The 57671-nt window shown below is 35.9% G+C and carries 49 protein-coding genes and 2 tRNA genes (2 of these 51 only partly in view); 35 read left to right on the top strand and 16 right to left on the bottom strand.

What is annotated here, in order from left to right; translation table 11 throughout:
• Positions 1 to 1368 carry the 3' portion of an NAD(P)/FAD-dependent oxidoreductase gene (locus LPB89_RS15075; RefSeq protein ID WP_230702561.1) on the top strand. The gene continues 192 nt to the left of window position 1, outside the view, so 1368 of the gene's 1560 nt are visible here — the last part of the coding sequence; its start codon lies off the left edge, out of view; it ends in the stop codon at positions 1366 to 1368.
• Positions 1369 to 1470: 102 nt separating this feature from the next.
• Positions 1471 to 2559 (top strand): hypothetical protein, encoded by a 1089-nt coding sequence (locus tag LPB89_RS15070; RefSeq protein WP_230702560.1) that lies wholly within the window; start codon positions 1471 to 1473, stop codon positions 2557 to 2559.
• A gap of 213 nt (positions 2560 to 2772) precedes the next feature.
• Here LPB89_RS15070 and LPB89_RS15065 read toward each other — a convergent pair whose 3' ends face one another.
• From LPB89_RS15065 to msrB, 4 genes are all read right to left on the bottom strand, one after another.
• Entirely contained in the window at positions 2773 to 3732 is a 960-nt protein-coding gene (locus LPB89_RS15065; RefSeq protein ID WP_230702559.1) for a quinone oxidoreductase, read from the bottom strand.
• Positions 3733 to 3884: 152 nt separating this feature from the next.
• A complete protein-coding gene (locus LPB89_RS15060; RefSeq protein WP_230702558.1) occupies positions 3885 to 5300 on the bottom strand; it encodes an aminopeptidase P N-terminal domain-containing protein in 1416 nt (471 codons plus the stop codon).
• A 187-nt stretch (positions 5301 to 5487) separates the two neighbouring features.
• Positions 5488 to 6105 (bottom strand): peptide-methionine (S)-S-oxide reductase MsrA, encoded by a 618-nt coding sequence (gene msrA / locus LPB89_RS15055; RefSeq protein WP_230702557.1) that lies wholly within the window; start codon positions 6103 to 6105, stop codon positions 5488 to 5490.
• 9 nt (positions 6106 to 6114) lie between these two features.
• Positions 6115 to 6678: a peptide-methionine (R)-S-oxide reductase MsrB gene (gene msrB / locus LPB89_RS15050; protein ID WP_230702556.1), complete on the bottom strand. Its 564-nt coding sequence runs from the start codon at positions 6676 to 6678 to the stop codon at positions 6115 to 6117.
• A 290-nt stretch (positions 6679 to 6968) separates the two neighbouring features.
• On the opposite strand from msrB, the gene idi reads away from it, so the two are divergent.
• The 7 genes from idi to LPB89_RS15015 all read left to right on the top strand — a co-directional run bounded on the left by idi (position 6969) and on the right by LPB89_RS15015 (position 10077).
• A complete protein-coding gene (idi, locus tag LPB89_RS15045) occupies positions 6969 to 7496 on the top strand; it encodes an isopentenyl-diphosphate Delta-isomerase (protein ID WP_230702555.1) in 528 nt (175 codons plus the stop codon).
• A 22-nt stretch (positions 7497 to 7518) separates the two neighbouring features.
• A complete protein-coding gene (locus LPB89_RS15040) occupies positions 7519 to 7929 on the top strand; it encodes a 6-carboxytetrahydropterin synthase (RefSeq protein ID WP_230702554.1) in 411 nt (136 codons plus the stop codon).
• A gap of 4 nt (positions 7930 to 7933) precedes the next feature.
• Entirely contained in the window at positions 7934 to 8392 is a 459-nt protein-coding gene (locus tag LPB89_RS15035) for a peroxiredoxin (RefSeq protein WP_230702553.1), read from the top strand.
• Between the two features lie 59 nt (positions 8393 to 8451).
• Positions 8452 to 9420 carry a type I phosphomannose isomerase catalytic subunit gene (locus tag LPB89_RS15030; protein WP_230702552.1) on the top strand — a complete coding sequence of 323 codons (969 nt, stop codon included), beginning with the start codon at positions 8452 to 8454 and terminating at the stop codon, positions 9418 to 9420.
• A gap of 57 nt (positions 9421 to 9477) precedes the next feature.
• Positions 9478 to 9744 carry a hypothetical protein gene (locus LPB89_RS15025; protein WP_026982865.1) on the top strand — a complete coding sequence of 89 codons (267 nt, stop codon included), beginning with the start codon at positions 9478 to 9480 and terminating at the stop codon, positions 9742 to 9744.
• 78 nt (positions 9745 to 9822) lie between these two features.
• A tRNA-Thr gene (locus tag LPB89_RS15020) sits at positions 9823 to 9896 on the top strand.
• 107 nt (positions 9897 to 10003) lie between these two features.
• Positions 10004 to 10077, top strand: a tRNA-Thr gene (locus LPB89_RS15015).
• Between the two features lie 411 nt (positions 10078 to 10488).
• Here the strand turns inward: LPB89_RS15015 and LPB89_RS15010 are convergent.
• The 3 genes from LPB89_RS15010 to htpG form a co-directional block, all read right to left on the bottom strand.
• Positions 10489 to 11205, bottom strand: a complete 717-nt coding sequence (locus tag LPB89_RS15010) for a DUF4369 domain-containing protein (protein WP_230702551.1) — start codon at positions 11203 to 11205, stop codon at positions 10489 to 10491.
• A gap of 131 nt (positions 11206 to 11336) precedes the next feature.
• Positions 11337 to 12164 (bottom strand): hypothetical protein, encoded by an 828-nt coding sequence (locus LPB89_RS15005; RefSeq protein ID WP_230702550.1) that lies wholly within the window; start codon positions 12162 to 12164, stop codon positions 11337 to 11339.
• A gap of 122 nt (positions 12165 to 12286) precedes the next feature.
• Positions 12287 to 14170 carry a molecular chaperone HtpG gene (gene htpG / locus LPB89_RS15000; protein ID WP_230702549.1) on the bottom strand — a complete coding sequence of 628 codons (1884 nt, stop codon included), beginning with the start codon at positions 14168 to 14170 and terminating at the stop codon, positions 12287 to 12289.
• Positions 14171 to 14372: 202 nt separating this feature from the next.
• On the opposite strand from htpG, the gene LPB89_RS14995 reads away from it, so the two are divergent.
• The 3 genes from LPB89_RS14995 to LPB89_RS14985 all read left to right on the top strand — a co-directional run bounded on the left by LPB89_RS14995 (position 14373) and on the right by LPB89_RS14985 (position 16636).
• Positions 14373 to 14870 (top strand): lipocalin family protein, encoded by a 498-nt coding sequence (locus LPB89_RS14995; RefSeq protein ID WP_230702548.1) that lies wholly within the window; start codon positions 14373 to 14375, stop codon positions 14868 to 14870.
• Between the two features lie 17 nt (positions 14871 to 14887).
• The gene (locus tag LPB89_RS14990) at positions 14888 to 15583 is read left to right on the top strand and encodes an OmpA family protein (protein ID WP_230702547.1); all 696 of its coding nucleotides are present in this window, start codon (positions 14888 to 14890) and stop codon (positions 15581 to 15583) included.
• Positions 15584 to 15685: 102 nt separating this feature from the next.
• On the top strand, positions 15686 to 16636 hold the full coding sequence (locus LPB89_RS14985; protein ID WP_230702546.1) for an ABC transporter ATP-binding protein: 951 nt from the start codon (positions 15686 to 15688) through the stop codon (positions 16634 to 16636).
• A gap of 119 nt (positions 16637 to 16755) precedes the next feature.
• On the opposite strand, the gene LPB89_RS14980 is transcribed toward LPB89_RS14985, so the two are convergent.
• Entirely contained in the window at positions 16756 to 19167 is a 2412-nt protein-coding gene (locus tag LPB89_RS14980; RefSeq protein ID WP_230702545.1) for a S9 family peptidase, read from the bottom strand.
• A gap of 265 nt (positions 19168 to 19432) precedes the next feature.
• Between LPB89_RS14980 and LPB89_RS14975 the strand changes: the two genes are divergently transcribed.
• Both LPB89_RS14975 and LPB89_RS14970 read left to right on the top strand, forming a co-directional pair.
• The gene (locus LPB89_RS14975; RefSeq protein ID WP_127338425.1) at positions 19433 to 20440 is read left to right on the top strand and encodes a 3-oxoacyl-ACP synthase III family protein; all 1008 of its coding nucleotides are present in this window, start codon (positions 19433 to 19435) and stop codon (positions 20438 to 20440) included.
• A 124-nt stretch (positions 20441 to 20564) separates the two neighbouring features.
• A complete protein-coding gene (locus LPB89_RS14970) occupies positions 20565 to 21236 on the top strand; it encodes a copper homeostasis protein CutC (RefSeq protein WP_230702544.1) in 672 nt (223 codons plus the stop codon).
• Between the two features lie 109 nt (positions 21237 to 21345).
• On the opposite strand, the gene LPB89_RS14965 is transcribed toward LPB89_RS14970, so the two are convergent.
• On the bottom strand, positions 21346 to 23763 hold the full coding sequence (locus LPB89_RS14965) for a TonB-dependent receptor domain-containing protein (protein ID WP_230702543.1): 2418 nt from the start codon (positions 23761 to 23763) through the stop codon (positions 21346 to 21348).
• A gap of 320 nt (positions 23764 to 24083) precedes the next feature.
• Between LPB89_RS14965 and argS the strand changes: the two genes are divergently transcribed.
• From argS to LPB89_RS14950, 3 genes are all read left to right on the top strand, one after another.
• Positions 24084 to 25862, top strand: coding sequence for an arginine--tRNA ligase (gene argS / locus LPB89_RS14960; RefSeq protein WP_230702542.1), 1779 nt, complete (start codon positions 24084 to 24086; stop codon positions 25860 to 25862).
• Between the two features lie 652 nt (positions 25863 to 26514).
• Entirely contained in the window at positions 26515 to 29712 is a 3198-nt protein-coding gene (locus LPB89_RS14955; protein ID WP_230702541.1) for a SusC/RagA family TonB-linked outer membrane protein, read from the top strand.
• Between the two features lie 12 nt (positions 29713 to 29724).
• The gene (locus tag LPB89_RS14950) at positions 29725 to 31179 is read left to right on the top strand and encodes a SusD/RagB family nutrient-binding outer membrane lipoprotein (protein WP_230702540.1); all 1455 of its coding nucleotides are present in this window, start codon (positions 29725 to 29727) and stop codon (positions 31177 to 31179) included.
• Positions 31180 to 31361: 182 nt separating this feature from the next.
• Here the strand turns inward: LPB89_RS14950 and LPB89_RS14945 are convergent, their stop codons facing one another.
• Positions 31362 to 32264 (bottom strand): DUF6607 family protein, encoded by a 903-nt coding sequence (locus LPB89_RS14945; RefSeq protein ID WP_230702539.1) that lies wholly within the window; start codon positions 32262 to 32264, stop codon positions 31362 to 31364.
• 104 nt (positions 32265 to 32368) lie between these two features.
• Here LPB89_RS14945 and LPB89_RS14940 point away from each other — a divergent pair, with 104 nt between their 5' ends.
• From LPB89_RS14940 to LPB89_RS14875, 14 genes are all read left to right on the top strand, one after another.
• The gene (locus LPB89_RS14940; RefSeq protein ID WP_230702538.1) at positions 32369 to 34480 is read left to right on the top strand and encodes a TonB-dependent siderophore receptor; all 2112 of its coding nucleotides are present in this window, start codon (positions 32369 to 32371) and stop codon (positions 34478 to 34480) included.
• A 17-nt stretch (positions 34481 to 34497) separates the two neighbouring features.
• Positions 34498 to 35586 carry an HmuY family protein gene (locus tag LPB89_RS14935; protein ID WP_230702537.1) on the top strand — a complete coding sequence of 363 codons (1089 nt, stop codon included), beginning with the start codon at positions 34498 to 34500 and terminating at the stop codon, positions 35584 to 35586.
• Positions 35587 to 35851: 265 nt separating this feature from the next.
• A complete protein-coding gene (locus LPB89_RS14930; RefSeq protein ID WP_230702536.1) occupies positions 35852 to 37333 on the top strand; it encodes an SGNH/GDSL hydrolase family protein in 1482 nt (493 codons plus the stop codon).
• A gap of 82 nt (positions 37334 to 37415) precedes the next feature.
• Positions 37416 to 38747 carry a GDSL-type esterase/lipase family protein gene (locus LPB89_RS14925; protein WP_230702535.1) on the top strand — a complete coding sequence of 444 codons (1332 nt, stop codon included), beginning with the start codon at positions 37416 to 37418 and terminating at the stop codon, positions 38745 to 38747.
• A gap of 1 nt (position 38748) precedes the next feature.
• A complete protein-coding gene (locus tag LPB89_RS14920) occupies positions 38749 to 40428 on the top strand; it encodes an MBOAT family protein (protein WP_230702534.1) in 1680 nt (559 codons plus the stop codon).
• A gap of 509 nt (positions 40429 to 40937) precedes the next feature.
• Entirely contained in the window at positions 40938 to 42290 is a 1353-nt protein-coding gene (gene ffh / locus LPB89_RS14915) for a signal recognition particle protein (RefSeq protein ID WP_127338412.1), read from the top strand.
• Positions 42291 to 42423: 133 nt separating this feature from the next.
• Positions 42424 to 43308, top strand: coding sequence for a bifunctional 5,10-methylenetetrahydrofolate dehydrogenase/5,10-methenyltetrahydrofolate cyclohydrolase (locus tag LPB89_RS14910; protein ID WP_230702533.1), 885 nt, complete (start codon positions 42424 to 42426; stop codon positions 43306 to 43308).
• Between the two features lie 376 nt (positions 43309 to 43684).
• The gene (locus LPB89_RS14905) at positions 43685 to 44638 is read left to right on the top strand and encodes a magnesium transporter CorA family protein (protein ID WP_230702532.1); all 954 of its coding nucleotides are present in this window, start codon (positions 43685 to 43687) and stop codon (positions 44636 to 44638) included.
• Between the two features lie 314 nt (positions 44639 to 44952).
• On the top strand, positions 44953 to 45567 hold the full coding sequence (locus tag LPB89_RS14900; protein WP_230702531.1) for a hypothetical protein: 615 nt from the start codon (positions 44953 to 44955) through the stop codon (positions 45565 to 45567).
• A 4-nt stretch (positions 45568 to 45571) separates the two neighbouring features.
• Entirely contained in the window at positions 45572 to 45862 is a 291-nt protein-coding gene (locus tag LPB89_RS14895; RefSeq protein ID WP_127338408.1) for a transcriptional regulator, read from the top strand.
• Between the two features lie 58 nt (positions 45863 to 45920).
• The gene (locus tag LPB89_RS14890) at positions 45921 to 47309 is read left to right on the top strand and encodes a DUF4173 domain-containing protein (protein ID WP_230702530.1); all 1389 of its coding nucleotides are present in this window, start codon (positions 45921 to 45923) and stop codon (positions 47307 to 47309) included.
• A 268-nt stretch (positions 47310 to 47577) separates the two neighbouring features.
• On the top strand, positions 47578 to 48060 hold the full coding sequence (locus tag LPB89_RS14885) for a hypothetical protein (RefSeq protein ID WP_230702529.1): 483 nt from the start codon (positions 47578 to 47580) through the stop codon (positions 48058 to 48060).
• A gap of 312 nt (positions 48061 to 48372) precedes the next feature.
• Positions 48373 to 49914: a tetratricopeptide repeat-containing sensor histidine kinase gene (locus LPB89_RS14880; protein WP_230702528.1), complete on the top strand. Its 1542-nt coding sequence runs from the start codon at positions 48373 to 48375 to the stop codon at positions 49912 to 49914.
• Positions 49907 to 50653 carry a LytTR family DNA-binding domain-containing protein gene (locus tag LPB89_RS14875; RefSeq protein WP_230702527.1) on the top strand — a complete coding sequence of 249 codons (747 nt, stop codon included), beginning with the start codon at positions 49907 to 49909 and terminating at the stop codon, positions 50651 to 50653. Before LPB89_RS14880 ends, LPB89_RS14875 begins: the two co-directional genes overlap by 8 nt.
• A gap of 20 nt (positions 50654 to 50673) precedes the next feature.
• Here the strand turns inward: LPB89_RS14875 and rluF are convergent, their stop codons facing one another.
• From rluF to LPB89_RS14860, 3 genes are all read right to left on the bottom strand, one after another.
• Positions 50674 to 51486, bottom strand: coding sequence for a 23S rRNA pseudouridine(2604) synthase RluF (gene rluF / locus LPB89_RS14870; RefSeq protein WP_230702526.1), 813 nt, complete (start codon positions 51484 to 51486; stop codon positions 50674 to 50676).
• Positions 51487 to 51617: 131 nt separating this feature from the next.
• Positions 51618 to 51962 (bottom strand): antibiotic biosynthesis monooxygenase, encoded by a 345-nt coding sequence (locus tag LPB89_RS14865; protein WP_230702525.1) that lies wholly within the window; start codon positions 51960 to 51962, stop codon positions 51618 to 51620.
• The gene (locus LPB89_RS14860) at positions 51959 to 53128 is read right to left on the bottom strand and encodes a cytochrome P450 (RefSeq protein ID WP_230702524.1); all 1170 of its coding nucleotides are present in this window, start codon (positions 53126 to 53128) and stop codon (positions 51959 to 51961) included. The genes LPB89_RS14865 and LPB89_RS14860 overlap by 4 nt, the downstream gene beginning before the upstream one ends.
• Before the next feature lie 67 nt (positions 53129 to 53195).
• On the opposite strand from LPB89_RS14860, the gene LPB89_RS14855 reads away from it, so the two are divergent.
• Positions 53196 to 53882, top strand: coding sequence for a helix-turn-helix transcriptional regulator (locus tag LPB89_RS14855; RefSeq protein WP_230702523.1), 687 nt, complete (start codon positions 53196 to 53198; stop codon positions 53880 to 53882).
• A 109-nt stretch (positions 53883 to 53991) separates the two neighbouring features.
• Here LPB89_RS14855 and LPB89_RS14850 read toward each other — a convergent pair whose 3' ends face one another.
• The 3 genes from LPB89_RS14850 to LPB89_RS14840 all read right to left on the bottom strand — a co-directional run bounded on the left by LPB89_RS14850 (position 53992) and on the right by LPB89_RS14840 (position 56900).
• Complete coding sequence (locus tag LPB89_RS14850) at positions 53992 to 54843, bottom strand: alpha/beta fold hydrolase (RefSeq protein ID WP_230702522.1); 852 nt, start codon at positions 54841 to 54843, stop codon at positions 53992 to 53994.
• Between the two features lie 179 nt (positions 54844 to 55022).
• Positions 55023 to 55802: a zinc ribbon domain-containing protein gene (locus LPB89_RS14845; protein ID WP_127338398.1), complete on the bottom strand. Its 780-nt coding sequence runs from the start codon at positions 55800 to 55802 to the stop codon at positions 55023 to 55025.
• 3 nt (positions 55803 to 55805) lie between these two features.
• A complete protein-coding gene (locus tag LPB89_RS14840; protein WP_230702521.1) occupies positions 55806 to 56900 on the bottom strand; it encodes a Nif3-like dinuclear metal center hexameric protein in 1095 nt (364 codons plus the stop codon).
• A gap of 198 nt (positions 56901 to 57098) precedes the next feature.
• Between LPB89_RS14840 and LPB89_RS14835 the strand changes: the two genes are divergently transcribed.
• The 3 genes in view from LPB89_RS14835 to lpxK are tightly spaced (at most 3 nt apart) and all read left to right on the top strand, a layout consistent with a single transcriptional unit that may run on beyond the window.
• Entirely contained in the window at positions 57099 to 57341 is a 243-nt protein-coding gene (locus tag LPB89_RS14835) for a DUF2683 family protein (protein WP_230702520.1), read from the top strand.
• Entirely contained in the window at positions 57323 to 57604 is a 282-nt protein-coding gene (locus LPB89_RS14830) for a Txe/YoeB family addiction module toxin (RefSeq protein ID WP_230702519.1), read from the top strand. Before LPB89_RS14835 ends, LPB89_RS14830 begins: the two co-directional genes overlap by 19 nt.
• A gap of 3 nt (positions 57605 to 57607) precedes the next feature.
• Positions 57608 to 57671, top strand: the 5' portion of a protein-coding gene (gene lpxK / locus LPB89_RS14825) for a tetraacyldisaccharide 4'-kinase (RefSeq protein ID WP_230702518.1). 959 nt of this gene lie beyond the right edge of the window; only the first 64 of its 1023 coding nucleotides appear in the window; its start codon is at positions 57608 to 57610; its stop codon lies beyond the right edge, outside the window.

Below are 57671 nucleotides of genomic sequence, written 5' to 3'. Positions count from 1 at the left end.
GAGCCTTTTCAGGAAACCAAAATAGAATTACCTGCATATAAAGACGTTTCTAAAGCTCAGGAAGTAATTGTGGTTGGCGCTGGCCCTGCAGGACTTTTTGCGGCTTTGCAACTCATAGAATTAGGTTTAAAACCGATTGTGCTGGAGCGCGGAAAAGATGTCCGTGGACGCCGTCGTGACCTGAAAGCCATCAATGTAGATCATCTGGTGAACGAAGATTCTAATTATTGTTTTGGCGAAGGAGGAGCGGGAACCTATTCTGACGGGAAATTATATACACGTTCTAAAAAACGCGGCGATGTAACCCGAATTTTGGAACTTCTGGTTGCTTTTGGAGCCTCGGAAGATATTTTGGTGGAAGCACATCCACATATCGGAACCAATAAACTGCCTAAAATCATAGAAGACATTCGAAACAAAATTATCGAATTTGGCGGTCAGGTCTTGTTTGATACCAGAGTTACAGATATTTTGGTTAAAAATAATGAAGTCGAAGGAATTGTAACGCAAACGGGAGATAAAATTCTTGCAAATAAATTAATCCTGGCAACGGGACATTCTGCGCGTGATATTTTTGAATTACTGGACAGAAAGAAAATTTTTATCGAGGCCAAACCCTTTGCATTGGGAGTTCGTGCAGAACATTCGCAGGAGTTAATAGACAGCATTCAGTACAGCTGTGATTACCGCGGGGAACATTTGCCTCCGGCGCCGTATTCTATTGTCAAGCAGGTTAACGGTCGGGGCATGTATTCATTCTGTATGTGTCCGGGTGGTGTTATTGCGCCTTGCGCGACGAGTCCGGGTGAAGTGGTTACGAACGGCTGGTCACCATCAAAACGGGATCAGGCAACGGCAAATTCGGGAATCGTGATCGAACTAAAACTGGAAGATTTTAAACCTTTCGAAAAATTTGGCGCTTTGGCCGGAATGGAATTCCAAAAAAGCATCGAGCAAAAAGCGTGGCATTTGGCAGGACAAACCCAAAAAGTACCGGCACAAAGAATGATCGATTTTACCCAAAATAAAGTTTCAGCTGATATTCCTAAAACTTCCTATGTTCCGGGAACGACTTCGGTTGAAATGGGACAGGTTTTTCCCGGATTCTTATCACAGATTTTACGCGAAGGTTTTAAGGAATTTGGAAAATCTATGCGCGGTTATTTAACCAACGAAGCCATTTTACACGCACCTGAAAGCCGAACATCATCACCGGTCAGAATTCCGAGGGATCCTTTGACTTATGAGCATCTGCAAATAAAAGGCCTGTATCCGTGCGGAGAAGGAGCAGGTTACGCAGGCGGAATCATTTCAGCAGCTATTGATGGTAAAAAATGTGCTTTGATGATTGCTGAAACTTTGAAATAATAGCTGAATCGGGTTTTTTTATTTATTGGAATAGTATTATATTTAATTATCCGGTTGCAATAATTGTAATACACCTAAAAATTAAACCCCGTAATAATTCTGATGGCAAACTTCTTTTCGAATTTATTTGGCAGAAATAACGATCCAAAATCAATCATTTCTTTTGATGTTATCGATTCAATCTATGCGTATTTGTATCATGAACAAAATAGTATAGAATTTAAAATGAAGGGAATTCACGATACTGTTTCTGTGAATTTGTATGCATTTCCAACTTCCTTAGATCATGATGAAGGCAAAGCGCAAATTGAAAAAGCAGGATTTAAAAATGCGTATGAAGTTTTAAATGAGCTTTATAAAAAGATTGACATAGGCATTCTCTCCGAAGAAATTATAGAACAGGATTTAGAATACGATTTTATTCATATTCAGTTCTATTCAGAGCCGGGTGCGGAAATGAAAAAGTATTTTAACCGTGTTTTAAATAATTTCATCATCATATTTTGCTGCACCAATAGTTTAGAGATAAACGATTTCAAAATTTTATATTCAGGCAGTCATTTTATAGATTATATAAAAGGATTGCTTGATACTGAATATCTGGATGTCAACAAGCCTAAAAACGAAACACAGGAAATTGGAATCAAAGATTTTAAAATAGTTTTGCAGAGCATCTGCCAGTATATAAATATTGAAATTCCGGAAAGCATTGAGCTTCCTTCTTCAGAAAATTTAATAGAACTTGAACAGGTGACTAGTGAAACCTTTGCAGAGTTTATAAAGTTAGTTTCAAGAGGTAATATTGAAGAAAAAGAACTGAAAAAACAATCCAAAAAGCTTTTTGCAGCTTTTAAAAATGAGGCAAAAGACTATTACGAAAAAGTCGAAGGCCATTTTGATTTTTTCGAAAGTATCGATGCCTGGAACAGCGACTGGAAATTCGATCCCGAAGATGCCGAATATTTTATTTCAGAAATGATAGGAGAAGATCTTAATTTCGAATATCCTGAAGAAACGTACAGTCATGAATTGTTTCCGTATATTCAGTCTGCTTTGGAAAAACGTAATCTGGAATTAATGACCTACGACACACACGGAGATAATTACCTGTTTTTTGTCGCCAATAAAAGTGATGTTTACAGAATTGTAGCATTAGCTGAATTGACTAAAATTGAAGTCAATCAATTATAAGTTGAAGTTAATTGTATTGTTTCCCCCGCTCTGAGCGAAGTCCAGTCACCCTGAGCGAAGTCGAAGGGCCACACAAGAAGCTCGACAAAGAGTTTTGATTTACTTTACGGAGTTTCGGTGCGATCCTTCGACTTCGCTCAGGAGGACATACTGTGTTGAAAACTGAGACTGAGACTTGAAACTGAGACTGAAAACTAATAACCACACCCCAAATTACGGAATCAAAATAATCTTCCCCGTACTCTTCCGGCTTTCCAGATAATCGTGCGCCAGTTTTCCTTCTGATAATTTAAAAGAAGTTGGAGTTGAAAGCGTAATTTTTCCTTCGATAATCCAGTCAAACAACTGCGTGGCTCTTTTGATTCTTTCTTCTTTAGAATTCAAATAACTCCATAAATCGCCTCCGGTTAAGGTTTTGGAAGTATCCATGAGCATTCTCGGATCTACAGGAGCAGGGTCACCTCCGGCCATTCCGAAGAAAACCACCTGTCCGCATTCTTTAGTGACTTCAAAACTATCGGTTAAAGTGCTTCCAATACTGTCATACACCACGTCAACACCTTTTGAAATTGTTTTGAAAAGATCCGATTTCCAATCTTCCTGATATAAAAAAACATGATCGGCACCTTGTTCAAGAGCGACTTTTGCTTTTTCTGCTGATGAGGTCAGGCCAATAACAGTAGCCCCCAAAAGTTTACTGATCTGAGTTAAAAACTGACCAACTCCTCCGGCAACGGCATGAATTAATACCGTTTCACCTTTTGCGGTTTTATGGCTGTCTGTAGCCAGATAATGTGCTGTCAGGCCTTGTAGTAATATCGAAGCTGCAGTTTCGAAAGAAAGGGCTTCGGGTAAAGGAAGTACATGATTGATATTGACGGCCACCAGTTCTGCATTGGCAAACGGAACATCTGCGAAAGCGATACGGTCTCCGATTTTGTATTCGGAATGATTATTCGCGTCAACAACGATTCCGGCACCTTCATAACCTGCAATAAAAGGCGGATTCCCTTTTAGATGATAATTTCCCTTTCGTCTGTAAACATCGGCAAAATTCAGTCCGATGGCTTTCATTTCGACTAAAATTTCATCGCTTTTTAATTTCGGATTGGGGATTTCTATATATTCTAAAACATTTGAATCTCCGAAAGAAGAGAAGGTAAGTGCTTTCATTTTTTAAGTATTTAAGAAAGCAAAGTTCGTGAAAATTAGTTTCCGGTTTGAAATGTTTTTTTTTGCCACAGATTAAAAGATTAAAAAGATTTTTACAAACTTTATTTAATTAGCTTGAATCTGTGTAAATCCCTTAATCTGTGGCTGAAAAATTAAATTTTAGGAAATTTCATCTCATTAAAAGTACTTTTTTGCCTGGCTAAAGCTTCGATTTCGTCCCATTTTCTTGGGGAATCGACAGAAAGGTTTTCGTAAGAATCTTTTTTGATTAAGATATCATCTTCGATGCGAACACCAATGTTCCACCATTTTTTGTCGCATTTACTGTTGGCTGAAATATAAATTCCCGGCTCAACCGTGATGATCATGTTTTCTTTTAAAAGACTTTGCGGGCCTTTGAAGTTTCCTTTGTCGTGAACATCCAGTCCCAGAAAATGCGAGCATCCATGAGGATAATAAAGACTTACTTCTTTTAAGTCTTTGATAATTCCCAGTTTTAATAATCCGTTTGCCAGCACTTCTTTTGCTTTGTTGTTCAGCTCTAAAAGAGGAGTGCCTTCTTTACAAATGGCAAAAACGGCTTCCTGCGCATCGTAAACCAATTGGTAAATGGCTTTTTGTTCGGCTGTGAATTTTCCGTTTGCCGGAATGGTTCTGGTCACATCGGCAGAATAGCCATGATATTCGGATCCGACATCCATTAACAGCAACTGATTGTCAATTTTAGTACTGTTGTTTTCGCCGTAATGTAAGATGCAGCCGTTTGCTCCGGCACCCACAATTGGAGGATATCCTTCTCCTTCAGCACCATATTTTCTATGGATGTAGGCATGAATTCCGTCTGCTTCATTTTCGCTCATGTCAGGACCGACAGCTTTCATTACTTCATTGTGGGCCATACAGGAAAGCTTAACGGTTTTACGCATCAAAACTAATTCTTCGGGCGTTTTTATTTCCCTAAGTGTACTGGTAATAGTTCGGAACAATTCTAAGGAACTTTCATCTTCTTTTGTAATTCCGGCTTTGGTTTTAAAATTCTGAAGTAATCCCAACAAATCCGATTCACTTTTATCACTGCCGATGTCGGTTGGAATTTTATCGTAAATTATTTTATCGAATTTTTTAAAATCAATAGCGAAATCTTTAAAGGCGCTTCCGTTGTAGGCTGTTGCGATTCCCAATTGAGATTTTGTACCGTCAACACCCAAACGTCTTCCTGTCCACATTTCGCGGGCTGCATTTTTTTCGCGGACAAAAAGCACTTCATTGTACGTTTCACCGCTTCCCTGTGCCTCTTTAAAAATCAATAAAACGGCATCAGGTTCTTTGTAGCCCGTTAAATAATACAAATCAGGATTCTGGTGAAAATTGTAATTGATATCTCTCGAAAAAACTCTTTCAGGATAAGAGAAAATCAGCGCTACCGAATTGGCCGGCATTAACGCTCTAAAGGCTTCGCGACGTCCTTTGTGGAATTCTTTTGAAAGATAATCGGCTGGTAAATTTTCCTGGGAATGAATCTGAAAAACGGTAAATAAGCATAAGAAAGGCAGAAGGAAACGCTTCATTTTTTGATAGTTTTGATTGATGATTTTGATTTTTTTAATTCATGCAAATTACAAAAAAAATGAATTAAAAAAGGGTTGCCGCGAATTATACGAATTACACGAATTTTTATTTCAAAATATTGTAATTCGTATAATTGGTGGCAAAACATAAAAAAACCGTCCATAATGGACGGCTGATTTTTGATTCTTATTTCTTTTTCAATTTGCTTTTAAAGACTTTTTCAAATTTTTCTAATTTGGGCTGAATCACCATTTTGCAATACGGCTGGCTTTTGTTGTTTGCATAATAATTCTGGTGATAGTCCTCGGCTTTGTAGAACTTGCTGAAAGGTTCCACTTTTGTTACAATGGGGCTGTCATAAACTTTCGCTTTATTAAGCTCCGCAATAATACTTTCTGCCGCTTTTTTCTGTTGAGGATTATGGTAGAAAATTACAGAGCGATACTGAGTCCCTACATCGGCTCCCTGTCTGTTTAAGGTTGTGGGGTCATGAACGGTAAAGAAGACTTTGAAAATTTCATTGATATCCGTTACGGTGTTATCGTAGGTGATCTGAACCACTTCGGCATGGCCTGTCGTTCCGGTGCATACTTCCTCGTAAGTCGGGTTGGCTACTTTTCCTCCGGAGAAACCCGAAACAACGGATTTCACTCCGTTTAAATTTTCATAAACGGCTTCAACACACCAGTAGCATCCTCCGCCAAGCGTGATGGTTTCGTATTTGGAAGTTTTTTTTGCTGTGTTATCCTGTGCAAAACCACTTAGGGATAGCGCAAGAATGCCTATTAAAAATATATTTTTCATCGTTTATTATTATTTAGAGTCGGGGATAAAATCCAGTGCGATCGAGTTCATGCAATAGCGTTTTCCGGTTGGTTCCGGTCCATCATCAAACAAATGGCCTAAATGTCCGCCACATCTGCCGCATAAGGCTTCAATTCTTTCCATTCCCAGCGAGTTGTCTTTTTTGTAAACAACGCTGTTTTTATTTTCCTGTTCAAAAAAGCTGGGCCATCCGCAGCTGCTTGAAAATTTGGCTCCGGATCTGAAAAGCAGGTTTCCGCAGGATGCACAATAATAAGTTCCTTTTTCGTCGGTATTCCAGTACTTTCCTGTAAAAGGTCTTTCGGTATCTGCCTCTCGCATTACGGCATAAACATCTTCGGGTAATACTTTTTTCCATTCGGCATCACTTACGTTTATTTTAGTGGTGTCTGTATTAGAGTAATAAGGGTTTCCGGGTTTGCTGATTTTATTTTCCATCATAACAGTTTTTGTGTTTTCTTTTTTCTTGTTTTGTCCGCAGGCCTGCAGAATAAAAAGCGGAAGTAAAAAGCAAAGGCTGAAAAATTGTGTTTTTGTTTTTGAGATTTTCATGAGGCTTTATTTTTTAGTATTTCAAAGGTACGACGAGAGTTTGTTTAGAAATGTCGTGCACTTTACAATTGAGATTTTTTTAAGTATGATTTAACGTTTTCTTATTTACGTAAACGGTATGCATTTAGTTTTAAGGCCTGTTTTTAGCGGTTTTTATATAAAATAATCTATTGCAATATTTTGGAAATTAATTACTTATAAAAATATAGGCTCGTTAAACTTTTCACAATCTTTTCTGAAATTTTCAAGCCATTTCTTTTTTCGTATTTTTGTTTGTACAAAACGCCCTGATGATAGAAGAAAACGTAATATTAGTCAATCAAAATGATGAGCAGATTGGCTTAATGCCGAAATTAGAAGCACATGAAAAAGCAGTGCTGCACCGTGCTTTCTCCGTTTTTATCTTAAATGGTAAAAATGAGATAATGTTACAGCAACGCGCAAGTCAAAAATATCACTCACCTTTGCTTTGGACGAATACCTGCTGTAGTCACCAGCGTGAAGGAGAATCGAATATTGAAGCGGGCAGCCGAAGATTATTTGAGGAAATGGGTTTTAAAGCTGATTTGAAAGAATTGTTTCATTTTATATACAAGGCACCTTTTGACAACGGCTTAACGGAACACGAACTCGATCACGTCATGATCGGTTATCACAATGATAATCCGGCTATTAATCCTGATGAAGTAGAGGATTGGAAGTGGATGAAAATAGAAGATGTAAAAGAAGATATTGAAAGGCAGCCCGAAATTTATACCGTGTGGTTCAAAATAATATTTGATGAATTTTATCATTATTTGGAAGACCATAAAATTTAAACCATAGTAACCAAAAACCTAAATGAAAGTAACCATATCAAGAAAAGCACATTTTAATGCTGCACATCGACTGCATAGGAAAGATTGGACATCAGAAAAGAACAATGCTGTTTTTGGAAAATGTAATAATCCTAATTTTCATGGTCATAATTATGGTTTAACAGTAAGTGTTACAGGAAAAATTGACCCCGAAACCGGTTTTGTTTTAGATGTGAAAGTATTAGCGGACATTATACTCGAAGAAGTAGAAATTCCGTTTGATCACAAAAACCTGAATCTGGATGTTCCGGAATTTCAGGATTTGAATCCAACAGCAGAAAATATTGCCGTTGTGATATGGAATAAAATCAGAAAAAGAATTCAGCCTGATTTCGATTTAGAAATCGTTCTGAATGAAACGGACCGCAATTTTGTAACCTATAAAGGAGAATAAAAAAATGTCATTAAAAACAGGAGATATAGTTCCGAATTTTACTGCAAAGGATAGTCACGGAGAAGTTTTTGAAAGCCAAAGTGTTTTGGGGCGAAAACCGCTGGTGATTTATTTTTATCCAAAAGACAATACACCCGGCTGTACCACGGAAGCCTGCAGCTTCAGGGACCAATACGAAGATTTTAAAGATCTCGGTGCAGAAGTGATTGGTATAAGCAGCGATAGTGTAAAATCACACCATAAATTTGCGCATAAACACCATCTGCCTTTTATACTTTTATCGGATCAGGATAAAAAATTAAGACACCTTTTTGGTGTGCGTGATAATCTATTTGGACTTTTGCCGGGAAGAGTAACTTATATTATAGACCGAAATGGAGTAGTTATTCTGATTTTTGATAGTATAAGTGCATCAAAGCATATCCCGAAGGCATTGGAAACCATCAAAGAATTAGTATTATAGATTGAAAAAAAAGTAGTACATCAACATTAAATTAATAAAGATATTAGCCAAAAAAAACTATGAAGCCACAAACATACCCTTTGCAATTTGACCCGATCTTAAAAGAAAGAATCTGGGGAGGAGAAAAACTAAAAACGATTCTTAATAAACCTATTGTTTCTAAAATTACAGGCGAAAGCTGGGAATTGTCTACTGTAGAAGGTGACGTAAGTGTAGTTGCCAACGGATCTTTCAAAGGTAAATCATTAATGGATCTTATCAATGAAATGCCAAATGAAATCCTGGGAACGAAAGTTTATGAGCGTTTCGGAAAACAATTTCCATTGCTTTTTAAATATTTAGATGCCCGTGAAGATCTTTCCATACAGGTGCATCCTAATGATAAACTGGCAAAAGAACGTCACAATTCTTTTGGTAAAACCGAGATGTGGTACGTAACACAGGCCGATCCTGATGCACGAATAATTGTAGGATTTAAAGAAAATTCAAGTAAAGAAGAATATCTGAAACATTTAAATGACAAGACTTTAGTCTCTATTTTAGATGATGTGAAAGCAAAACCGGGTGATGTTTTCTTTCTGGAAACGGGAACGGTTCATGCAATTGGTGCCGGTTTAGTGGTAGCCGAGATTCAGCAGACTTCCGATATTACCTATCGCTTATATGATTTCGATCGTAAAGATGCACAGGGAAATACAAGAGAACTTCATGTAGATTTAGCGCTTGATGCCATAAACTATAATAAGGTAGAGACGCAGAAAAAATATGAGACAAAAACGAATGTATCCAATACAGTAGTAGATTGTCCGTACTTTACAACCAATTTTATTCCGTTAGAAGATAAAGTTGCCGTTTCTAAAACAGGAGAAACTTTTACTGTTTATATGTGTATTGAAGGAAGTTTCGAAATCGAATACGACGGATTTAAACAATCGTATATCAAAGGAGATACAGTTTTAGTTCCTGCTGAGATAAATGCATTTATCCTGACCGGAAAAGCTTCAATTTTAGAAATTTACATTTCATAGCACGTAATAGAAAGATTATATGTACTTTTGCAGTCGCAAATTAAAATAAAAATAAAAATGGCAAACGTTAAAAATTTAAAGAAAGACATCAACTTCGTATTGGGAGATATTATTGAGGCAATTTACTTATTCGAAATGTCTACTACAGGAAATCCTACTCCGGAAACGAATGCTTTGATTGATCAGGCTATCGCTGCTTTTGACACTTTGATCACAAAAGTGAATGCTAAGAACGTTGAAAACAAAAAAGCGCACTTCAAACAAATCAATGTTGAATTGGAAGAAACTGCTAATCAATTGATTGCTAAAATCAACGAATTGTAAGCAAAAAAAAGTATAAAAAAGTGCAAATTTATTTTGGTAAAACGAAAAACCGCTTTATATTTGCACCCGTAATGAGTCGCCAGCGTAGCTCAGTTGGCTAGAGCAGCTGATTTGTAATCAGCAGGTCGTGGGTTCGAGTCCCTCCGCCGGCTCAACGTAAAACCATCACTGAAAAGTGGTGGTTTTTTATTTAAAGTAAAGGGTGAAATTATTTTGGAAAATATAAAAAACCACTTTATATTTGCACCCGTAATGAGTCGCCAGCGTAGCTCAGTTGGCTAGAGCAGCTGATTTGTAATCAGCAGGTCGTGGGTTCGAGTCCCTCCGCCGGCTCAACATAAAAAAACCATCACTTTTGTGATGGTTTTTTTTGATACAAACATTAAATAAAATTCCAATTTTTTCAAATTCCAACCGCAACTTAATTGGAATTGGGGATACCGCAAAGAACGCTAAGTTTTTTACTCCGGGCTTTTATAAAGGAAAGTTCGCAAAGCTTTATTGACTTAGCTTTGCGAACTTTCCTTTATAAAACATTCTTAGATAAAAATCTTTGCGTTCTCTGCGGTAAAAAATAATGAGTTCCTATGTTTTTTATATTTTTCAATAACATTTAGCGTTGGCCCGCACTTTGGAATTTGGATTTGGAATTTAAAAAAAATTGGAATTTAATTTAAAGTTTTTATCAAAAAAAAACGCCCTGAATTTTCAGGACGTATTTATGATTTTATAATGTTCAGAAAACTATTTCTGTTCTGCCTTTTTAATGTCACTAACATATTTTGTTAGTTTTTTACCGTAAAGCGATTGTGCTACTTTTGGAGTCATTGATTTTTGAATGGTATCCAGAAACTTCACGTTGATGTCGTAGATCTCTGCCAAAGCAATATAAGGTGCTATTTCGTGATCTTTGTGATTAATAGCAAAGTTGGTAGCGAATAAGTATTTTCTTTTGATATTAGACTGTTGTTTCGCGTCAATACTGTCAACGGCTTTTTGATCTTTCCTTTTTATCGCATTAAATTTGGATTCTACCATAGTAAGGTTTTCATCATTAAAGCGGGAGTTTATTTTTTTATACTCTTCGTATAGCTCCTGATTTTTAGATCCGGTAATTTTAGCACCGTATATAAAATTATCTAAGTTTGTTTCGATGTTAAGATTTCCAGGTTCAGCAAAAAATAAAATGTTATTATCCAGTGAATTTGTTACGCCACGATCCAGGAATAGATAAAGCATTTCCGGGGATTCTAATTTTATATCTCTTTCAAAAGTTGAACTTCCGTCGATTTTAACCGAGTCAATAGCAACAAGGGAAGTGTCAACCACTCTTTGAATGTATAAAGTTCCTTTTTTTAATCCTTTTATGTTTCCAGTAAGATGTAAACCGTCAGTAGTTTCTTTTTTGCTGCAGGATGCCAGTAGGGCAATGGAAGCAAAGGCAATAATTGATTTTTTCATTGGTTTTTTAGATTTTGCTGCAAAATAAAGAAAATAGTTTGAATGTAAAGAAGTAGTGTTTAAATTTTGCTTAAAATAAATCCCAGTCTATTTCTAAATTGGGATTCTTCATTTTTAATAAAATTATTTAATTACATAAGTAAGTTAAATATAGCGCCATTTTCATGCGTATACGTGTATTTGCTGTCACAATCGTTGTTTCCGTAATCCACAATTCCATTAAGTAAGCCGCCCTGAATTTTCAGCTTTCCCTTAGAAATAAATTCACATGAATATTTTTTTATTAAAGTTTCCTGAACCGTCAATGTTAAGGTTGCGCCGCTTGCTGAAGTTACAGTATGCGTTCCTTCCGTCATTTCGTAAATATTATCCTCTAACAGGAAAGGAGTGTCAACGCCAGCCGTTTGTTTTAGAGTAAAGATTCCGGTATTAAGGAAAACATTACCTGCTAAATCTGTAAATTTTCCATTAGTTACTTTTCTGCTAAATTGTGGTATAGTGGGAGTAGTTGTAGTGTTAGTGTACTCAATTGTACCTTCTAATTTTATTCCTTTAATAGAATAGTCAATTCTTTCAATGGTCATTTTGCTCCCTGTTGTAGTGATCGGACCGGAAAGTGTAACTTTCAATTTTCCTTTTCGTATCAATTGATTGTCAGAGCAGCCGGCTGTTCCGTAATCTATTGTAAATACTTTTGGGTAAGATTCGGCGCTCTGTTGTATTATGGTAACCGTGCCGCAAATTCCGGGAGAAGTTTCTGTGTTTTTTCCTGTTGCAGCGGTCTTTGATGAAACGAGTAATGCGGTTTTTACGTCCATTTCGTTTGCTGCATCAATAGCAACTGATGCTCCGACCGAAGAGACATCTGTTTGACCGATGGTTTCATTGTCACTGGAACAGGAAACATAGATCAGTCCTGTTATACAAAAGGTTAGTAGTAAAATAAAGGTTTTTTTCATGGTAGTTTTGTTTTTTAGTTAGGTTAAAAAGGCATTCAAATGTAATAAAAAAAACGAATTGCAATAAAAAATCCTGTAAGCTGAGCCTACAGGATTTAATAACGTAATTATGATTCAAAAAATTATTTGATCATTTCAAAACTTCTTTTCACAAAAGCGGTTAATGCTTCTCCTTTTAAGAGGTTTTGTGATAGTTTAGCCAAATCTAAAGCTTGTTTTACCAAATGCTCCTGATGTGTTTTGTCTTCCGTATTTAAAATACTGGCAGCCAAATCAGAATTAGTATTTACAATCAGATTGTACATTTCCGGCATATTTCCCATTCCAAACATTCCACCGCCACCGGACTGGCTCATTTCTTTCATTCTGCGCATGAATTCCGGTTGCGTGATGATAAACGGAGCTGCCTGGCTGTCCATTGCTTCCAGTTGTACAGAGTACGCTTTTGGAATATAAGACTCCAATGAAGTTTTTAAAGTTTCTTTTTCTTCATCAGATAATTTAGAAATCGTGTTTTCGTCTTTTTTGATCAGATTATCAATATGATCAGAATCGACACGAACGAAACTTAATCCGCTGTTATCACCTTCAATTTTCTGAATTAAATGTGAAATAATCGGAGAATCCAAAAGTAAGACTTCGTATCCTTTTTCTTTTGCGGTTTCAATATAAGAGTGCTGAGCGTCTTTATTTCCAGCGTATAAAACAATTAGTTTTCCGTCTTTATCGGTTTGGTTGTCTTTCAGTTTTTCTTTTAATTCTTCAAGCGTAAAGTAAGTATCATCCACCGTAGGATATAATACAAACGCACCTGCTTTTTCGTAGAATTTGTCTTCAGAAAGCATTCCGTACTCTAAAACGATTTTAATATCGTTCCATTTTTGCTCAAAATCAGCACGGTTTTCAGTAAATAAAGCTTTTAGTTTATCCGCTACTTTACGGGTAATGTAGTTGGAGATTTTCTTCACTGCGCCATCAGCCTGTAATCCTGAACGGGAAACATTCAGAGGAATATCCGGAGAATCGATAACACCTTTTAACATTGTTAAAAATTCAGGTACAATTCCTTCTACGTTATCCGTAACGTAAACCTGGTTTTGGTACAATTGAATTTTGTCTTTCTGAATTTGCATGTCCGTACCTAATTTCGGGAAATACAAAATTCCGGTTAAGTTAAACGGGTAATCAACATTTAAATGGATATTGAATAAAGGCTCTTCGAATTGCATTGGATACAACTCTCTGTAGAAATTTTTATAATCCTCATCCGATAATTCAGCCGGTTGTTTGGTCCAGGCCGGGTTTGGATTGTTGATGATGTTGTCTGTTTCAACAGTTTCATTTACGTAATCTTCAGGAGCATCTTCCGGTTTTGGAAGAGTTTCTGTTCTTGTTCCGAATTTAATCGGAATCGGCATAAACTTATTGTATTTGTTCAACAGACCGCTGATTTTTGAATCTTCTAAAAATTCTAAAGAATCTTCGGCAACGTGTAAAATGATTTCGGTACCACGTGAAGTTTTGTCAGCCGGTTCTAAAGTAAATTCAGGGCTTCCGTCACAGGTCCAGTGTGCAGCCGGTTCGTCTTTATAAGATTTAGTAATGATCTCTACTTTTTCGGCCACCATAAAGGCAGAATAAAAACCAAGACCAAAATGACCAATGATTCCGGAATCTTTAGCAGAATCTTTGTATTTGTCCAGGAATTCCTCAGCTCCGGAAAAAGCCACCTGATTGATGTATTTTTCAACTTCATCAGCTGTCATTCCTAAACCCTGATCGATAATGTGGATTTTTTTACCTTCTTTATCGACTTTAATTTCGATAACCGGATTTCCGTACTCTACTTTTGCCTCACCAATACTTATTAGGTGTTTTAGTTTTAAAGTAGCATCGGTTCCGTTTGAAACAAGCTCACGTAAAAAGATTTCGTGGTCGCTGTACAAGAACTTTTTGATTAAGGGAAAGATGTTTTCTACTGAAACATTAATTTTACCTGTTGTCATATTTTTTAATTTTTTAGTTTAATGTGATGATTTTCATTTAGTCAAATAGAATACCAATTGCTTTTTGAATGACAAAATGTCGGAAGTGTTAATTTTGAAAGAAAATAATCAGATTCTAAAACGAATGATGTTTTTATGAATTGTATATTTGTGCTAGAATAATTGTTAAATGTGTAAGTATTAACTTAAATAAAAGTACAAAATGAAGAAAGTTCTTTTCATTTGCATGATTGCCACGATGTTATTTGCGTGTAAATCAGCATCAACAGCTTCAACTGAAGCAACACCGCTATCGACTAAACTTGACAGACCTACTCAGGTAGCTATTAAAGGAAACTGGGTTCTTACCAATGTTTCTTATCCTGGTTCTGAGTATATAAAAGTAAACTCATTTGATCTTGCCGATTCAAAATGTTTTATTGGTAGTACCTGGAATTTTATTTCTAACAATAATAAAGGTACCATGACTTTAACGGCGCCAAGCTGTACTGCATTTACTTCTCCAATTGTGTGGAGTATCAATAATCAGGGACTTTTTGTGCTTAAAATTGTAGAGCCGGGTACAAAATCAAAAAATGTGAAATCAGGATATTTGCTTAAAGTGGCAGGTTTAACGGATACTTCGTTTCAGTTAATCGACAACATTAATGTTGGAGGTCAGACCAAAGACGTTACGTACCAGTTTCAAAGAGCTAATTAATATTAAAAAAGAAAAAAATGAGAAAGATAATAGTTTTAGGGTTGAGCAGTTTACTGGTATTAACTAGTTTTTTTGTAAGTTGTGACTCAGTAAAAAATGCAAATAATACACAAAAAGGCGCCGGAATCGGAGTTGTTGCAGGTGGTATTATTGGTGGTATTTTGGGAAACAATTTAGGTAAAGGCGGAAACGCCGCTTTAGGAGCTGCCATTGGAGCTGCCGTAGGTGGTGGAACAGGAGCACTTATCGGGAATAAAATGGACAAACAAGCCCGTGAAATCGATCAGGCTTTACCGGGTGCTGATGTTGAAAGAGTAGGGGAAGGTATTCACTTGACTCTTAATGAGAACGCAGTTCGTTTTGATACTAATAAATCAACACTTACTACTCAGGCAAAAGCTAATTTAGATAAATTAGTTCCTGTATTTAATGAATACGGAGATACTAATATTGAAATTTTTGGATATACGGATAATACCGGAAAACCGGAATACAATCTGACACTTTCAGGACAAAGAGCTGCGGCTGTGCAGTCTTATTTAGTAGCAAAAGGATTAAAATCAAGCCGTTTTAAAACCTCAGGTTTAGGAATTGCTGACCCAATTGCGACTAATGATACTCCGGAAGGAAGAACTCAAAACCGTCGTGTTGAATTTGCTATTACTGCAAATGACAAAATGGTGAATGATGCTAAGACAGAAGTTGGAAAATAATTTCCATACAATATAATTTGAAAAAAGCTGTTCGTATTGAACAGCTTTTTTTTTGACTTTCGGTTTTAAAGATTGTAAATTTGAACCCTCAATTAGAATTCAATGCTTGATATAAAAAATATCTCCTTTTCGTATACGGATGCGCCGGTTATTAAAAATGTGACTTTTTCAATAGAAAAAGGGCAGAATATTGCTATTATAGGGGAAAGTGGCTGTGGGAAAAGTACACTCCTGAAGCTTATGTATGGATTGTATGATTTAGATGAAGGCGAGATTTTTTACAATGAAAAACCTGTTTTAGGGCCGAAACACAATTTGATTCCGGGAATGCCTTTTATGAAATATCTGGCACAGGATTTTGATTTGTCTCCCTATGAAACTGTAGCTGAGAATGTTGGAAAGTTTCTTTCGAATGGTTTTGCCAATATGAAAAAACTACGCGTTCAGGAATTACTTGAAATGGTAGAAATGGACCAGTTTGCTAATGTGAAAGCTAAATTTTTAAGTGGAGGACAGCAGCAAAGAGTAGCTTTGGTCAGAGTTTTGGCTCTGGAACCCGAAGTTATTTTACTGGACGAGCCCTTCAGTCAAATTGATGCCTTTCGTAAAAATGCGTTACGAAGAAATTTGTTCCGCTATTTAAAACAAAAAGGGATTACCTGTATCATTGCCACTCACGACAGTACAGATGCTTTGTCGTTTGCGGATGAAGCTATTGTAATGAGAAGCGGGGAAATTATCGTAAAAGACAACCCGACAAAAATTTATGAAGATCCTGAAACAAAATATGTAGCATCGCTTTTTGGAGAAGTAAATGAAGTGGCGACACATTTATTAGTTCCTTATGAAGACGAAACACATAAAACATTAGTCTATCCGCATCAGTTTAAAATGGTTCCGGAATCTAATTTGCCGGTTAAAATCAGGAGAACTTATTTCAGGGGAAATCATTATCTTATAGAAGCTGTCTATAAACGACAACTCGTTTTCTTTGAGAGTGAAATTGATTTACCGGTTGAAGAAAGTGTTTTTCTGGCGCTGAATTATTTATAAGAAAAAATTATCTGATACTTAATACAAAACCCGACAGGTTTTTAAAACCTGTCGGGTTTGTTGTTGAAAAAAACTTAGCACCTCAGTAACTCAGAACCTTTGTGCCTTTAAAAAAAAAACTAGTTTTTCAAATACTTTTCTAAAAACTGATCCTGTTCCCAAAGTAAATGCAATATATTTTCTTTGGCTACATATCCATGTGCTTCTTTAGGTAAAATTACCATTCTTGCAGGAGCTCCCAGTCCTTTTAAAGCCTGAAAGTAACGTTCAGTTTGCAGGGTAAAAGTCCCGGGATTATTATCTGCCTCACCATGTACTAATAGAAGTGGTGTTTTCATTTTATCAGCATTCATAAAAGGGGACATTGTATTGTAAACTTCAGGTGCTTCCCAGTAATTGCGCTGCTCGCTCTGAAATCCGAATGGTGTCAAAGTTCTGTTATAAGCACCGCTTCTGGCAATTCCACAGGCAAAAAGATTAGAATGCGTCAACAAGTTAGCTGTCATAAAAGCACCATACGAATGTCCTCCCACAGCAACTTTTTTCCTGTTGATATAGCCTAGGGCATCAACGGCATTGATGGCGGCTTCTGCATTATCGACCAATTGTGAAATGAAATTGTCATTAGGTTCCGTGGTTCCTTCACCAATAATAGGGAAAGCCGCATCGTCTAAAACCACATATCCTTTCGTAACCCAATACACAAATGATCCATAATACGGAAAAGTAAACTCATTCGGATTCTGAGTCGATTGACCTGCGCTGTTTTTGTCTTTGTATTCCGCGGGATATGCCCAGATTAACAAAGGCAGTTTTTCTTTTTTAGCCTTGTCATAACCGGCAGGCAGGTATAATGTTCCGGAAAGTTCAACACCGTCCTTACGTTTGTATTTGATGACTTCCTTGCTGACATTTTTTATGCTTTCGAAAGGATTTTTGAAAGCTGTAATAGGTGTCAGGCTGTTTTGTTTTTTGATGTTTCTGAAGTAATAATTCGGATAGTCACTTTTAGACTGTATTTGTACCAGCACTTTTCCGGTTTTAAAATCTTCAATTTCAATTAAATCTTCTTTTTTGTCTTTATAAGAAGAAGTATAAAGGCGTTTGTTTTTTAAGGTTGTAAAATTGAATTCATCTATAAACGGAAACTGTCCTTCCTTTGTGTATCCGTCGCCAATACGGTAGGCATTGTCTTTTTCGATTGCTAAGACATATTTGTTATATTCATTTTTTCTGGTTTCGAAAGTACCCGGATCAGAATATACATCCTGAGAATTTCTGTCGGTAAGCACTTTTGGAGCCTGTCCAGGAGTAGATGGATTAATTAAGTATGTTTTTACATTACGGGTATCATACCATTCGTCGGAAACAATGGCAATGTTATCATTCCCCCAGGTTATACCTGAAAAACGTTGCGGTAATTTTACCAGAGTAATTGGATCGTTTGTAAAAGGCGCATCCCAAAGAAAAACTTCGTCTCTGAAGTCTGCTTTATTTGCAGGATTTCCCTCGTCTAAAGCAGTCACATAAGACAAAGTAGCAGGTTTGTCATTTCTCCAGGCCATTTCTCTTTTTCCTTTTCGTACCGCCATAAAACCTTTAGGAATAATTTCGTTTAAAGGAACTTCGTTAACGGTTTTGATTTCTTTTCCTCTGCTGTCATAAACAACGGTTTTGGAAGGAAATCTGTTTAAAGGAACCACATAAGAGAATGGTTTCTGAATCGTAGTCAGCATGATGTAATTGCCATCAGGGGAAATTCGTTCGCCGGCAAACATAGCCGCTTCTTTAAATAGCGTGGCAGTTCCGTTTATGTTTACTTTGTATAATTCTGAAGTCATGCTGTTTTCAAAATTAATTTCATCATTTTTATTTTTCAACATATCCGGATAGGTCCTGTTTTGGGATTTTTCCCCTGAAGTATTGGAAACAATTGGTCCTTTTGGCAGGTCTTTTTTGGAATCCAGTAAAGCCTGCCTGTTTTTAGGAAGCATTTTTACCAATATGGTTTCATTGTCTAAAAACCAGCTGAACGGATTGCCAAGATTGGCATTTACTGTAGCCTCTGTTAATTTTGTAGCTTTTGCAGTAGCAACATCTAAAACCCAAAGTTCAACTCCTGATTTGGTAGTGTGTGAAAACAGGATTTTTTTGTCATTCGGTGACCAGATAATATTGCTTATTTTAGGATTATCAGGTAAACCTGCAACTTGTACTTCATCAGTACTGCTTATTTTTCGCACTTTCAGGTTGCTGACATAAGTCACCGTACTTGAAATATTAGTAACAGGGTTGATTCGCAAACCCGCCAGGCGGAGTTCTTCCTGATTTAAATCATCTAATGTTTTATAGGTGTTTCTGTAAGACAGCAGCATATATTCTTTTTTGGTATCCATAGATACAGAAGGAGCCCTTTCGTAATCGGCTAAATCTAAAATTGATTTAGAAGGTTTTTGATAGGTCAGGTTTTCTTGTGCAAAGCCAAAAAAGCCAAAATTCAGGAGTAATAATAGTGTAACCTTTAATTTCATAATTTGAATTTTAGGGGTTTAAAAAATGGTACTGATAAATGTTTGTCTAAAGTACTTTAGTCTTGTTACATTTTAAGTTCGAAATTTAACTTTTTTTAGGTTTTATAGGAATTTATTGCTTTATTGAAATTTAAAACGAATCAATATAAACTATTATTAAAGTATATTAAATTGTCAATTACGAAAAAAATAGTAATTTGTACGCTTATGTTTTAAAGTATACTTAGATTTGCAATCCAATTTTTTAACAAATAATAAAAAGAATATGTATCATTCAAAAATAGCGGGCTTAGGATATTATGTTCCTTCAAATGTTGTCACCAACGATGATTTGTCTAAGATTATTGATACCAACGACGAATGGATTCAGGAAAGAACAGGGATTCAGGAGCGCAGACATATCATTCGTGGAGAGGATACCACAACTTCTATGGGAGTAAAAGCAGCTAAAATTGCAATCGAACGTTCCGGCATTGCCAAAGAAGATATTGATTTTGTAGTTTTTGCTACATTAAGTCCGGATTACTATTTTCCAGGACCGGGAGTTTTAGTGCAGCGTGATTTAGGTTTAAGAACTGTTGGGGCTTTAGATGTAAGAAACCAATGTTCTGGTTTTATCTACGCAATCTCGGTTGCAGACCAATATATCAAAACCGGAATGTATAAAAACATTTTGGTAATTGGTTCAGAAGTACATTCAACAGGATTAGATATGACAACACGCGGACGCGGCGTTTCGGTGATTTTTGGAGATGGAGCAGGAGCAGCGGTTTTAAGCCGTGAAGAAGATTTGACCAAAGGAATTTTGTCAACACATTTACACTCAGAAGGACAACACGCCGAAGAGCTGGCTTTACAGGCACCTGGTATGGGAGCACGCTGGGTAACCGATATTCTGGCCGATAATGATCCGAATGACGAAAGTTATTATCCATACATGAACGGGCAATTTGTGTTTAAAAATGCAGTAGTTCGTTTTGCTGAGGTGATCAATGAAGGGCTTGAAGCAAATGGTTTACAGGTTTCTGATATTAATATGCTGATTCCGCATCAGGCGAATTTGAGAATTTCACAATTCATTCAGAACAAATTCAAACTGTCAGATGATCAGGTGTACAATAACATCCAGAAATACGGAAATACCACTGCGGCATCGATTCCGATTGCCTTGACAGAAGCTTGGGAACAGGGAAAAATAAAAACAGGAGATACAGTTGTTTTAGCTGCTTTCGGAAGTGGATTCACTTGGGGAAGCGCTATTATTAAATGGTAAACTTTCTGTCTTAATATTATATTAAAACCTGTTCAGTTTCTGAACAGGTTTTTTATTTTTGACCTGTTTGTTTTATCTCAGAAACGAAGGACCTTCGCAGGAAAATGTTATTATATTGTAAAAAATGAAAAAAAATCAACTCGAAATAGCCTGTTTTAATTTGGAATCTGCTTTGATCGCCCAGGAGAACGGAGCAGACCGAATCGAATTGTGTGAAAATATGCAACTCGGTGGAACTACTCCCAATTATATCTTAGGAGTACGGGTGCGGGAGCAATTATCGATAAAAATGCACGTCATTATCAGGCCGCGTGGCGGAGATTTTGTTTATTCGGATGAGGAACTTATCGAAATGAAACAAGACATTAAACAATTTAAAAAACTAGGTATTGACGGATTTGTTTTTGGTGTTTTAAAGGAAGATGGCAGTGTTAATAAAACACGAAATAAAGAACTGGTGGATTTGGCCAGTCCGCTTCCGTGTACTTTTCACAGGGCTTTTGATGTGGTGGAAAACGTAGAGCAATCTTTGGAAGATGTAATTGACTGCGGTTTTAAAACCATTCTGACTTCGGGACAGGGTGTAAATGTTCTGGAAGGAATTTCGGTTTTAGAGAAAATTCAAAAACTAGCCGGCGACCGGATTACAATCATGCCCGGGGGAGGTTTGAGATCTTCAAATATTCAGGCGTTACAGGAAAAATTGGAACCTACTTTTTATCATTCTTCTGCCATTACGGATCATTCTGAAACAGCGGATCCTGAGGAAATAAAAAATATAAGAGCCAATTTTTGAGTAATTTTACTCTTGAAGCTAAATAAAAAAGGCCTGAAGTTGGCAAACTCCAGGCCTTTTCTCTACAAGAAATTATTAAAAATATAAAAATCTGCTAATACAAACGGGACTAAAACATTCCGCCACCGTCTTTATTAGTGTTGTCTTCTCTTTGTTTACGTTGCAGTTTTTTGATTTTCCCTCCTCCAAAGTTATAGGTTAAACCTAAATAAACCGTTTGGCTCTCCCATGTAAACTGTCCTGCCTGTGGATAAGGATACATTGTATCGAAAGCATATTTCATCGTATTGAATACGTCATTAAAACGCACACTGATATTCATCTTGTTGTCTAACAATGTATAACGTGAACCTATGTCCATTTTGTACATTTCATGACTATTATTTTGAAGTCCGTCACTTGGCCCTTTATAAAACCCGAATAACAGGAAGCTTAAACGTTTATTTACTTTAAAATTGGAGTTCATACGAGCATTGAAAGCCGATACAGTAATTTTTCTTTCGACCGGATTACTGGTTTTGGTCGGGCTATCATATAAAAACACAATCCCTTGTTGATTAATACTGGAAAAATCAATAGACGGAGAGATGTCCCACCATTTTGTAATTTTATAATTAAAAGAAGCTTCAAATCCATAAGCAGTATTGCTGTCGTAGTTGGTAAAAGACATAATCTGTTTTTTACCCGTCAGGTCGGCCACATCTGGATATAAAATTCTGCTGATCTGATCATTGATTTGTCTTACAAATACTCCCGCAGTAAAACTTCCTTTTTCTAATGTTTTGGTATAATTTACTTCAACTGAATTCGTAAACTGAGGTCTAAGTTCAGGATTTCCAAGGGACGTTACCAAAGGAGTAGAGAATTCACGGATCGGTTTTGTCTGCTCTAAACTTGGTCGGTCTACACGACGGCTGTAACTAAGCTGTAACGTATTTTTCTCATTTAGGTTGTAAGTCAAATAAGCAGAAGGGTACAGCGTAATGTAATCATCATCAAATTTTTCCTTACCATAATTCAGATTGGCAGCCACTTTATAACTTTCAAAACGGGCTCCTACCTGATAACTGAATTTTTTGAATTTCTGTCCGAAAGTTACATAAGCAGAATAAATATCGGTATCATACGTATAATTCGACATTTGATCTTTTACCGCAACAACGGGATTTCCAGTTGCATAATCATTACCTGTTCTGGTAATTCTGGCTTCGGCACCAGCTTCAAGGGTTGATTTTTCGCTTAATGGATTTACATAATCAATGTTAAGTGTGCTTAACTGACGATCGCTTTTAATCAAATCGTTGTAAATTATATTATTCACCGTATTATCGGGAGCTGTCGTTTTAGTATCAAAATTGGCATTTTGAGTTTCTTTGCTATCGCTGTAGTTTCCTTCAAAATCTAAAGTATGACCTTCTTTTTTGAAAATATGTTTATAGGCTAAATTATACGTTCCGGTTTCTTCAGGTCCTGAATATTTAGATTTTTGAAAGATGTTTTTAATGTCCGGATCCCCATTGTTATAATCAATATCAGTATCTACAAATCCTTTTCCGGTAGATTTATTCTGATTCGTATAAAAAGACAAAGTATTGTGGTCGTTGATCAGGAAATCCATACCAATTTTGTAGAGGTAAGAATCATTCTCATTTTTAATATCCAGATCCTGTACAATATTCTCATCAAATCTTCTGATCAGACCATCATTAAAATAGGTTCCGAAGTTTTGTCCCACATTCCCGAAAAAGTTCACTTTTCCGGTTTTATAATTCAAATCCAGTGACTGATTGTATTTGGCCGTTTCCCCAAATGTAATACCACCGCTGTAACTACCGTTGAAGCCTGTGTTTGCATTTTTATGCAAAATAATATTAATGATTCCGGACATTCCTTCCGGATTGTATTTGGCACTTGGATTGGTAATCAATTCAATTTTCTTGATAGAAGTTGAAGGAATCTGTTTTAATAACTGGGCCGGGTCAATATTACTTGGTCTTCCGTCAATTAAAACACGAACATTATCGTTTCCGCGAAGCGAAAGTTTTCCATCCTGGTCAACGTTTACAGATGGAATATTGTTCATAATATCAGATGCTGAAGCTCCCGCTGTCGTCAGGTCTTTTCCGACAGTAACTACTTTTCGGTCAATTTTTTGTTCTATTGTAGAGCGTTCGTTTACAATGTTTACGCCTTTTAGCTGTGTCGCTTCTTCTTCAAGGGATACTTTTACGATAGCTTCCTTTTTAGTATCGCTTAAAATAACAGAACCGATATATTTTCTGAATCCAATGTATTGAATTTCGATGGTATAATTTTTTAAAGCTAAATTTTTAATGCTAAAATCACCATTATCATCTGTATTTACTCCCGAAACTACTTTTCCATTGTCCTTGATCGAAACCGTAGCATATGAAATTGGGGCATTGTTCGATTTTTCGGTAATTTTTCCGGAGACTGTCCCCGAATTCTGAGCTTGTGCTGTTGCCATTACACCCAGTAATGCGAACAGAAAGAATTTTAATTTCATAATGTGGTACCTGATTGATTTGATTTGATTGATGATGATGCTTGTTTTTAGTTTTTCTTTTTTTTCTTTGGAAATAAATTCAAAGTCCCTATTAAGACTCTTTTGTGGTGGATATGTTACAGAAAAATTAAAATAAATTTTGTTTTTTTGTGAGATCTGCTGTTTTATAATGGATTAAGGTTTTGATTTTTTGATAATTTTAACAATTGAAAGATTGTGTTTTTTGTGAAATTCTGACTCTTTTCAGGAATTTTATATGTTTTTGATTTTCTCTAATTGATGAATAAGCAGTATATTTGCTCACTTTAAAATAAGTTTACATGTCATTATCACAAATTCTTACACCTTCTATACAAAAAGCAATACAAGCATTATTTGATGTTACTGTTGATAAAATCGAGTTTCAGACTACCAGAAAAGAGTTTGAGGGAGATATTACAATGGTACTGTTTCCTTTACTAAAAGTGATTAAAAGCAATCCTGTCGAATTAGGAAATAAAATTGGAAATTATCTGGTGGAGAATGTTACTGAAGTAGCGCGTTTCAACGTAGTATCCGGTTTTTTAAATATTGTAATTGCCGATAGTTATTATTTGAATTTCTTTAATGAAATAAAAGACAATGCAAAATTTGGTTATGCAACGCCAAATCCGGAGGAGAAAGCCATTATGGTCGAATATTCGTCGCCAAATACCAATAAACCATTGCACTTGGGTCACGTTCGTAACAATCTGTTAGGATATTCCGTTGCGGAAATTATTAAGGCCTCGGGTAAAAAAGTATATAAAACACAAATTATCAACGATCGTGGAATTCATATCTGCAAATCGATGCTGGCCTGGGAGAAATTCGGAAACGGAGAAACTCCGGAAAGTTCCAATTTAAAAGGAGATAAATTAGTTGGTAAATATTACGTAGAGTTTGACAAAGCGTATAAAGCTGAAATCGCTCAATTGATGGCATCCGGTAAAACGGAGGAAGAAGCGAAAAAACAGGCTCCGGTGATCATCGAAGCCCAGGATATGCTTAAAAAATGGGAAGCCGGAGATGAAAAAGTGATCACACTTTGGAAAATGATGAACCAATGGGTTTATGATGGTTTTGCAACTACTTATACCAATCTTGGAGTTAATTTTGATAAATATTATTACGAAAGCAATACCTATTTATTAGGAAAAGATGTTGTTCAGATAGGTCTTGATAGTGGTGTTTTCGAAAAAGATCCTGATGGTTCAGTCTGGATTGACCTGACAGATGAAGGTCTGGATCGTAAAATTGTGCTTCGTTCAGACGGAACAGCCGTTTATATGACCCAGGATATCGGAACAGCCATTCAGCGTGTAAAAGATATGCCCGATGTTGGCGGAATGGTTTATACGGTTGGTAACGAGCAGGATTATCACTTTAAGGTTTTATTCTTAATCCTGAAAAAATTAGGTTTCGACTGGGCTTCAAGTCTGTATCATTTATCCTACGGAATGGTTGATTTACCTTCCGGAAAAATGAAAAGCCGTGAAGGAACTGTTGTAGATGCCGATGATCTAATGCAGGACATGACCGATACGGCAAAACAAATTTCTGAGGATTTAGGAAAACTCGATAGTTATTCTGCCGAAGAAAAAGAGAAATTGTACAAAACAATAGGTCTTGGTGCTCTTAAATATTATATTTTAAAAGTAGATCCTAAAAAACGTATTTTGTTCAATCCGGAAGAATCAGTAGATTTTGCCGGAAACACAGGTCCGTTTATTCAGTATACGTATGCAAGAATCCAGTCGATTATTCGCAAAGCCGATTTCGATTTTTCAAATACAACAGCTACTATAGCGTTACACGAAAAAGAAAAGGAACTCGTAAAACAAATCGAGCTTTTCCCGGAAGTAATTCAAAATGCCGCACAGAATCACAGCCCGGCACTAATTGCTAATTATACTTACGATCTGGTAAAAGAATACAACTCATTTTATCAGTCCGTACATATTTTAGGTGAAGTCGATCTGACTAAAAAAGTATTCAGAGTCCAGCTTTCCCAAAAAGTGGCTGAAGTGATAAAAGCTGCTTTTACACTATTAGGAATTGAAGTTCCGGAGAGAATGTAAATTTTACCAAATAAATTTAGAAAAGCCGATAGTAAATTCACTATCGGTTTTTTTTGGCTTAAATATTTGAATAAGTGATGTTTATGTTTATCAAATAAACCTACATAAGATTACTAAGTTATATTTTAAAAATAAAGTAAGATTTTATTTGCATATATGAATATATTATATTAATTTTCCTACGTTGTTTAAACACAAAATCCAAAAGACTGGTTTTGGCCAAATTTGCAGCTCAGATACCACAGAAGAGTCATTCGCAAACAATCCAGACAAATTTCCCCTCAAATAGTGATTTTAGAGATTATAGATATTCTCCTTATTATTCATTTTTAATTATTTTGAATTAGTACCCTTGTAGTTATTAATAGATATAAGGATAAAACCGTCTAATGAATTTTGGACGGTTTTTTTATTTTGTAAGACTGGCAGTCAATACTTTCGATACTTTTCTTCTTTAAAAATTTCTCTTATCAGTCACTTTGTTTTATTAGGAAGTCAATCTTAAAAATATAAGATTTTACTTTACTCTATTCTTTATAAAACTTAATAAAGTAGTATAATATTTACATTTATTAATGTTAAATATGTAATTATTCTTGTTAAAAATATTTTAATTTAATAAGTTCGGCCCATAATTTTAAAATTAAGAATCATGAAACAAAAATTAAAAGGATTAATGTCGCTGTTTTTCGCGCTTGTTTTGCAATTAACTTTTGCACAGGAAAAAACAGTCACAGGAAAAGTTTCTGACAATGCAGGAATGCCTTTGCCCGGGGTTAGTGTTTTAGTTAAGGGAACGAAATCAGGAACGCAAACTGATTTTGACGGAAAATATGCTATTCGTGCAGCATCGAATCAGGTATTGGTTTTCAGTTATATTGGAATGAAAACTCAGGAAGTTCCGGCAACAGTCTCCATAATTAATGTTAAATTAGCGGACAATGCACAGGAACTCGAAGGGGTTACAGTAACTACTGCGCTAGGGATTAAAAGAGATAGAAAGTCTCTTGGTTATGCAACCCAGGAGGTCAATGGTGATGATTTGACAAAAGTAAATACCGGAAACGTTTCAAATTCAATCGCGGGTAAAGTAGCCGGTATTGAAATAAAAAGAAGTGGAAATATCGGAGGGTCAACAAATGTGGTGATCCGTGGTTCTAAATCAATTACCGGAAATAATCAGGCACTTTGGGTGGTTGATGGTATCCCGTTAAACAATGACAACTCAAATTCTGCTGAGCAAAAGATGGGCCGTTCCGGTTTTGATTATGGAAATGCAGCATCAGATATTAATCCGGATGATATTGAAACGATAAACGTACTTAAAGGAGCTGCAGCCTCTGCTTTGTATGGCTCAAGAGCGGGTAATGGTGTAATTATTGTTACTACTAAAAAAGGAAGAAAAGGAAAAGGGCTGGGGATTTCTATCAGTTCAGGTATCTCAACAGGTACCGCTGATAAAAAGACACTTCCTCAGTATCAGAAACAATATGGAGGCGGAGATGGTTCTGTATTCAGCTCAAAAGTAGATTTGGGCGAAGGCTCATTTCCAACTATAGTATCAGAAGATGCCTCATGGGGTCCGGCATTCAACGCATCCCAAAGGGTATACAACTGGAATTCCTATTATCCCGAACTAAATACTTATGGAAAAACTTCCCCGTGGACAGCTTCTAAAAATGATCCGCTTTCTTTTTTTAAAAACTCGACTACTTATACAAACAATATCGCGATAAGTAATGGAAATGAAAATGGAACTTTTAGATTTGGTTACACTAATTTTGATCAAACCGGAATCTTACCGAACAGCTCCATAAAGAAAAATAATTTTAATTTTTCGGGTAGTTATAAAGTGAGCAGCAAAACAGAGATCGCCGCAACTGCAAATTATATTGCTTCTGGTGGAACCGGATTAAACGATACGGGCTATTCCGATAATATTCTGGGTAGTTTCAGACAATGGTGGCATAATGATGTAGATCTTAAAGAGCTGGAACGGGCCTATCAATCAACCGGTAAAAATATTACGTGGAACCCAAGATCTTCTACAGATACAAATCCGCTATATTGGGACAACCCTTATTTCGGACGTTATGAAAATTACAACAATTTTAGCAGGGACCGTTTCTTTGGTAACTTTACAATAAACACTGAAATTACAAACTGGTTTTCTGTAACAGGAAGAGGAGCGGTAGATACCTACGCGGAAACTCAGGAAGAAAGAGTAGCGATAGGATCGGGTGTTAATAGTAATATTGCCAGCTATTCAAGATATGATAAGAGATTCAGAGAAATTAACCTGGATTTATTACTGAACTTTAAAACAAAAATTGGAGAAGACTTTAACTTTAGAGGTTTACTTGGAGCATCAAGCAGAAGAAGCAGACTTAGTTCCATACGTGCCGCCACAAATGGAGGTTTATTAATTCCAAAAATGTATGCACTGTCTAATTCCGTCAGCAGTATCGAAAACCCCATAGAATTTTTAAATGAGCGAGGGGTGAACAGCGCCTACGCAAGCGTCTCTTTCGATTACAAAGACACTTTTTTCATTGAAGGAACTTTTAGAATTGACGAATCATCTACGTTGCCAGCGAAAGAATCTAAGTACAGTTATCCTTCTGTTACCGGAACTTATATTTTCAGTAAACATTTAAATCTGCCCTGGCTGGAGTTTGGTAAAGTACGTGTTAACTTTGCCCAAACGGGAAACGATGCTGAAGTGCATGTAATTAATCCGGTGTATACTAAAGGAACGAACTTTAATGATAATCCTTTATTTTCCAATGAAAATATTCGTAAAAATCCCAACTTAAAAGCTGAAACTATTGATGGGCAGGAAGCTGGAATTGAGTTGCAATTCTTAAAACGAAGAATTGGTCTTGAAGCCTCTGTGTATAAAAGTACCACAAAAGACCTGATAATGGATATCACTACTGGTTCCGAAACCGGATACAGCGGGACAACAACCAATGCCGGAAAACTTACAAATAAAGGTGTAGAACTGACGCTTACTTTAGTTCCTGTAAAAACACAAAATTTTTCCTGGACTTCAAAAATAAACTGGAATAAAAACGAGAGTAAAGTGGTATCGTTAGCTGACGGACTTCAACAAGTTGTTATAGGTACATTTAATCAGGGAACAAGCTTAAATGCTATTCCGGGCCAGCCACTGGGCGTAATTAAAGGTTCAGGATACAAATATTTAAATGGAGAAAGAGTGGTACTGCCAAATGGAAATTACGATAAAGTGAGTAACGTTGCTATTGGAAATGTAACTCCGGACTGGACAGGTGGTATCAATAATATTTTTAATTACAAAAGAGTAACGTTCAGTTTCTTAATTGATATTAAAAAAGGAGGAGATGTCTTTTCATTAGATCAGGCCTATGGACAAGCCAGTGGTCTTTATCAAAATACCGTTGGAACAAATGATTTGGGCAATCCTATCCGAAATCAGCTTACTGATGTAAGGCCGGGCGGGCAGATCCTGCCGGGTGTTCAGGCTGATGGCAGTCCTAATAAAGTGAGAGCGGCTGTTACAACTGATAAAGGGGAATCTAATCTGGGATATAAATCCTTTCCAAATCAGGCCTTTGTATACGATGCTTCCTACGTGAAATTGAGAGAGGTTTCTATAGCTTATCAATTACCACCAAAACTTTTAGAGGGGACATTCATGAACAATGTGACTTTTGCAGCAAATGGGAGCAACCTTTGGATCATTCATAAAAACTTACCGTACGCTGACCCTGAGTCCGGTTTTAGTTCCGGAAACTTCCAGGGATTCCAAACAGGTGTTATGCCTTCAGTAAGAGAAATTAGCTTTAGTGTAAAAGTTCAATTCTAAAAATTTAAAAAAATGAAAAAATTAAAATACGTTATATTTTTGGCAATCTTAGCAATGAGCCTAAACTCGTGCGACAATCTCGAAGATTTAAACGAGGATACTAAAGCATATGTTACTCCTGTTCCGGAAGCTCTCATGACTTCAGCACAGGAACAATATGCTATTTTCTTAAACAATGCATCTGCCAATAGAAATAATTTCAGATTGTATGCACAGCAATGGTCAGCGATTGCTTATCCGGATGAATCCAGATATGAGATGGCGGCACGTTCATTGGGAAATGCAAACTGGCAACTGCTTTACAGAGATGTACTGAAAGACTTAATCGACGCTCAGAATAAAATTGCCGATACTCCTGTAGCAGGTACTCAGGCTATTGCTGTAAAACAAAACAAAGTTGCAATCCTTGAAATCCAGATCGTTCAGGTATTTCAAACCCTCGTGGACCTTTACGGGAATGTGCCTTATTTTGAAGCGATCAAACCGGATAACTGGCTGCCGAAATATGATGACGGACTTACCATTTACAAAGATTTGGCAACCCGTTTACCTAACGCAATAAGTAAATTAAACACGGCATATGGTAGTTTTGACGGAGCGGATTTAATTTATAAAGGAGATGTTGCTAAGTGGAAGAAATACGGAAATTCTATTCAAATTAGATTAGGAATGCAATTGTCAGATGTAGATTCAGCTCTGGCTAAAACCCTGGTTGAAACAGCTTATAACTCCGGGGCAATGACCAGCAATGCCGACAATGCTATTTTTCAATACACATCTGCTAAACCACATTTTAATCCCAACTACGAAGATTTCAAAAGCAGGGCAGATTTTGCTATATCAGGCTTTTTCGCAGATGCTTTAAATAATCTTAATGATCCCAGAAGAGATTTTTATTTTGATCCTGCTTCTAAAAAAGGAGGTGTATATGTGGGAGCACCGTATGGTTTGAAAGCTGATATTGTTACTGTTTCTTTATTCAATACGGCCTTAAAAGAAATCAATTTCAAAGGAGATCTTTTTGATTATGCAGAAACCTCTTTTTTGTTGGCAGATGCTGCTAACAGAGGGTGGGCAGTTGGTCCTGCGGGGACGCATTATACGAATGGTATTATTGCAAGTATGAAATATTGGGGTGTAGCAGATGCTGACATTACACTTTATCTGGCACAGCCTAATGTTGCTTTTGCTACTGCAACAGGAAGTAATGCTAAGGAAAGAATCGCATATCAAATGTGGATTGCTTATTACAACAGGGGATTTGAAGCCTGGACAGCATACAGGAGACTTGATTTTCCAAAACTTCAGGCACCATCTACGGCTGTGGAAGCTGCTGAGAAAAAAGTCCCTGTGAGAATGGTTTATTCCCACCTGGCTTCCTCTACAAACGGAGTGAATTACACTGCAGCTGCTGCAGCAATTGGAGGCGATAAAATGACAACCAAATTATTCTGGGATAAGTATTAGAATCCAAATAGAGTCTAATCATACAATAAACCCTTTATTCATTTTTAACTATTTTGAATTAGTAAGCTTTTAGTATAACTGATAAAGGGAAACCGTTTAAATTAATTTTTAAACGGTTTTTGTTTATAAAAAAAGCCGATAGTCCTGAAACTATCGGCTTTTTACAACTAACACAAACATTTTTATTTTACGAACTTGTCGATAATAGCATCACTTTCTGCTTTTGTAGCGTTTGGTTTTAAATCAAACAATAAAGAGTAAAGGGCTTTTCTATCCACTTTTGCTTCTAAGTTTAAGTCCTGATGTCTGTCAAAAAGGGTCTGCCATTTGTCACGGACATTTTTCCACAGCGCGTTATTTTCTTTCCACCATTTCTGACCTGCAATACATTTGATATCCGGAACTTTAGTGTAAACATCAAATCCTTTTTCTTCTGCTAATACAACGTCTTTTCCACTGTCATCCCGGATTAATTTAGCATTATCCTGTTCATGATTCCATCCGGTAGCGGTGATCTCGTGAATGTTTCTTCTTTTTAAAACATTATAGTCATTACGTTTTGTCTGCTCTCTTCTTGGGAGAGGTGCATCAGCCACGTTTGACCAGTAGTTTTCTCCGTCTACATGAACCCACGTTGAAGATCCTTCATATCTTGGACTATCGTCTACCTGAAATACTTTTTGGGTCCATTGTCCTTTTACGGCTTTTTTGTCCAGTTTTTTGTACTTCCAGGAATTGTTTTTATCAAATGCATACAAGTCTGTGTTTTCATACAGCCAGTCTTGTCTCCAGTGTTTGATAATCATATCATCACTTACGATCAATAAGTGCTGCATTACGATTTTATTAGGCGTGTCTTCCAAAAGTTCCACCCATTCTAAAGCAGATTCATGCTTTGTCTGAGAAGGTTTGTAAGTTGCCGAATCTTTAGCGTATTGAAAAGTTTCTGCAAAATTAAACTTCACTTCATAACAACCACACATCGATTTGATTGATTTAATGTCTTGTTGTTTTTTGTCCTGACTGAAACCAAGGCTACAGGTCAAAGCCATAACGGCTGAAAAATAGAGGCTTTTTGTAATCATAACTATTATTTTGGTTTTATATTTTTTGCAAATATATGCTTTTTATTTAGAACAAATAAAAATAGTTTCTATATTTGCGTCATTATTAAGATTGAATAAAAATAATGAAAATAAAATTTACCCTTTTTGCAGTTGCTCTTTTTTGCCAAATTTCTTTTGCACAACAAAAGGATACTACGACTGTAAATAAACTTTCTGAAGTGGTTGTTACCGGACAGTTTGAACCACAATCGATAAAAAAATCAGTTTTTAATGTTCGTGTGATTTCAAGTCAGGATATACAAAATTTAGCAGCAAATAATTTAGCGGATGTCTTAAATCAGTATTTAAACATTACTGTAAGACCAAGTAGTACAAGTGGAAGATCAACCGTTTCCTTATTTGGTTTAGATGCGCAGTATTTTAAAATTTTGGTGGATAATGTTCCTTTGGTCAATGAAGCAGGTTTGGGGAATAACACCGATTTATCTCAGATTAATCTTAATGATGTAGATCATATTGAAATTGTCGAGGGTTCAATGGGAGTTACCTATGGCGGGAATGCTGTTAGTGGTGTTTTAAATATTATTACAAAAAAAACATCACTATATAAATGGGGTATAAATGCTGCGGTTCAGGAAGAAACTGTTAGCGACGAGTACTCTTTATTTAAAGAAGGGAGACACATTCAGTCTTTAAGGGTTACTCATAATTTTAATAAAAACTGGTTTGTTTCAGTAGGTGCAAATCGTAATGATTTTCAGGGCTACCTGAGTGATAAAAATGGAATTGATTATAATGAAAATGATGGTACACGAGGGTATAGATGGTTGCCAAAAGATCAGTTAAATGGTACAGCATTAATTGCTTACAACAAAGATAATTTTCGTTTTTTCTATAAGTTTGAATACCTGGATGAAAACGTAGATTATTATAATAGTACTGTGCAGTCAGGTTTTAGTCCCGTTAAAGGATCTTACAGATACGCTGATGACAAAAGATATTTGACAAACAGGTATTTCCATAATTTAAATGCAACTGGTAAAATATTTTCTCAGCTCAATTATAATGTTTCTCTTTCGCATCAAAAACAACAACGTGATGTTGAGGATTTTAGATATCTTTTCGCAACTAAGGATGAGGCAAATAATGTTACGGTAAAAGACCAGTCGATGGAAGTTTTATACTCCACGGGAACATTAAGTAATTTTTTTACGGATAAGAAAGTTGATTTGCAATTGGGATATGAATTCGTAAACAATCAGGGGTATTCACTGGTTCAGGAGGCCAGTAATATTTTTGTGCCAGTTCGAAAAACGATTGAGAATTATGATTTTTTTGCTTCTTCGGAGATTATGGCAACTCAAAGATTTTCGATTAGGCCGGGATTAAGGTTTTCAGCTCAGTCAAAGTTTGAAAATCAATATGCTTCTTCAGTAGGATTGAGATATTTATTTGATAAAGGAGTTGAGGTTCGCGGCTCATACGGAAACGGATTCCGTACCCCAACGTTTGAAGAGCTATATTCCAAACTAATTTTTGATGGACATTTCTTTATAGGGAACGAAAATCTTATCCCCGAAACCAGTACTTCTTATGAAACCAGTTTTAAAAAGACAACTGTGTTTTCTTCAGGATTACAAATGTCAAATACGCTGTCCGGTAGTTATTTGGATGTAGATGACCGAATAGATATGGCACTGACAGGATTTAATACAGATACAGGTAATCCGGAATATCAATACATCAATATAAGTAAATATAAAGTCTGGAATTTTTCAACAACCAATCAATTTCGAAAAGATAATTTGGGTCTTAATTTTGGAGCTGCCATAATTGGCGTCTCACAAAAAATAGAGAATAAGATGTTTACATCGGATGATAAATTTCTTTATTCTTTTAATCTGAATGCAAGTTTTTCTTATTTCTTTCCAAAATGGAAAACTACATTTTCCGGATATTATAAATATAATGGAAAAACACAACGCTTTATAGAGGGGTCTTCTTCATTCATCTTATCAGATATTGGCCAAAGTAACTGGCTTGATATGTCAGCCCGCAAAAACTTCCTTAAAGAAAAATTTGAAGTTACCATTGGAGCCCGAAATCTTTTTGATATCACCAATGTAAATCAGACAAATACAAATCAAACGGCCGGACATGCAGCGCCGGGAGAAGTAATGCTGGCTTATGGACGGTCGTATTTTTTAAAATTAGCATATAACCTTAATCTTTAATATAAAACAGAAATACAATGAAAAAACTATTATTTTTATCAATAGCCTTAGTATCACTAGCAGCATGCTCGAGTGACGACGATAATACACCTACTGCAGAAGTACCTTCAGTAGGAGCAACTTTACAACCTTCCGTTGGAGGTCCAAATCAGCCCAATCAGATTTATCTTGATTTAAGTACGGCACAATCTAAGTCTGTAAACAGAACGGCCTGGGATTTCGGTTTTTCTTCAGGGTCAGATTTTAGAGTGATATTAAACGGATCTCTTAAAATGGCTGCTAAAAAGTTAGCTACTTCAGATATTACATTACCTCAGACAAGTGATCCGGCTGTTTTGGCTATAGGAGGTGAAAACCTTGCATCAAACGGATATGTTGATAATCCAACCGGAATTTTAGCGGGTGCAGGAGCCGGAATTGGAACTGCAATTGCTGAGATTTCAGCGACTGATGCAGATAATAAAGTTTATCTGGTAAACCTTGGATTAGCTGTTGGAACTACAAAACCAGGTCTTGGTTCGGTGAGTGTTGATGGTGAAGCCAGAGGTTGGAAAAAAGTTAGAATTTTAAGAAGTGGAAATGGATATAAAATTCAATACGCAGATTTAGCTTCAGCAACTTTTACGGAGAAAATCATTACTAAAGATGCCGCTTTCAACTTTTCATTTTTTAGCGTAGTTTCTGGAAATACTGTTTCTGTTGAGCCTGAAAAAGAAAAATGGGATCTGAATTTTACCACGTTTACCAATTACCTGAACATGGGGAATGGCGAGGTTACTTACGGTTATGCCGATTTTATTACCACAAATTTAAGAGGAGGAGCGCAGGTTTATCAGGTTTTAGTTGCTGCAGGAGGATCTTATGCCGATTTTACAAAAGCAAAAGTGGTTGAAGATAATTTTAAAGCTTCATTAACAGATCAAAGAATAATTGGAGCCAGCTGGAGAAATGGCGGTAGTGATACAACATTGCCAAGTATCAGAACAGATCGCTTTTATGTAGTTAAAGATGGAGCCGGAAATTACTACAAAGTGAAATTCCTTTCTATGCTGAATGAAGCAGGAGAGAGAGGAAATGTAACGCTTGAGTATGCGATACTAAAATAATTCACTGCGAAAATTAAAACTATAAAGATTATTTATTCTAATAAATGCGAAAGCAGAATTTCAATGAATCATTAGCTTTGTTTTTTTTATTTTTTTTTGAGAGAGGTTAGATTTATCTAGCCTCTTTTTTTGTTTTATTTTAATCGTTAAAAAAAATTATAAATTAACGTTTAGTCCTATCTTTGCGGATGTTTTTTATAGGAATTAGCAGGAATTTACAAACCGGGGTTTGACAAAACCGCTCTTCAAAATTTATAAGTACTAAGTGAATACAAAATCTTATTTTTTTCAGTCTTTTGCCATTGTAGCATTAGCATTCATAGCTTTCATCGGATTTAAACAAATCTTACCGGATAAAATTTTTCCGGAAGGTAAACTGGACTCCAAAAACATACTTATTGACAGTCTGCTCCTGGAGTCGGTTGCCAATGATTCGTTATCTCAAAAAGGAGACAGTATCTCTGAAGATGAAAAGAAGGAAGCAGGAGAAAAAATTATCTTTGATGCTTCTGAAGGAATTGAATTCCCGCCTGAAACTTTCGATAATTATAAAGGATATCAATACCTGATTTCTTTTTATGAGAAATTATATCAATTGGAGAAAAATCCACAATCTAAAGTCCGAATCGCTTACTATGGGGATTCTATGACCGACGGTGACTTAATTGTACAGGACGTCCGAATGAATTATCAGGAACGCTTTGGAGGAAACGGAGTAGGTTTTGTTTCGATAATCTCTGAATCTTCTGCTTCCAGAGGTTCCGTGAAAGCACTTTTTTCCAAAAACTGGAAAACACAATCCTACCTGAATGTAAAAAAACCAACAAGTCCTTTCGGAGTAAACGGACATGTGTTTTTTGCAAATGACAAATCAAATTCTACCTGGGTACAATACGAGGCAGGATTGACTAAATTCTCTACGACTTTAGATAATCCAACCTTATTTTATGGAAAGGCCTCTAAAAAAGGAAATGTGAATTTCATTATCGGTAAAGACACCTTGCGAAAAACCCTTTCTCCAAATAATCTGGTGAATACCCTGAAAGTGACCTCAGGAAGTATAAAATCATTCAAAGCCAATTTCATACAGGCTGATTCTATTCCGATTTATGGATTTAATTTTGATAATGGAACAGGTGTTCATGTGGATAATTTTTCACAAAGAGGAAATTCAGGACTGCCTATTTCAATGTTTAATGCAGGCGTAATGCAGGCCTTTAATCATAACCTGAAGTATGATCTGGTCATCTTACATTATGGAACCAATGTTTTAAATTACGGGACCAAAAATTATTCCTGGTACCAGAGAGGGATGAAAAAGACAGTAGCTAAAATCAAAGAATCTTTTCCGGGCGTTTCTATTCTGATTGTTTCAACAGCTGATAAATCAACGAAATACGATCTTGAAATGAAAACCGATTCGGCCGTGGTTCCTTTAATGAAAGCACAGAAGAGATACGCCCTCGATACCGAATCAGGATTTGTAAATCTGTATACCCTGATGGGTGGCGATGGGTCAATGGTAAAATGGGTAGATGAAGCTCCGGCCAGAGCCAATAAAGATTATACACACTTTAACCAGCGCGGAGCAAAGGCCATCGGAAATTTATTGTACAGTCAGTTGAATAAAGGTTACGAAGAATATAAAGTACTGCGTGAAAAACGTGAAGCAGGGGAGCGACCAAAACCTGTCAGAAAAACTAAAGCAGATTCCGTATCTGTGCTAAAAGATAGTGTAAATGAATAAACTTATTATTTTCTTTTGCTGTCTTTTATGGTCGGCAAATAGTAAAGCGCAAAAGTCCGTCTCACTTTCAACAATTAAAAACATGATTAGTAAAATCGATACCGCTACGATTGAAACTTATACTGGAAATCACATTTATAATGCTCAGGTATTAGAAAGTGTTTTTGAGAAATTAAAAGAAAATGAGAGTGGTAAGAACCGGAAAATAAATATTGTGCACATTGGTGATTCTCATATCCAGGGGGATTTAATGACCAATAAAATTAGAAAAATTTTGCAGCAGCAGTTCGGAAATGCAGGTCGCGGTTTTGTTTTTCCGTATCAACTGGCAAAAACAAACGGCTCTTATAACGAAAGGTTTTATTCGAACAAAACCTGGGAAAGTTATCGAAATATATATCCGTTCAAAAGCAAACCGGTTGGCTTGAGTGGCATTGGACTCTGGAGAGATACCGGAGGTTTTGCAGTACAGTTAAATATAAAAGATCCGGCTTATAAATTCAACTCTATTCATATTATTACGCCGCAAAATCAAGATATGTTTGATCTGGCTATATCCTCTCAGACAAATATCACGCAATCTACGGAACGAAAAGTCATAACACATAAAATAAAAAAAGGAGAAGCTATTTCTGTAATTGCTGATAAATATAATATTTCAATTGCCGAAATTAAAAAGGCAAACGGCCTGAAATCAAACAATATCAGAGCAGGAAGAACGCTGAAGATCCCTACAAATGAAACAAAACCCAAAAATATTAAAAGCTCAGAATTTGTTCCGCTAAATCTTACCTCGGATTCTTTTTCACATTATTATAATTCGGAAAAAGCATTAGACAGAATTTACCTGATCCCGAATAAAAGTGCCTCAGAATTTGAACTTAACGGATTGGTGCTCGAGAAAGATGCTCCGGGTATAACCTACAGCGGAATCGGCGTAAATGGTGCTAAATTTTCAGACTATAATAAATATCCTTTGTTTTTTGAACAATTAAAAGCCCTAAAACCTGATTTGTTGATTTTCTCCCTCGGAACAAATGAAAGTTACGACAACATGGAAGCTTCGGCATATATCAGACAATTGCGGGAATTTATAAGTAATCTTAAGGAACAAAAAATTGACGTTCCTATTATTGTGATGACACCGCCGCCTTCGCTGCACAGAAAAAGAAAACCAAATATTTACGTGAAAGAATACGCAGAACGTATTAACAGCGTTGCAGAAAAAGATGATTTTGCAGTTTGGGATTTATACGATGAATTTGGAGGCTTAAACGGAGTGAGAACATTAAGAGCAGAAGGATTAATTGGTCCGGATTTCGTTCATTATTCTAAAAAAGGATACGAAAAGCAAGGAAAACTTTTTACAGAGGCATTTTTAAGAGCATACGATAATTTTAAATCAAAAAAGTAAGTTGATAACAGGTAATAGCATAAATGACTGGTTTGTTCAGAATTTTGGAGAAATTACGATAGAACAAGCCAAAAGTTGGTTCATATATAATCCCGAAGAAAAATTATTATTCAATACAGGTTTATTCCTCGGATTGTTTCTGGTTTTCTATTTTGTTTACGCGTTTTTGCGTAAAACATTTTATTTACGATTAACATACGTTATTCTGTTTTCACTTTTCTTTTATTATAAGTCAAGCGGGATTTACTTTTTGTTGTTACTTCTTTCTTCCGTAGTCGATTATGGCCTTAGTCAGATTATCTACAGGGAAAAGAAAGACGTGGTAAAGAAAATATATCTGGTAATAAGTGTGATCCTAAATTTAGGATTACTGGGGTATTTCAAGTATATGAATTTTATGATCGTGACCTACAATGATATGTTCAATGGTCATTTCGAACTTCATAATGTTTTCCTTCCGGTCGGAATTTCGTTTTATACGTTTCAGTCGATGAGTTATATCATTGAAATTTATCGTGAAGAAATAAAGCCAACAAAAAATTACATCGAATATTTATTCTTCGTTTCCTTCTTCCCGCAATTAGTGGCAGGACCAATCGTACGTGCCAAAGATTTTCTTCCGCAGATTTATCAAAAGCTGAACCTTACGAAACAGGATGTAAATAACGCTTTGTTCCTCATTATCGGCGGATTAATAAAGAAGACGGTAATTTCAAATTACATCTCGATCAATTTCGTAGACCGTGTTTTTGATACGCCGATGAGTTATACTTCATTTGAAAATTTAATGGCCTCTTACGGATATGCCATCCAGATTTACTGTGATTTTTCAGGATATTCAGACATGGCAATCGGAATTGCTTTGTTGTTAGGATTTAAATTGCCGGCCAACTTTAGAACGCCATATAAATCAGTATCGATTACCGATTTCTGGAGAAGATGGCATATTTCGCTATCAACATGGCTAAAAGACTTTTTGTACATCTCCATCGGAGGAAACAGAGAAGGAACATTTGCCGGATATTTGTTTCCAAGTTTATTCTTCTTCGGATTATTGCTTTGGGGAATGTCGAATGTGAATGAAAGCTTTATTCCGCTGGCCATAGCAATTGGAGCAATTGGCGTTTTTTGCCTGACATTTTTACTTTCGAAGAAAAAAAATCAGACGCTTGTAACCAATTTCAACTTATTCACTACCATGCTTTTGGGAGGATTATGGCACGGAGCCGGAGCTCAATTCATTATCTGGGGAGCTTTACATGGACTGGCATTAGCCGTTCATAAAATTTTCATGGAACTTTTCCCTTCCAAAAAAGAAGGCTCTAATTTCCTTTGGAAGTTTTTCTCTATCCTGATTACATTTCACTTCGTCGTTTTCTGCTGGATCTTTTTCCGCGCCAGAGATTTCGAAACAGCCTTGCAGGTCATCAATAATATTGGTCAGTTAACTTTCGAGCCGGAACAATGGAAAGCCATAGTTTTAGGATACAAAAATGTATTCTTATTAATGTTGTTCGGATATGTTTGGCATTTCTTACCTGAAATATTCACCACAAAACTAAAATGGACTTTTGACAGGACTCCTTTATTGATTAAAGCAATCATTTTAGGTTTCGTCTATTGGATTGTGTACGCAACAGCAGTAGCAGGTTCTCAGCCGTTTATCTATTTTCAGTTCTAATTTAAAAAAGGTTCAAAGGAACAAAGGAACAAAGTTGCAAAGGTGTTTTCTCTGCGTCTTTGCGACTTTGCGTGCAAAAAAAAGCCAAGTTACAAATGCGCAAAGGTTTATACTCTTTGCTTTTTTTTGTTTCCCGCAGATTTAGCAGATTCAACAGATTTTTTCATACATAATCTAAAAAATAATCTGCCCGATCTGCTAAATCTGCGAGCAAAAAAACATAGCAAACTTTGCACAAAAGCTTTGCGTGCAAAAAAAAGTCAGTTACAAAGGCGCAAAGTTTTTATACTCTTTGCGCTTTTTTTGTTTCCCGCAGATTTAGCAGATTTAACAGATTTTTTCATACATAATCTAAAAAATAATCTGCCCGATCTGCTAAATATGCGAGAAAAAAAACATAGCGAACTTTGCGCAAAATCTTTGCGTGCCTTGCGGTTAAATGCAGCTAAATAAAAATTGCCTGAAATATCTAATTAGATTATCTTTGCACTTCAAATAAACAAAATAATATGTTTGATAATTTAAGTGATAAGTTAGATAAAGCGTTCCATATACTGAAAGGACACGGGAAAATTACAGAAGTAAACGTTGCCGATACCTTAAAAGAAGTTCGTCGTGCCTTATTAGATGCCGATGTTAACTTTAAAATTGCTAAGGATTTTACGACCAAAGTAAAAGAAAAAGCAATAGGTCAGGACGTATTAACAACGCTTCAGCCAGGTCAGCTATTAGTAAAATTAGTTAAAGATGAACTAACAGAATTAATGGGTGGAGATGTTGCAGGAATTAATCTTTCCGGGAATCCGAGCATTATTTTAATGTCAGGTTTGCAAGGTTCCGGTAAAACGACTTTCTCCGGAAAATTAGCCAACTTTTTAAAGACTAAGAAAAACAAAAAACCACTTCTTGTAGCTTGTGATATCTACCGTCCTGCGGCGATCAATCAGTTGCATGTTGTGGGAGACCAGATAGGTGTTGAGGTGTACTCAGAACCGGAAAATAAAAATCCTGTTGAAATTGCACAAAATGCAATTAAGCATGCGAAGGCAAACGGTTTTAACGTAGTTATCGTCGATACAGCCGGACGTTTGGCAGTAGACCAGGAAATGATGGACGAAATTGCCCGTGTTCATAAAGCAATTCAGCCACAGGAAACCTTGTTCGTTGTAGATGCTATGACAGGACAAGATGCCGTAAATACAGCCAAAGCCTTCAATGATATCTTAAATTTTGATGGAGTTATCCTGACAAAATTAGATGGTGATACCCGTGGTGGAGCTGCAATCTCTATCAAATCGGTTGTAAACAAACCAATCAAATTTGTCGGTACAGGAGAGAAAATGGAAGCAATTGATGTTTTCTATCCGGATCGTATGGCTGAACGTATCTTAGGTATGGGAGACGTTGTGTCCCTTGTGGAAAGAGCGCAGGAGCAATTTGACGAAGAGGAAGCCAGAAAACTTCAGAAGAAAATCGCTAAAAACGAATTTGGTTTTGATGATTTCTTAACGCAGATCCAGCAAGTGAAGAAAATGGGTAATATGAAAGATCTGGTTGGAATGATACCGGGTGCTTCAAAAGCCATGAAAGATGTTGAAATCGAAGACGATGCTTTCAAACACATTGAAGCGATCATTCATTCGATGACTCCGGTCGAAAGAAGTAAACCTTCCATAATCGATGTAAAAAGAAAAGCCAGGATCGCTAAAGGTTCCGGAACGAAAGTCGAGCAGGTAAACCAGTTAATGAAGCAGTTCGACCAAATGAGCAAGATGATGAAAATGATGCAGGGCCCGGGCGGAAAAAACCTGATGAAAATGATGGGAGGCATGAAAGGAATGCCAGGCGGAATGCCGAGATAATAAAATAAAAGTTTCAAGTTTCAGGTTTCAGGTTTTGAGACTGAAATTTGAAACTTTTTTAAATAATAAGAAATAAGAACTTTCAATTTTACAACTTGAAACTTTAAACCTGAAACATTTTAACTACAACATAATGCAACTACTAGACGGTAAAAAAACAGCTGAAGACATCAAAAACGAAATTGCAGCCGAAGTTCAATCGATTAAAGATGCCGGAGGAAAAGTGCCTCATTTGGCAGCAGTAATCGTAGGGAATAACGGAGCAAGTTTAACTTACGTGGGAAGTAAAGTAAAATCCTGCCAGCAAATTGGCTTCGATTCCACTTTAGTAGCTTTGCCTGAGGATATTACCGAAGCCGATTTATTAGATAAAATTGCAGCACTAAACGAAGACGATAATCTAGACGGATATATCGTTCAGTTACCATTGCCAAAACACATCGACGAACAAAAAATCTTACTAGCGATCGATCCGGACAAGGATGTAGACGGATTTCACCCGACCAACTTTGGGAGAATGGCGCTTGAAATGGAAAGTTTCATTCCGGCAACACCATTTGGAATTATGGAGTTGTTAGAGCGCTATAAAGTAGAAACGGCTGGAAAACATACAGTAGTTATTGGAAGAAGTCATATCGTAGGACGCCCGATGAGCATCTTAATGAGCCGTAAAGGGAATCCTGGTGATTCAACCGTTACACTGACACACAGCCGCACTAAAAACTTAGCGGAATTCACTAAAAATGCCGATATTATCATTACCGCTTTAGGAGTTCCTGAATTTTTAAAAGGTGATATGGTAAAAGACGGAGTGGTAATCATTGATGTTGGAATTACCCGCGTAGAGGATGCATCCAATTCAAAAGGGTACGTCATAAAAGGCGATGTTGATTTTGGTGAAGTAAGTAAAAAAGCATCTTTTATTACGCCTGTTCCGGGTGGAGTAGGACCAATGACCATTGCGATGTTATTGAAAAATACGCTTTTGGCACGCAAAATGAGAAGCGCGGGAAAATAAATTGCTCTAAATATATAGTAAAGCCTGTTCTATTGAACAGGTTTTTTTGCTTTATAGAACTAAAATTTCTAACACACAGAGAGGTAGAATTTAAGTTCTGTAAGGATACAAAATAGAAACCAGAATCTCTCAGCTTAACCAGCAAAGAATAAAAAAGACGAGAGTTGCGGTGGAAAAAATTGGAATTTGGAATTTTTAAATTTGGAATTTAAATAATAGTCCAAAGTTCCATTTTAATATATAATTAATACTTTAAAGTTTTGGGTCTGAAAAATAAAAGATACTTTTGCAGCACTTAAAAAAACACTTCTCCAAATGGACGATTATGATTCGTTAGTATTAAATTAAAAGCAGCTTTTGAAAATTTCAAAATGCTGTGATAACACCCCGTATTTTTGAAATGAAAGCCTTTTACACCAAAAACAACAACGGATTACTGGAAATCTCAAAATGGACTCCAAACTGCTGGATTAATATTGAAAATCCATCAGAAACAGAAAAAAAATACTTATTAGAAGAGCTTCAGATTCCCGAAGCCTTTTACAACGATATTGAAGATATTGACGAAAGACCCCGTATCGAAATCGAAGACGGCTGGACCTTAATCATCATGCGCGTTCCCATTAAAAGTGACGACGTTAAACTGCCTTTTCAGACCATTCCGCTGGGTGTCATTTTCAAAGACGATATCTGCGTAACCATTACGTTTTACAAAACGGAAATTATTTCAGATTTCGTTTTCTATTCACAGCGTAAAAACATTGAAGTCAAAGATAATCCCGATCTGGTTTTGCGATTATTGCTTTCATCAAGCGTATGGTACCTTAAATACCTGAAGCAAGTCAATCAGAAAATAAAGCTCGCCGAAGATAATCTGGAGAAATCGATTAAAAATGAAGAACTGCAGGCCTTGCTTCAAATCGAAAAATGTCTGGTCTTTTTTATCACTTCCTTAAAAGCAAACGACGTTTTATTCCAACGCATCAAAAACCTGAAAGCACATAAAGCAGACTACGATTTAGATTTACTCGAAGACGTCGAAATCGAACTAAGTCAGGCACAGGATACCGCCAATATTTACAGTAACATTCTGACCGGAATGATGGATGCCTACGCCTCGGTGATTTCGAATAACATGAATAATATAATGAAACAGATGACTTCTATTTCTATTATCCTGATGATTCCAACGCTGATTGCCAGTTTGTACGGGATGAACGTCCCAAATGGCCTTGAAGAAAGCAAATACGGCATCTGGATTCTTCTTTTCGTTTCAATTATTCTGTCTGTCTTTGGAGTATTTTTATTCAAACGCAGAAGATGGTTCTGATTAATTTTCGCAATTTCATAACAAAGCCCGTTCAACAGAATGGGCTTTTGTATTTGTATATTTTGGCGTGACCGCATTGGCTAAAGGCGCTCCATTGGTGCCGGAGATAAGCGCCTTTAGCCAATACGGTCGGGCTATCCGCTCCGCTGCGGCGGATTGCTCCTATCCCTCACGCAACTGCAGGTTCCGGATGACTCGCTCTTAAGAAAAGCTTACAATTTTCAGGGTTCAGTTTTCTCGATGGCAAATAAAAACACATTTTTGTTTGTCAATTCAAAATAAAATATAACTTTGCAGTACAAAGTACTTTAACCATGAATCAGAAGCACCAAGAAGATTTATCGCATATTCGTTCCATGATGGAGCGCTCTTCCAGATTTATATCCTTAAGCGGACTTTCAGGAGTTTTTGCCGGACTTTCAGCTTTAATAGGAGGATTGTATGTTTACCAGTTATTCAAAATAAACGGAATAAATTATCTTGATGGAGAACACATTCTGCTGGATGGTAATTTAGTTTCAGAACTAATCACCAGTGGATTGATCATTTTACTCTTTGCTTTTGTTTTCGGAATCTTTTTTACAATACGAAAAAGTAAAAAATACAATTTACCCATTTGGACAACCGCAACAAAAAAGATGCTTTTCAATCTGGCTATCCCTCTGGTAATTGGCGGGATATTTTGTCTGGCTTTGATTTACCATAAAATTTTTATTTTAGTGGCTCCAACCACGTTGATTTTCTATGGACTAGCCTTGATAAATGCCGAAAAATATACTTTTTCAGATGTGAAATATTTAGGTTTCAGCCAGCTTATTTTAGGATGTATTTCGTTGTTTTTCATTGGATATGGTTTGATTTTCTGGATTATTGGTTTTGGAATTTTACATATCCTGTACGGACTAATCATGTTCAAAAAATACAAATAAACCAATGGGAATCATTGATAAATTAAATAAAGATTTCGAAAGCCGCGTCAGATTAGGTATTATGTCTATTCTGATTGTGAACGAGTGGATTGACTTCACCGAAATGAAAACACTTTTGAACATCACCGATGGTAATTTAGCAAGTCATTCCTCAGCGCTTGAGAAAGCACAATACATTGAAGTAAAAAAAGAATTTGTGGGTAAAAAGCCCAAAACATCGTACAGGGTTACAGATCTTGGCCGCGCTGCCTTTAAGGAGCATCTGAATAGTCTTGAAAAATTAATGAAATTCTAATAACACTATTTTTTTATCCAATTACTTTGAAATGCAAAGTACTTTTAAATTTTATATCATGAAAAAAATCCATTTTATCTTAGTCTGCAGTATTCTTTTTATACCGCTTTTTTACAATGAGTCAGTAGGGGTTAATCTCGCTATTTTTGGTTTGATACTAACAGGTTTAATCTGTTATTACTTTCAGGATCGGTTTACAGACCGTTTCCATTTAATTTTGGTAGTTACGTCGGTGCTTTCCTGCCTTGCTTTTGCCTGGTACGGGGATTTTGTTTCTTTTTTAGCCCTTGTGATGTCCGTGCTTTTTCTGCAGTTTAAAACGCAGGAAACAAAACTAAAAATCATTCAGATCTTTCCGCTGGTGTTTTTAAATGCATTTGCTTCAGTAGGGCGCGTTTTTATCTTTAGCCAATGGCTTCCACAAAGGAAAATCAATAATAATATTGCAAAAAAACTCGTAGCATATGTGATGATTCCGGCGATATTCCTGATACTGTTTTTTGTAGTGTATTCTTTTGGAAGCGACCATTTCTCTTCCCTTTTTACTGATTACACGTTAGATATTGATATCGTGCAAATCGTTCTGATTAGTATTTTGGGATTTTATATTTCATTCTCTTTCTGGAATTACTGGGTACCGGATGTATGTTATGATAAAAATCCGGTGCTGGACAATGAGTTTGAGAATGCAGAACAGGTAAAAAACCAAAATACCTTCTCTTTTCTTGATCTGGATTTCGAAAGAAAAAGCGGGGAAATCACCTTGTTGCTTTTAAATGTAATGCTTCTTGTTTTTGTTGCGACGTACAATTACGAACAGTTTTTTGAAGTAATTAAAACGTCTCAGTTAAGTGCCGCAACGCATGAAAGAGTCAATGCCGTTATTTTTTCTATCGTGATGGCTGTTGGGGTGATCTTATTCTATTTTAAAGGAGGGTTTAATTTCGATGAAAAAGCAATAAACCTGAAAAGGCTTGCAAAACTCTGGATTGTATTAAACGGAGTTCTGATCATAAGTACAATCGTTAAAAACTCAGAATATGTTTCCTTTTTCGGACTGACTTATAAAAGACTGGGTGTTTATGCTTTTCTGATCCTGGCAATCATTGGATTAGTATATGCTTTTTTAAAAATCAAAAACCAAAAAACAAATGCCTATCTTTTCAATCAGATGGTCTGGTATTTTTACGGAACCATTCTTTTATGCAGTTTTGTCAATTGGGGAAATCTGATTACAACGTATAATATTTCAGTAAACAAAGGAGTGGAACCAAGGTTTTTGAGTGATTTAAACTTTAACGATGAAGCCCGAAGAGAATATTTTTCATTGCACAATCTGGATATTTTATTCGTTGATGATCCAAGAGAAGGAGAAATAGAGCGTTATCAGGAAAAATCTTTTTTATCGAAAGCCCTGTACTATGAATTTATAAGTGCAAAAAAATAATTTTACAAGTCCCATTCAAAGCAGAATGGGATTTTTTTTGCCGTAAAAATCGGGTGTGATTCTTCTGACAGATCGCATTTACTGCGTTTTTTATAAAAGTGACTAATAAGTAATTGTTAATTAATAGACTTATTAGAAGGGCATAAAAGTTATTAGGAAAATGTTTACTATATTTGATTTCTGAAAAAAAGACCTTTTTATGTTTATTAATTCAATTATTTCTTAAAAACATAAAAAAACAATAAAAATTAACCCAAAAACAAATACCATGGAAAAAATTACTTTAGTAGAACCTGGCCAAGAAATTTACCCACCAGGAAAAATGATCAAAGAACCGGCGGAATATCTTAAAAGAGGAAAAGTTTCATTTCCTGATAAATTTACAAAAGACCTTTTTTCTCCGGTTGTGGAGGCCTACTATCTAGATAATAAACTGAGTGTTAGAGCTGTAATTTTTGTAACTCATGAAGAATCAAAAAATTTAAAACTTAGTGTCTACCAAAATTCTTATATTAGTATTGATGGGAAAGCACAGCTTCAATTTTTTATATCCTATGATTTAAAAGGGACGGAAGGACATGATTTTCACATCTATGAAGTTAGCTTTGATGCTGATGAAATTCCATATGAAGGAGGACTGGAAAGCATAAGAACAATTCAGACGTTTCTCTGGGATATTGACCCAATAACTTCCAGAGGGACAGAAACTGTAGTTTTGCCAGGAACCGGAACCGGGGTTGGTCATCCTTAAATTTAATTTTTGAAACTGAAAAAATCCTATAAATATTTTTTATTTATAGGATTTAACTCTTATTTATTTACCTCAATTTACACTTTGAAATATAATTTTTTAGAAAATATAATGACTAAAATCAAATTATACATTGTTTCAATATTATTTCTAAATTCTTTTTTTCTCTTCTCTCAGGATAGATTACACAATGATAAATTATTTGCTATTGAAATAAAAGCAATAGCTGCAAAATTTAACGAAGAACATAATTTTAATAAAGCGCAAAAATTTTTTACAGAAAAAAATTGGGATTCAACCTTGGTTTATTCCATGAAAGAGTTAAGTCTTACTAAAAACGCTGAACTTAAAAATTATTGCTATTATTTTAGAGGAGTTAGTTTTAAGCAAAAAAAGTTATTTAAGGAAGCAAAAAAAGAATTTAATCTGGTGCCTCCTAATTTTCGGCATTCTTATAAGGTTAAAATTAATTTAGGTGAAATTGCGCTGGAGCAAAGTGATTTTAAAAGGGCTTTACACTATTTTCAGGAAATTGAAAAGCTTCCTGTAAGCGCATCTTACAATATTTACAGAAGCAGCATTTTTCACAATATAGGATTGTGTTATTTACATCTTGCAAAATTTGATAAATCGGAAGAATATTTGTTTAAAGGTTCAAAATTGCTGGAAAAAGAAAAAGATACCTTGATGCTTATCAGTTCCTATATAGATATAGCAAATTTGTATTATACGCAATATAAAGATAGTCAGGCAATTCCTTATTTTGAAAAAGCATATCAATTATCCAAAAAAACAAATTCTTTCAATCTAAAAAAGACTGCAGCCTTAAATATGGCCGTAGTGGAGGAAAACAGGAAAAATTTCCCGTTAGCCCTAACGTACAGAAAAGAATTAGAAACGTGGAAAGATTCCCTAAACGACCAGAATAAAGTTTGGGCAATTGCCGATTTAGAAAAGAAATTTGCAGTAAAACAAAAACAAAAAGAAGTAGATGTTCTTGCAGCGGAAAATAAAGTAAAAGTAGCCGAAAGAAATGGTTTTATCATTTCGTCATTTTTGCTTTTGATATTGTTTGGAACCGGAGTGTATTTTTACCGGCAAAAAATTAAAAACAATAAGATAATCTTAGCACAGAAAAATGAACTCGACGAATTGAATGCCACAAAAGACAAGTTGTTTTCTATAGTGAGTCATGATTTACGTTCATCCGTAAACGCATTGAAAGTCAGTAACGGAAAGCTGATAGAGAATCTGGAAAATAAAAATTTCACAGAGCTCGATGTTTTGCTTCACAATAATAGTACGATTGCCAATGGTGCCTATAATCTGCTGGATAATCTGCTTAATTGGGCTTTGCTACAAACCCAGCAAGCTTATTTTTATCAGGAATCATTACATCTGGCTACGATTGTGCAGCATGTGGAGTACAACTATAAGCCTTTAATGTTAAATAAGAACATCCACTTTAAAAATGAAGTAGCTGCTTCTGATTATGTATTTGCCGATCTGGATTCGCTCAAAATTATTATTCGTAATTTTCTGGATAATGCCATTAAATTCTCTAAAGAAAATGGAACTATTTCTGTTTACACACGTCCTGCATCAGAAGAGTTTTGCTACCTGGTGATTGAAGATACCGGACTGGGAATGAGTAAAGCTGCCAGGGAAGAATTATTAAAAGAAACAATTCTGCTTTCTAAGAAGAAAAATGACGACATAATTGGAACCGGTCTTGGAATGCAGTTATGCAAAAGTATGATTCATAAAAATGGTGGACAACTGGAGATCGAAAGCGAAGAAAATAGTGGGACTAAAATAATTATTGCATTACAAAATTTTAAAAATCATGGATAATATTAATGTACTTATTATCGAGGACACTGCTGCAGAAAGCGATGCACTTGTAAAAGTACTTACCGAAAACAATTATACTATTGTTGGAATTGCGACTAATTACAATGAAGCACTAAAATTGTTTTATAATAATGTGATTGATATTGTAGTGATTGATGTTTTTCTGGATGGAAAGCCGGACGGAATTACTTTTGCCGAAACCATTACTATTGTTCCTAATGGTCTGAAACCTTTTGTTTTTTTGACCAGTTCGAAAGATCGCCAGATTTTTGAAAGGGCTAAACTGACCAAACCTTTTAGCTTTTTGTTAAAACCGTTTAACGAACTCGAGATTTTGTATGCGCTCGAAATGGCCATCGAAAAATTCTACGGGCAAACCAATGTTTTTCACAGTGAAGACCAAAATGCGGTGATAAGTAATGATTCTCTCTTTATCAAAAAAAATAAAGCTTTAAAGAAAGTTAGAATCGAGGACATCGTTTACATTGAAGTGGAAGACCGCTACTGTAACATCATAACCGATGTCGAAAAATTTGTAATACTGATTTCGTTAACCAAAATAATTCAGCTTTTGGATGCTACTAAGTTTTTTCAGACCCATCGCAATTATATTGTAAATGCAACGAAAATAGAAGAAATCATTGTCAATGACAATCTGGTTATTTTAAAAGGAAATCATAAAGTAACGCTGAGTGATAAATACAAAGACTTTGTAAAAAACTTCAGGATCTTGAGATAACGATAAAACAAAAAAGGAGATTAATAATCTCCTTTTTTCTTAAATCTTGGATCGTGTTCTGAAATAAATTCTGTTCTTCGTTTCGGAGCTTCCGCTTTTGGTAAGCTCGCTTCCTCTGTTTTACTGGAAGGTTCGATTAAACGATTTAACTCGGTAATCTCGTCAGCAGTCAGATCGCGATAACGTCCAACAGGAACATCCAGTGAAATATTGATAATTCGGATACGTTTCAATGCCGTTACGTCATATCCTAAATATTCGGTCATTCTACGAATCTGGCGGTTTAAACCTTGGGTCAGAATGATTTTGAACGTGTATTTGCTAATTTGCTCTACTTTACATTTTCGGGTAACTGTATCCAGAATCGGAACACCATTTCCCATTCGTTGTATAAACCGGTCCGTAATAGGTTTGTTGACGGTTACCGTATACTCTTTTTCGTGGTTGTTTCTGGCGCGTAAAATCTTGTTGACGATATCACCGTCATTGGTCATAAAAATTAATCCTTCACTGGCTTTATCCAATCGGCCGATCGGGAAAATACGTTTTGGGTAATTGATATAATCTACAATATTGTTTCTTACTTCTAAATTAGTAGTGCACTCGATTCCAACAGGTTTGTTGAAAGCCAGGTACACCATTTTTTCGTGTTTCTCAACGATTAATTTTCCATCTATGCGTACTTCATCATCCGGAGAAACTTTCGTTCCCATTTCAGGTACAACTCCATTTATCGTGACACGCCCTTCTTCGATAAGTTTATCGGCTTCACGACGGGAACAATAACCGGTTTCCCCAATAAATTTATTTAGACGTTTTAAATTCTCTTCCATACTGCAAAAGTAGTCAAAATTTAGATTTGTTATATCTTAGACTTCTTAGATCTTTAGATTTTTGGACTTCTTAGATTTTAACTGAAACAGAATCTTTGCACCTTTGTCCCTCTGAACCTTGCGCCTAAAAACTAATCATGAAAATTTAAACTGTCTTTCGGTGCTTCTTTGCGGTCGAACATCCCATAATCGCGAACAACAGCTGCAATCCTTAAATGATAATCCCTGAAGATTTCTTCACGGCCCTTAGCTTGCGCAAAGCGGTGCATTTCAAGATTTCTCCATTGCAGAATGCTTTCTTCATCTTTCCAGAAAGATAAAGACAGGACTTTCTCAGGATCGTTAAAACTCTGAAATCTTTCAATAGAAATAAATCCTTCTATATGATCTAATTCGGGTCTTAAATTTGCTGCAATAGTAAGATATTCTTCTTTTTTCCCCTCGTTTGGGATAACTTCAAAAATTACGGCTATCATAGTGTTTGATTTAAATTATAAAGTGAAATCCAGATCGCTTTCGGTAATCGGGCATTAATCATCGGTTCATATGTTATCTCATTCCCTGAAAGTACAACATTGAAGTTCGTAAATAAACAGTACAAAGCTTCGGTCGTAATGCTAACAGAGAAATGTTTTGCCACGCACATATGCCCGCCAGTTCCGAAAGTCAGATGCTCGTGATTGTTATTTCTTTCCATATCAAAATTCATTGCATTTTCAAATTTCCGGGGATCACGATTTGCCGCCGCAAGCACAATCAAAATGGGATCGTTCTTTTTGATGATGATTTTGTTTAACAGAATGTCTTCCGTTGCCATCCTTCTGGTATTGTGAATGGGCGGATCAAATCGTAAGGTTTCCAAAACGATTTTTTGTATCCGGCCTTTGTCGATTTTATGTTCAGGAAGGTTTTCTTTCGAAAGTATTTGCAGTAATGAATTGCTTAAAAGCCCTCTGCCCGCATCATAACTTTGGATAAACAACCCGATTAGATTGCTGACAACCATTGAAATAGCTTCTTCCAAAGAAATAGGGTAAGTGGCTGAAATTTTACCAATCAGCGCTTTATAAAAAGGAAGTCTTACAAGATGCCTTTCCGCGATGCCATAAATTTCTTCTGAAACGGTATTGATGGATTCGATATCTTCAGCGGTTTTGTTGGGTTGCATTATTTTGACAAGCAGTGCTATTTTTTCACAGATAAAAAGAGTGTCTTTTTCGTTAAAATCAAAACTTTTTAGCACAGTTAAAACCGGTAATTTTTTGCAGACCAATTCTATCCAGTTTATTGGATTCTGAACTGCTTCTCGTGGAAGTAATTCTTCTAAAATAGTATTTATTCCCACCGTTTTCATGGATGAAAAAAGAATAACGGCAGTTTCTTTTGCAATTTCATGCTGAATTCCGTTTGATAATCGGGCTAAGTTCCTGATGATTTTTGCAGCATATGTATTAAGATTATCGTTTGGAGGAAAGGCAGGAATATGCGCAGCGGTATGATTTAATATTTTCGCGCAGGCTTCATACGAATAAAGAGCCCAGATTTTATGGGTTTCATCCCAATAGACCGGATTTTCCGCTGTCATTTTCTGATAAAAAGAATAGGGATCTTTGACTTCGGACTGTAGAAATAAAATAGACATGTGTAATTGTTTTTGACAAAGTTATTTAACTTTACGAAGTAATACTTCAGTATAGATTTAACTATGAATGCATAAAATGGAAGATCAGTTTATAAAAATAGCTTCGCTAATCGGAGATCCGGCAAGGGCAGTCATCATGTGGACTTTGCTCGATGGCAAAGCCTTTACGGCTACTGAGCTGGCTATTGCCGTTTCTACATCACCGCAAAATGTCAGCATGCATCTGGCTAAACTATTGGATGCCGGTCTGCTTTGTGTAGAAAAACAAGGCCGCCATAAATATTACAGATTTTCGAATAAGGAAGTGGCGTATGCGATTGAAGCTATGGTAAGTTTAATTCCGCCGGTCAGTCCGCAAAAGAAGAATTCCGAAAAACATTCCCCGATAAAACACTGCCGCACTTGTTACGATCATCTGGCGGGGAAAATTGGTGTTGCAGTCGCCGAAAGTTTACTGGAACAGCATATTATTATGGATTCTGATACCAAATTCGACGTAACTTCAGAAGGAGTAAAGTGGTTTTCTGATTTTGGAATTAATCTGGAAGATCTCAAAAAACAAAGACGATTATTCCTCAAGCCCTGTCTGGACTGGAGCGAAAGAAAAAACCATATTGCCGGTTCAGTCGGAACTTCTTTATTAAACAAAATGATTGCCGATGACTGGTTAAGAAGAACAAAAGATTCAAGAGCCATACAAATTACCGGAAAAGGAGAAAAAGAGCTTTTTAGGTATTTTAAAATTGTTGTTTGAAAATGAGGAATTAGAAAATTAGAAAATTAGAAAATGAGAAAATGTGAGAGTTAGAAAATGTGAGATGCGCGGTTCAGTGAGAAACCTTTAACCTCTGTATCTTCGAACCTTAGGAAGAAAACAAAAACTCCATCACTTTCTGATACAATTCATCATCGTGCATTCCGTGTCCCAGGCCTTTGGTTTCTATAAACTGACTGTTTTTCCAGTTACTGACTATTTTTTTTCCTTCTTCAAAAGCTACTACTTTGTCTGTGGTATCATGAGCTACTAATCCCGGAATATTAAATTCCGCCGCAAATTTCTTTCCTGAAAAATCATCCAGCTTAAAGTTGAAACGCTCCGCAAAGCGGCTTTCCAAAAGCGAAAACATTCTGGTGTTTAAACTCAGCATAGCAATATAATTATCGATAAGAGTCTTCAAATCTGAGGGCGCACCCAAAATTACCATTTTAGTAATGCTGGTGTTTGGAAATAAATACTGGTGATAAACGCAGGCAGCACCGCCAATAGAATGTCCGATGATGATCGTTGGCTGGTATTTTTCTACGGCTTTATTAATGAATTCAGCATAAAGCGGAACATTAAATTCCTTACCGCTGCTTTGCCCGTGAGCCGGAGCATCAATAGCAATAATAGTGCTTCCGGATTTCTGAAGATGGGGCAGCGTTTTTTTCCAGCGTGAGGCATTGCTTTCCCAACCGTGAACGAGTAAAATTTTAGTTTCGTTTCCTTTCCAGATGTACGTTTGAAAATGATGTTCGTTATGGTGAAATGTTTCTGTTTCGGTGTTCTGTAATATTTTGGGTAATTGCGCTTTATTTAATCTTCCAATCCGTGGCTGGCTGAATAAGGCGTAAGAAAGTGCAAGAGCTTTTTGCGGGCGAACATAACTCAGGAAGTTAATATATGACCCAACCGATTTTAATGTAATAAAACGAATTCCTTTTTTAAGTCCCAAAATAATAGTTTTAATTATAAAGTATAATTATTCGAAAGAGATTTAAAAAAAAGATCGCCACGAATTCCACAAATTTAGCACGAATTTTTATTCTTAGTATTTAAAAATTAGTGAAATTAGTGAAATTCGTGGCGAAAAATTTTAACAAAAAAAAGTCCCGATCAGATCGGGACAGTTATTTAGAATTTAGAGAACAATTGTTCCATTTTTTCTTTTTCTTCTTCAGCCAGTGCGCTGTCAACTAAAATTCTTCCGGAGTGCTCATCAGTGATGATTTTCTTTCTTGAAGCAATTTCAACCTGAGTTTGCGGTGGAATAGTGAAGAATGATCCTGCAGATGCTCCTCTTTCGATAGAAACAACAGCTAAACCATTACGAACACTAGTTCTGATTCTTGTATAAGCCGCTAATAATCTTTCTTCAATTAATGCTGAAAACTCTGCAGATTTCTCAGACAAGAAGATTTCTTCTTTTTGAGTTTCTGCCATAATTGCATCCAGTTCTGATTTTTTATGTTTTAAATGAGAACTTTTTGAATCAAGTTTTTCTTTTAAATTAGCAATAACTTCTTTTTTGTGCTCGATAGAAGCTTTCATTTCTTTGATTTGCTTCTCAGCCAACTGAATTTCTAATTCCTGAAATTCAACCTCTTTAGTCAAAGAATTAAATTCTCTGTTATTACGAACTGATTCTTGTTGTTTTGTGTATTTTTTGATAACCTCTTTGTGCTCATCAATTGCATTTTTCTTTGCTTTGATAAGATCCTCAACTACTTCAAGTTCACTTTTCAATTTCTCTGAACGCGTGCTTAAGCCTGCAACTTCATCTTCTAAATCTTCAACTTCTAATGGAAGTTCTCCTCTTACGTTTCTGATTTCGTCAATTCGGGTGTCAATAAGCTGTAAATCGTATATTGCTCTTAACTTGTCCTCAACACTTAATTCTTTCGTATTCGCCATATTCTATAAGTACTTAACTGGATTTGTATTTTCTTCTGCTAAAATGATGGCAAAATTAAGGATTTTTTTTTGAAGATAATCAACAATATAGTTTTTTGTATAGCGTTCACTCTCAAAATGACCAATATCGGCCAAAAGTAATCGGTTTTCGGCTTCGTAAAATTGATGGTATTTTAAATCTGCGGTCAGAAAAGCATCTGCTCCGGCCTGAATGGCATTTTTTATCGCAAAACTTCCGGAACCTCCCAAAACGGCTACTTTTTTTATTTTTTTTCCTAAAAAAGCAGAATGACGAATTCCATCGGCAATCATTTTATCCTTTACAAAATGTAAAAAGTCTTTCTCCTCCATTTCAGTATCAAATTCACCAATCATTCCTAACCCGATATTCTGATGCGAATTTTGCAGGTTATAAATTTCATAAGCGACTTCCTCGTAAAGATGACTGGCAAAAAGAGCTTTCAGGATTTTAGACTGTAAATGTTTTTCAAAAACAACCTCAATTTTGATTTCGGTTCCGGTATGTAATTTCCCTCTTTCTCCAATAACAGGGTTGCTGTCTTCATTTCCTTTAAAAGTAAAAAAACCTTCGCTATTAAAACTGCAATTATCATAATTTCCTATAGTCCCTGCTCCGGCGTCAAACAAGGCATTTCGAACTTTTTCAGAATTATCAGGAGTGGTATACGTAACTAATTTCTGAATGAAATTTTGTTTAGGAATCAATACTTTAGTATTTACCAAGCCTAAAGCATCACAGAAAATTTTATTAACACCTGCCGAATGATTATCAAGTGCAGTGTGAACGGCATAAATAGCAATATCGTTTTTGATCGCTTTTAAGATGGCACGCTCGACATAATTCTTGCCCGTAATTTTCTTGATTCCGGAGAATAAAATGGGGTGAAAACAAACCACCAGATTGCAATTTTTGCTAATGGCTTCTTCAATAATCGTTTCCAGAGCATCGTGACAAACCAAAACACCGGTGCTTTCCGCTTCGGCATCGCCCACCAAAAGTCCGACATTGTCAAAATCTTCAGCATAGGCCAAAGGAGCCATTTCTTCCAGAACTAATAGTATATCTTTTATTTTCATTGAATTTTGTTTCAGGTTTCAGGTTTCAAAATTTTTATACTAATTGAACTTGAAACAAATTAACGAAAAAATATATACATTATAAATCAATGTTTTCTGAAAGTACCGTAGTTTCATTTTAATTATATATAGCACTTGTATGAATTTTATATACCACTCATATGATTTTAGTATATTTGTAGTTCTAAACTTGAAGTTATGACTACAATAAAAATCAACGAGCGTACCAAAACAGGAAAAGCATTTATGGCTATGTTTGAAGCTTTTTTTAAAGGTGTTGACGGAATAGAAATTATTGAAACAGATTCTAAAAAGAATAATGAAGAGGAAAGCTTTTATAGCGCTGAATTTGTTGCGAAAATTAAAAAAGCAGAAGCAAATGTTAAAAAAGGAAAAACTACAAGATTAAATCCTGAGGATATATGGGGAAGTATTTTGTAGAATTTGATGATATTGCCCGCAAAGATTTGCAAAACCACTATAAATCAGGGAATAAAGCTACTATAAAAAAGATTGAAAAAATACTTTTGGAATTAACTGAAGATCCTTTTTTTGGTGAAGGTCAACCTGAAGAGTTAAAGTATAATCTTAAAGGATATTGGTCCAGAAGAATTAATCAAAGAGACAGAATGGTTTATAGAGTAGAAGAAGAAATTGTAACTGTTATTATAGTTTCTGCAATGGGACATTATTCTGATAAATAACTTATGAACTTACTTCGAAAAATACTTTTTCCGTTTGCCATTTTATACGGATTCATTACCTCAATCC

It is taken from the genome of Flavobacterium sp. ENC, from assembly GCF_020991415.1.
In the GTDB taxonomy this organism is placed as follows: Bacteria; Bacteroidota; Bacteroidia; order Flavobacteriales; family Flavobacteriaceae; genus Flavobacterium.
Note: the sequence above shows the minus strand (reverse complement) of the source record. Positions and strands in the feature narration are given on the sequence as shown.

Coding starts and splice junctions, on each gene's coding strand:
- LPB89_RS14860 (WP_230702524.1), bottom strand. CDS start 53,128: ATGTCTATTTTATTTCTACAGTCCGAAGTCAAAGATCCCTATTCTTTT.
- LPB89_RS14855 (WP_230702523.1), top strand. CDS start 53,196: ATGCATAAAATGGAAGATCAGTTTATAAAAATAGCTTCGCTAATCGGA.
- LPB89_RS14875 (WP_230702527.1), top strand. CDS start 49,907: ATGGATAATATTAATGTACTTATTATCGAGGACACTGCTGCAGAAAGC.
- LPB89_RS14830 (WP_230702519.1), top strand. CDS start 57,323: ATGGGGAAGTATTTTGTAGAATTTGATGATATTGCCCGCAAAGATTTG.
- LPB89_RS14840 (WP_230702521.1), bottom strand. CDS start 56,900: ATGAAAATAAAAGATATACTATTAGTTCTGGAAGAAATGGCTCCTTTG.
- LPB89_RS15060 (WP_230702558.1), bottom strand. CDS start 5,300: ATGAAGCGTTTCCTTCTGCCTTTCTTATGCTTATTTACCGTTTTTCAG.
- LPB89_RS15070 (WP_230702560.1), top strand. CDS start 1,471: ATGGCAAACTTCTTTTCGAATTTATTTGGCAGAAATAACGATCCAAAA.
- LPB89_RS15040 (WP_230702554.1), top strand. CDS start 7,519: ATGAAAGTAACCATATCAAGAAAAGCACATTTTAATGCTGCACATCGA.
- htpG (WP_230702549.1), bottom strand. CDS start 14,170: ATGACAACAGGTAAAATTAATGTTTCAGTAGAAAACATCTTTCCCTTA.
- LPB89_RS14940 (WP_230702538.1), top strand. CDS start 32,369: ATGAAAATAAAATTTACCCTTTTTGCAGTTGCTCTTTTTTGCCAAATT.
- LPB89_RS14885 (WP_230702529.1), top strand. CDS start 47,578: ATGGAAAAAATTACTTTAGTAGAACCTGGCCAAGAAATTTACCCACCA.
- LPB89_RS15010 (WP_230702551.1), bottom strand. CDS start 11,205: ATGAAAAAATCAATTATTGCCTTTGCTTCCATTGCCCTACTGGCATCC.
- LPB89_RS14970 (WP_230702544.1), top strand. CDS start 20,565: ATGAAAAAAAATCAACTCGAAATAGCCTGTTTTAATTTGGAATCTGCT.
- LPB89_RS14910 (WP_230702533.1), top strand. CDS start 42,424: ATGCAACTACTAGACGGTAAAAAAACAGCTGAAGACATCAAAAACGAA.
- LPB89_RS15005 (WP_230702550.1), bottom strand. CDS start 12,164: ATGAAAAAAACCTTTATTTTACTACTAACCTTTTGTATAACAGGACTG.
- LPB89_RS14995 (WP_230702548.1), top strand. CDS start 14,373: ATGAAGAAAGTTCTTTTCATTTGCATGATTGCCACGATGTTATTTGCG.
- idi (WP_230702555.1), top strand. CDS start 6,969: ATGATAGAAGAAAACGTAATATTAGTCAATCAAAATGATGAGCAGATT.
- ffh (WP_127338412.1), top strand. CDS start 40,938: ATGTTTGATAATTTAAGTGATAAGTTAGATAAAGCGTTCCATATACTG.
- LPB89_RS14980 (WP_230702545.1), bottom strand. CDS start 19,167: ATGAAATTAAAGGTTACACTATTATTACTCCTGAATTTTGGCTTTTTT.
- LPB89_RS14925 (WP_230702535.1), top strand. CDS start 37,416: ATGATTAGTAAAATCGATACCGCTACGATTGAAACTTATACTGGAAAT.
- LPB89_RS14950 (WP_230702540.1), top strand. CDS start 29,725: ATGAAAAAATTAAAATACGTTATATTTTTGGCAATCTTAGCAATGAGC.
- LPB89_RS14945 (WP_230702539.1), bottom strand. CDS start 32,264: ATGATTACAAAAAGCCTCTATTTTTCAGCCGTTATGGCTTTGACCTGT.
- LPB89_RS14985 (WP_230702546.1), top strand. CDS start 15,686: ATGCTTGATATAAAAAATATCTCCTTTTCGTATACGGATGCGCCGGTT.
- LPB89_RS14955 (WP_230702541.1), top strand. CDS start 26,515: ATGAAACAAAAATTAAAAGGATTAATGTCGCTGTTTTTCGCGCTTGTT.
- LPB89_RS15035 (WP_230702553.1), top strand. CDS start 7,934: ATGTCATTAAAAACAGGAGATATAGTTCCGAATTTTACTGCAAAGGAT.
- argS (WP_230702542.1), top strand. CDS start 24,084: ATGTCATTATCACAAATTCTTACACCTTCTATACAAAAAGCAATACAA.
- LPB89_RS14880 (WP_230702528.1), top strand. CDS start 48,373: ATGAAAGAGTTAAGTCTTACTAAAAACGCTGAACTTAAAAATTATTGC.
- LPB89_RS14835 (WP_230702520.1), top strand. CDS start 57,099: ATGACTACAATAAAAATCAACGAGCGTACCAAAACAGGAAAAGCATTT.
- LPB89_RS14935 (WP_230702537.1), top strand. CDS start 34,498: ATGAAAAAACTATTATTTTTATCAATAGCCTTAGTATCACTAGCAGCA.
- LPB89_RS14965 (WP_230702543.1), bottom strand. CDS start 23,763: ATGAAATTAAAATTCTTTCTGTTCGCATTACTGGGTGTAATGGCAACA.
- LPB89_RS15030 (WP_230702552.1), top strand. CDS start 8,452: ATGAAGCCACAAACATACCCTTTGCAATTTGACCCGATCTTAAAAGAA.
- rluF (WP_230702526.1), bottom strand. CDS start 51,486: ATGGAAGAGAATTTAAAACGTCTAAATAAATTTATTGGGGAAACCGGT.
- LPB89_RS15025 (WP_026982865.1), top strand. CDS start 9,478: ATGGCAAACGTTAAAAATTTAAAGAAAGACATCAACTTCGTATTGGGA.
- msrA (WP_230702557.1), bottom strand. CDS start 6,105: ATGAAAAATATATTTTTAATAGGCATTCTTGCGCTATCCCTAAGTGGT.
- LPB89_RS14900 (WP_230702531.1), top strand. CDS start 44,953: ATGAATCAGAAGCACCAAGAAGATTTATCGCATATTCGTTCCATGATG.
- LPB89_RS14990 (WP_230702547.1), top strand. CDS start 14,888: ATGAGAAAGATAATAGTTTTAGGGTTGAGCAGTTTACTGGTATTAACT.
- LPB89_RS14975 (WP_127338425.1), top strand. CDS start 19,433: ATGTATCATTCAAAAATAGCGGGCTTAGGATATTATGTTCCTTCAAAT.
- LPB89_RS14845 (WP_127338398.1), bottom strand. CDS start 55,802: ATGGCGAATACGAAAGAATTAAGTGTTGAGGACAAGTTAAGAGCAATA.
- LPB89_RS15065 (WP_230702559.1), bottom strand. CDS start 3,732: ATGAAAGCACTTACCTTCTCTTCTTTCGGAGATTCAAATGTTTTAGAA.
- msrB (WP_230702556.1), bottom strand. CDS start 6,678: ATGAAAATCTCAAAAACAAAAACACAATTTTTCAGCCTTTGCTTTTTA.
- LPB89_RS14895 (WP_127338408.1), top strand. CDS start 45,572: ATGGGAATCATTGATAAATTAAATAAAGATTTCGAAAGCCGCGTCAGA.
- LPB89_RS14890 (WP_230702530.1), top strand. CDS start 45,921: ATGAAAAAAATCCATTTTATCTTAGTCTGCAGTATTCTTTTTATACCG.
- LPB89_RS14865 (WP_230702525.1), bottom strand. CDS start 51,962: ATGATAGCCGTAATTTTTGAAGTTATCCCAAACGAGGGGAAAAAAGAA.